The 44,307-nt window shown below is 69.4% G+C and carries 43 protein-coding genes; 14 read left to right on the top strand and 29 right to left on the bottom strand.

Annotated features, from left to right (window positions below):
• From ftsL to NN2_RS27790, 5 genes are all read right to left on the bottom strand, one after another.
• Positions 1–750 (bottom strand): cell division protein FtsL (ftsL, locus tag NN2_RS27810; RefSeq protein ID WP_245658892.1); only part of this gene is annotated, 750 nt, incomplete at its 3' end.
• Between the two features lie 84 nt (positions 751–834).
• Positions 835–1,806: a 16S rRNA (cytosine(1402)-N(4))-methyltransferase RsmH gene (gene rsmH, locus NN2_RS27805; protein WP_063017292.1), complete on the bottom strand. Its 972-nt coding sequence runs from the start codon at positions 1,804–1,806 to the stop codon at positions 835–837.
• Positions 1,807–1,970: 164 nt separating this feature from the next.
• On the bottom strand, positions 1,971–2,402 hold the full coding sequence (gene mraZ / locus NN2_RS27800; protein WP_030514722.1) for a division/cell wall cluster transcriptional repressor MraZ: 432 nt from the start codon (positions 2,400–2,402) through the stop codon (positions 1,971–1,973).
• 489 nt (positions 2,403–2,891) lie between these two features.
• Complete coding sequence (locus NN2_RS27795; RefSeq protein ID WP_062966235.1) at positions 2,892–3,320, bottom strand: SCO2097 family morphological protein; 429 nt, start codon at positions 3,318–3,320, stop codon at positions 2,892–2,894.
• Between the two features lie 124 nt (positions 3,321–3,444).
• Positions 3,445–3,888, bottom strand: a complete 444-nt coding sequence (locus NN2_RS27790; protein WP_227462782.1) for an SAV_6107 family HEPN domain-containing protein — start codon at positions 3,886–3,888, stop codon at positions 3,445–3,447.
• A gap of 241 nt (positions 3,889–4,129) precedes the next feature.
• On the opposite strand from NN2_RS27790, the gene NN2_RS27785 reads away from it, so the two are divergent.
• From NN2_RS27785 to NN2_RS27765, 5 genes are all read left to right on the top strand, one after another.
• Positions 4,130–4,756: a GNAT family N-acetyltransferase gene (locus NN2_RS27785; protein WP_063017290.1), complete on the top strand. Its 627-nt coding sequence runs from the start codon at positions 4,130–4,132 to the stop codon at positions 4,754–4,756.
• Entirely contained in the window at positions 4,753–6,315 is a 1,563-nt protein-coding gene (locus NN2_RS27780; protein ID WP_063017288.1) for a phytoene desaturase family protein, read from the top strand. The genes NN2_RS27785 and NN2_RS27780 overlap by 4 nt, the downstream gene beginning before the upstream one ends.
• A complete protein-coding gene (locus NN2_RS27775) occupies positions 6,312–7,097 on the top strand; it encodes a carotenoid biosynthesis protein (RefSeq protein WP_063017286.1) in 786 nt (261 codons plus the stop codon). Before NN2_RS27780 ends, NN2_RS27775 begins: the two co-directional genes overlap by 4 nt.
• A gap of 74 nt (positions 7,098–7,171) precedes the next feature.
• On the top strand, positions 7,172–7,879 hold the full coding sequence (locus NN2_RS27770) for an LppM family (lipo)protein (RefSeq protein ID WP_030514728.1): 708 nt from the start codon (positions 7,172–7,174) through the stop codon (positions 7,877–7,879).
• Positions 7,880–7,945: 66 nt separating this feature from the next.
• Positions 7,946–9,169 carry a glycosyltransferase family 2 protein gene (locus NN2_RS27765; protein WP_063017284.1) on the top strand — a complete coding sequence of 408 codons (1,224 nt, stop codon included), beginning with the start codon at positions 7,946–7,948 and terminating at the stop codon, positions 9,167–9,169.
• On the opposite strand, the gene NN2_RS27760 is transcribed toward NN2_RS27765, so the two are convergent.
• Positions 9,153–9,860 carry a hypothetical protein gene (locus NN2_RS27760; protein WP_063017282.1) on the bottom strand — a complete coding sequence of 236 codons (708 nt, stop codon included), beginning with the start codon at positions 9,858–9,860 and terminating at the stop codon, positions 9,153–9,155. The two genes, NN2_RS27765 and NN2_RS27760, sit on opposite strands and share 17 nt — an antisense overlap.
• 150 nt (positions 9,861–10,010) lie before the next feature.
• A complete protein-coding gene (locus NN2_RS27755) occupies positions 10,011–11,003 on the bottom strand; it encodes a methylenetetrahydrofolate reductase (protein ID WP_082857318.1) in 993 nt (330 codons plus the stop codon).
• 467 nt (positions 11,004–11,470) lie between these two features.
• On the opposite strand from NN2_RS27755, the gene NN2_RS27750 reads away from it, so the two are divergent.
• From NN2_RS27750 to NN2_RS36630, 4 genes are all read left to right on the top strand, one after another.
• Positions 11,471–12,595: a polyprenyl synthetase family protein gene (locus NN2_RS27750; RefSeq protein ID WP_063017278.1), complete on the top strand. Its 1,125-nt coding sequence runs from the start codon at positions 11,471–11,473 to the stop codon at positions 12,593–12,595.
• A complete protein-coding gene (crtI, locus tag NN2_RS27745; protein WP_063017276.1) occupies positions 12,592–14,169 on the top strand; it encodes a phytoene desaturase family protein in 1,578 nt (525 codons plus the stop codon). The genes NN2_RS27750 and crtI overlap by 4 nt, the downstream gene beginning before the upstream one ends.
• A 110-nt stretch (positions 14,170–14,279) precedes the next feature.
• Complete coding sequence (locus tag NN2_RS27740) at positions 14,280–15,869, top strand: alpha-(1->6)-mannopyranosyltransferase A (RefSeq protein WP_082857320.1); 1,590 nt, start codon at positions 14,280–14,282, stop codon at positions 15,867–15,869.
• A complete protein-coding gene (locus tag NN2_RS36630) occupies positions 15,866–17,059 on the top strand; it encodes a phytoene/squalene synthase family protein (protein ID WP_082857316.1) in 1,194 nt (397 codons plus the stop codon). Before NN2_RS27740 ends, NN2_RS36630 begins: the two co-directional genes overlap by 4 nt.
• Before the next feature lie 238 nt (positions 17,060–17,297).
• Here the strand turns inward: NN2_RS36630 and NN2_RS27730 are convergent, their stop codons facing one another.
• A complete protein-coding gene (locus NN2_RS27730) occupies positions 17,298–17,666 on the bottom strand; it encodes an Rv2175c family DNA-binding protein (protein ID WP_063017302.1) in 369 nt (122 codons plus the stop codon).
• A 136-nt stretch (positions 17,667–17,802) separates the two neighbouring features.
• Here NN2_RS27730 and pknB point away from each other — a divergent pair, with 136 nt between their 5' ends.
• A complete protein-coding gene (gene pknB / locus NN2_RS27725; protein ID WP_156511487.1) occupies positions 17,803–19,785 on the top strand; it encodes a Stk1 family PASTA domain-containing Ser/Thr kinase in 1,983 nt (660 codons plus the stop codon).
• Between the two features lie 7 nt (positions 19,786–19,792).
• Here pknB and NN2_RS27720 read toward each other — a convergent pair whose 3' ends face one another.
• The 3 genes from NN2_RS27720 to NN2_RS27710 form a co-directional block, all read right to left on the bottom strand.
• Positions 19,793–20,107, bottom strand: a complete 315-nt coding sequence (locus NN2_RS27720; protein WP_146097653.1) for a hypothetical protein — start codon at positions 20,105–20,107, stop codon at positions 19,793–19,795.
• A 146-nt stretch (positions 20,108–20,253) separates the two neighbouring features.
• Positions 20,254–20,646, bottom strand: coding sequence for a hypothetical protein (locus tag NN2_RS27715; protein WP_063017274.1), 393 nt, complete (start codon positions 20,644–20,646; stop codon positions 20,254–20,256).
• Between the two features lie 13 nt (positions 20,647–20,659).
• Complete coding sequence (locus NN2_RS27710) at positions 20,660–22,045, bottom strand: class II 3-deoxy-7-phosphoheptulonate synthase (RefSeq protein WP_030514740.1); 1,386 nt, start codon at positions 22,043–22,045, stop codon at positions 20,660–20,662.
• A gap of 169 nt (positions 22,046–22,214) precedes the next feature.
• Between NN2_RS27710 and NN2_RS27705 the strand changes: the two genes are divergently transcribed.
• Positions 22,215–22,730 carry a polyadenylate-specific 3'-exoribonuclease AS gene (locus NN2_RS27705; RefSeq protein ID WP_063017265.1) on the top strand — a complete coding sequence of 172 codons (516 nt, stop codon included), beginning with the start codon at positions 22,215–22,217 and terminating at the stop codon, positions 22,728–22,730.
• Between the two features lie 75 nt (positions 22,731–22,805).
• Here NN2_RS27705 and NN2_RS27700 read toward each other — a convergent pair whose 3' ends face one another.
• From NN2_RS27700 to NN2_RS27655, 10 genes are all read right to left on the bottom strand, one after another.
• Positions 22,806–23,531 carry a lysophospholipid acyltransferase family protein gene (locus NN2_RS27700; RefSeq protein ID WP_030514742.1) on the bottom strand — a complete coding sequence of 242 codons (726 nt, stop codon included), beginning with the start codon at positions 23,529–23,531 and terminating at the stop codon, positions 22,806–22,808.
• Between the two features lie 320 nt (positions 23,532–23,851).
• Entirely contained in the window at positions 23,852–24,913 is a 1,062-nt protein-coding gene (locus NN2_RS27695; RefSeq protein ID WP_063017263.1) for an ROK family protein, read from the bottom strand.
• On the bottom strand, positions 24,910–25,653 hold the full coding sequence (locus NN2_RS38760; protein ID WP_245658891.1) for a hypothetical protein: 744 nt from the start codon (positions 25,651–25,653) through the stop codon (positions 24,910–24,912). Before NN2_RS38760 ends, NN2_RS27695 begins: the two co-directional genes overlap by 4 nt.
• Positions 25,650–26,900, bottom strand: coding sequence for an ArsA family ATPase (locus NN2_RS27685; protein WP_063910896.1), 1,251 nt, complete (start codon positions 26,898–26,900; stop codon positions 25,650–25,652). The genes NN2_RS38760 and NN2_RS27685 overlap by 4 nt, the downstream gene beginning before the upstream one ends.
• A 47-nt stretch (positions 26,901–26,947) precedes the next feature.
• Entirely contained in the window at positions 26,948–27,385 is a 438-nt protein-coding gene (locus NN2_RS27680) for an SRPBCC family protein (RefSeq protein ID WP_063017261.1), read from the bottom strand.
• A gap of 23 nt (positions 27,386–27,408) precedes the next feature.
• Positions 27,409–27,792, bottom strand: coding sequence for a hypothetical protein (locus NN2_RS27675; protein WP_030514747.1), 384 nt, complete (start codon positions 27,790–27,792; stop codon positions 27,409–27,411).
• Positions 27,793–27,915: 123 nt separating this feature from the next.
• On the bottom strand, positions 27,916–29,088 hold the full coding sequence (locus NN2_RS27670; RefSeq protein ID WP_063017259.1) for a glycosyltransferase family 4 protein: 1,173 nt from the start codon (positions 29,086–29,088) through the stop codon (positions 27,916–27,918).
• A gap of 66 nt (positions 29,089–29,154) precedes the next feature.
• Positions 29,155–30,156 (bottom strand): hypothetical protein, encoded by a 1,002-nt coding sequence (locus NN2_RS27665; protein ID WP_063017256.1) that lies wholly within the window; start codon positions 30,154–30,156, stop codon positions 29,155–29,157.
• Between the two features lie 53 nt (positions 30,157–30,209).
• A complete protein-coding gene (locus tag NN2_RS27660; protein ID WP_030514750.1) occupies positions 30,210–31,307 on the bottom strand; it encodes an NlpC/P60 family protein in 1,098 nt (365 codons plus the stop codon).
• Positions 31,308–31,481: 174 nt separating this feature from the next.
• On the bottom strand, positions 31,482–32,075 hold the full coding sequence (locus tag NN2_RS27655; protein ID WP_063017254.1) for a C40 family peptidase: 594 nt from the start codon (positions 32,073–32,075) through the stop codon (positions 31,482–31,484).
• A gap of 551 nt (positions 32,076–32,626) precedes the next feature.
• Between NN2_RS27655 and NN2_RS27650 the strand changes: the two genes are divergently transcribed.
• Positions 32,627–34,462, top strand: a complete 1,836-nt coding sequence (locus tag NN2_RS27650; protein WP_082857315.1) for a DEDD exonuclease domain-containing protein — start codon at positions 32,627–32,629, stop codon at positions 34,460–34,462.
• Between the two features lie 46 nt (positions 34,463–34,508).
• Here NN2_RS27650 and NN2_RS27645 read toward each other — a convergent pair whose 3' ends face one another.
• The 5 genes from NN2_RS27645 to ctaE all read right to left on the bottom strand — a co-directional run bounded on the left by NN2_RS27645 (position 34,509) and on the right by ctaE (position 39,307).
• The gene (locus tag NN2_RS27645; RefSeq protein WP_036500227.1) at positions 34,509–34,784 is read right to left on the bottom strand and encodes an Lrp/AsnC family transcriptional regulator; all 276 of its coding nucleotides are present in this window, start codon (positions 34,782–34,784) and stop codon (positions 34,509–34,511) included.
• A gap of 157 nt (positions 34,785–34,941) precedes the next feature.
• Entirely contained in the window at positions 34,942–36,570 is a 1,629-nt protein-coding gene (gene qcrB / locus NN2_RS27640) for a cytochrome bc1 complex cytochrome b subunit (protein WP_063017252.1), read from the bottom strand.
• Positions 36,567–37,739: a cytochrome bc1 complex Rieske iron-sulfur subunit gene (qcrA, locus tag NN2_RS27635; protein WP_082857319.1), complete on the bottom strand. Its 1,173-nt coding sequence runs from the start codon at positions 37,737–37,739 to the stop codon at positions 36,567–36,569. The genes qcrB and qcrA overlap by 4 nt, the downstream gene beginning before the upstream one ends.
• Entirely contained in the window at positions 37,736–38,614 is an 879-nt protein-coding gene (qcrC, locus tag NN2_RS27630; RefSeq protein WP_063017250.1) for a cytochrome bc1 complex diheme cytochrome c subunit, read from the bottom strand. The genes qcrA and qcrC overlap by 4 nt, the downstream gene beginning before the upstream one ends.
• 81 nt (positions 38,615–38,695) lie before the next feature.
• Positions 38,696–39,307 carry an aa3-type cytochrome oxidase subunit III gene (ctaE, locus tag NN2_RS27625; protein ID WP_082857314.1) on the bottom strand — a complete coding sequence of 204 codons (612 nt, stop codon included), beginning with the start codon at positions 39,305–39,307 and terminating at the stop codon, positions 38,696–38,698.
• A gap of 209 nt (positions 39,308–39,516) precedes the next feature.
• Here ctaE and NN2_RS27620 point away from each other — a divergent pair, with 209 nt between their 5' ends.
• Together NN2_RS27620 and trpD are read left to right on the top strand one after the other, a co-directional pair.
• On the top strand, positions 39,517–39,954 hold the full coding sequence (locus NN2_RS27620) for a hypothetical protein (RefSeq protein ID WP_063017248.1): 438 nt from the start codon (positions 39,517–39,519) through the stop codon (positions 39,952–39,954).
• A 150-nt stretch (positions 39,955–40,104) separates the two neighbouring features.
• A complete protein-coding gene (gene trpD / locus NN2_RS27615) occupies positions 40,105–41,157 on the top strand; it encodes an anthranilate phosphoribosyltransferase (protein ID WP_063017245.1) in 1,053 nt (350 codons plus the stop codon).
• A 24-nt stretch (positions 41,158–41,181) separates the two neighbouring features.
• Here the strand turns inward: trpD and NN2_RS27610 are convergent, their stop codons facing one another.
• From NN2_RS27610 to NN2_RS27600, 3 genes are all read right to left on the bottom strand, one after another.
• Entirely contained in the window at positions 41,182–41,634 is a 453-nt protein-coding gene (locus tag NN2_RS27610) for a MaoC family dehydratase (protein WP_063017243.1), read from the bottom strand.
• A 41-nt stretch (positions 41,635–41,675) separates the two neighbouring features.
• A complete protein-coding gene (locus NN2_RS27605) occupies positions 41,676–43,160 on the bottom strand; it encodes a long-chain-fatty-acid--CoA ligase (protein WP_063017241.1) in 1,485 nt (494 codons plus the stop codon).
• Positions 43,157–44,307 (bottom strand): acyl-CoA dehydrogenase family protein (locus NN2_RS27600; RefSeq protein WP_063017239.1); only part of this gene is annotated, 1,151 nt, incomplete at its 5' end. The genes NN2_RS27600 and NN2_RS27605, both read right to left, overlap by 4 nt.

Raw genomic sequence — 44,307 nt, 5'->3', positions numbered from 1 at the left:
TGCCGCCGGCTGAGTCCCGGCCGGAGGTGCGGCCGGCGCCGCCGGTGCGGCCTGTACCGGTGCCGGAACCTGCGTCGGCTGGGCCGGCGGATGCGGCGCTGTCGTCGTCGGCGCCGGGGGCGGATTCTGATCGGCCGGACCGGGAGCGGGAGCCGGCGGGGCGGGGGTCGTGGTCACCGGGACCAGCCGTTCCCCTTGAGCCTGAGCGAGTTTCGGCGGCAGCGCACCCGGCTTGGCGGGAGTCGTGTTCAGCGGCGGCACCGGCGCGCCCTCGGCCGGTGTCTCCTTGCCGACCACCGTCACCGAACCGTCGGGAGCCACGAGCAGGCGGGCGGGATCCTTGGCCGGGATCATGCCCAGCTCGCGTGCGCGGTTGGCCAGTTCGGGCGCCGAGTCGGCGGCCTCCACCTCACGCTGCAGTGCCGCGCGCTCGTCGAGCAACTGCCGGTTGATGCGGCGGGCGTCGCTGAGCTGATAGCTGTCCTCGGCGGCATGCGTGGTCAGCACCAGGGTCGCGAGCAGACCGCAGCCGAGCAGGGCGAGAATCGCCGCCACGAACGGCAGCCGCCCGGCCATCATCGACCCGGCGCGGCGGGGCAGCGGCGGAAGCACGCGCTCCCCCGCCCGATTGCGCCGGCGCGCATAGGCGCGTTGGGCCGCACCGGATTTCACGCGGTCGGCGCTGTGCGCTCGCCGCGGCGCGGACCGCTGCGTCCGCTGTGGTGCGTCCACCCGTGTCCGCACGCTCATATTCCTGCCTCCCCTACCGATTTCCTGTGGGACTGCCCGTCGTAGTGCTGCCGAACCGGCAATACCCCCGTCGCCGGATCGCTGTCACCCGGCCGCCTGTATTCGCTCCGCGGCCCGCATGCGCACCGGCGCCGCGCGTGGGTTCTCCTCGATCTCCGTTTCGCTCGCCTTCTCCGCGCCCCTGGTCAGAATCGCGAATTCCGGTCCCATGCCGGGCAATTCGACGGGCAGGTCCAATGGTGTGCGCGAGGCCGAGGCCTGCGCGAAGATCTGTTTGACGACCTTGTCCTCCAGCGACTGGTAGGACATGACGACGATCCGGCCGCCGACCTCCAGCGCCGCCAATGCCGCCGGCACCGCGGCCTCGAGCGACTCGAGTTCGCGATTGACCTCGATCCGCAGGGCCTGGAAGGTGCGTTTGGCGGGGTGCCCGCCGGTGCGCCGGGTTGCCGCCGGGATCGCGTCGTAGAGCAGTTCCACCAGTTGGGCACTGGTCGTGAACGGCCGCTGCGCGCGCCGGCGGACGATCTCACTCGCGATCCGGCCCGCAAAGCGTTCCTCGCCATAGGTTTTCAGGATCCGGGCCAGATCGCCGTGGCTGTAGGTGTTGAGCACATCCGCCGCGGTGAGGTCGGACGTCGGGTCCATCCGCATGTCCAGCGGGGCGTCCACCGAATAGGCGAAGCCCCGCTCGGCCTCGTCGAGCTGCATCGAGGACACACCGAGATCCATCAGCACCGCGCGCACGGAGCCTCGTTCGGGCAGCCCGGCCTGGCGCAGCGCGCCGGGCAGGCCGTCATATCTGGTGTGCACCAGCGTGATTCGATCGGCGAAGGGCGCGAGCCGCTCGCCAGCCAGGCGCAGCGCCTCGGTATCGCGATCCAGCCCGATCAGGCGGATCGCGGGATAGGTCCGCAGGAAATGTTCGGCATGCCCGCCCAAACCGAGCGTGGCGTCGACGAGGACTCCGCCGGATTCCAGTGCGGGGCCGAGGATTTCGTCGGCACGACGCAAAAGAACCGGAACATGGCGGGGGCGGTCGCTGTCATGGTTCACCTCGACCTCCCGGATCCTGGCTCACGGTGCTTGCGACGGGTGGATGGTCTAACGAGTGGACAGCCAATGCCCCGGGGTCTCTGACCGAACACGGCACCTGGCGTTGGGGAAGTACGTCAGGGTCCGTGCCGGGCAGAGGCCGCAGGGCACTCGCCTGTCTCGGATCAGAAAATTCCGCCCAGCGACTCGTCTCCTGCCAGCGAGTAGTCCTCCTCGTGCTCGGCGAGGTAGGAATCCCACGCCTGTTTGTCCCAAATCTCGAGGAAATCGACCGAGCCGATCACCACGCAGTCCTTGGACAGATTCGCGTAGCGGCGATGTTCGGCCGACAACGTGATCCGGCCCTGCCCATCGGGACGTTGCTCGTCCGTGGACGCCGCCAAGGCACGAACGAAAGCCCTTGCCTGCGGGTTGCTTCGGGACGCCGCCGCGGCTCGCCGCGCCAGGGCGGTGAACTCTTCTTTGGGATAGACGGCAAGGCTGTGGTCCTGACCTTTCGTGACCATCAACCCTCCCGCCAGTTCGTCGCGAAACTTCGCAGGCAACGTCAGTCGCCCTTTGTCGTCCAGGCGAGGCGTGTAGGTACCGAGAAACACAGTCTCGACACCTCCCGCTCGATCACCTCGTCTGGTCGGCGCTCTTATCAGTGCGCGCTCCACATTACCCCACTTTCCCCCACTTTCAATCGAAAGCCGCGGTGATCTCGGTCCCCGGCTCGGGGATTGAGCAGGTCAACTCAGCTATCACCGCGGTGGGGAGATTTCGTCGAGTTCCCCCGACACGCGCCGCCGGCGAGCCGGGCAGCCCGACAACCATCAGCAAACCCGCAGCTGGGAGCGGCCCCGGCCGGTGGTGCGCGAGAGTGGGGACCGGGCGTGGGGAAAGGTGGGGAAATGCGGGGACCGACGAATCCGCCACCCCGTGAACGCGATCCGGATCACTCCGCGAAAGAAAAACGACACGCCGCACATCACGGCGTGTCGTTCGAGGCGGTTCAGTTGTCGGCTACTCGCCGCTGGGCACGGCAATCATCGCGCAACCACATTCGGCCGCTCGCCTCCGCTCCCGCGGACGCGAGCGGAGGCTCAGCTGTCCTGCTCGAAGCGGCGCCTGAACCGATCTTCCATGCGGGCGGAGAAGCCACCGGCCTTGCGTTGCTTACCCTTTGCCGCACGGCCGGGAATGCCACCGGGACCGGAGGGGGCGTCGCCGCTGCCTCGGCCGCTCTTGGTCATACCCGAGCCGCCCAGCAGCAACAGCACACCCGCGCCGAACATCACGATGAAGCCGAGCAGGCTGATGATGGGGAATCCGCCGGGCTTGACGGGCAGGGCGATTCCCGCAATGAGAAGAACGAGGCCGAGGACGAAGAGCGCGGCCGCCTGAAGTCTGCGTCTTCCGGTGGCAGAGCGAAGCCGACCACCACGCACGGTCGAGGCGAATTTAGGGTCCTCAGCATAGAGCGCGCTCTCGATCTGTTCGAGCATGCGCTGCTCGTGCTCGGAGAGTGGCACGGTACCTCCCCCGGCACTAGGTCCTGGTTGTCGCCTCCGGGTAGACGACAAGTAGCCGACCTTGGCGGCTACTGCCACCAATGATACGAGTTCGATCAGTGCGCTACCACCTACTCGCCGATGTTCACGCCGTACCGTCGGCGAGCCAGCCCGGCGCGGGACGCAACCGGGCCGCCGTAATCGCCAGCGCATCCTCCACATCGCGCAGGAATGCCTCCACCCGCGAGGCGAACTCGTCGGCCTGGGTATCGCTGATCGCCCGGTCCAGTCCGGCCTCGAGCGCGGCACGGGTCTCGGAGAAGGAACTGAAGTAGTCCGACCACATCACGAATTCCGGTGCGGCCTGCTGCATCAGCACCCAGGCGTTGCGGGAGCGGGCCCGCGGTGCGCGGTCGGCACCGGTCGCGGCCAGCACCGCCCCGGCCCCGCGCAGCGCCGCGAGGTAGGCGCTGCGCAGCCGCTCACGCGGATCGGGTTCGGCCCAGGCCTGCTGCACCATCGTGTCCGCCCGGTCGAGCAGTCCGCCCGCCCGGCCGGCACGTCGTGGATCGTCCATCCGACCAGCCATCTCGACACCTCCACATTTCGCATACCGCGCCCGGTCGACCGTGCCGAACCGAACAGGTATTCGAACGTTTCAATTGAATGTGAATATAGAGACGACCACCGACAGACTTTCGCGCCGAACGCGCGCCGCGCACCCTGGATGGGGACCCCCGCACCCCACGCACCCGACTCCGACGCCCGCCCCCGACACCACAGACACCTTCGACAGACAGAGACGGCCCCGAAGATATGGCTCCCCGCTCATGACCGCCGTCAGGCCCCGCCACACCCCCGCGCCCGTCGTCGTCGACCTCTCGGCAGCGACGTTGCGCCACCGGCTGCACGACGCCCTCGCCGTGTACGTCGCGGCGATGGACTATCCACGCGGCACCGAACACCACCGCGCCCCGATGTGGGCCGAACACACCACCCGGCCGGGCTGGCAGGCCGTCGCCGCGGTGGTCCCCGACGACAGCGGCCAGGTCGATCTGCGTACCGCGCCGATCGTGGCGATCGCCTACGGCTATCGCGGCGCGCCGCACCAGTGGTGGCATCAGCAGGTCCACACCGGCATGCGCCGCTCGGGCTGGCCGGAGCAGACCGCGCGGGCCCTGCTGTCCGACTACTTCGAACTCACCGAACTGCACGTCCATCCGTCGGCTCAGGGCCGCGGCATCGGCGAGACCCTGCTGGTACGGCTGCTCGAGCAGCGCACGGAGGCGGCGGTGCTGCTGTCCACCCCGGAGGTCGACCACGAGGCCAACCGCGCCTGGCGGCTGTATCGCCGGCAGGGATTCACCGATGTGGTCCGGCATTTCGTCTTCTCCGGCGATACCCGGCGCTTCGCCGTGCTCGGCCGCCGGCTGCCGTTACGGACGCCCGAACAGTGACGACACTGGTTCTCGGCTCCGGCCACAACGCACTGGTCGCGGCCTGCTATCTGGCACGCGCGGGACATCCGGTCGAGGTGCTCGAGCGCGACGAGGTGCTCGGTGGCGCGGTGTCGACGGTCGAGCGCTTCCCGGGCCATCTCATGGACCGCGGTTCCTCGGCGCACATCATGATCCGCCACACCGGCATCATCGAGGAACTCGAGCTGGAGAAGTTCGGCCTGCGCTACATCGATTGCGACCCTTGGGCTTTCGCCCCCGCACCGGTGGGCTCGGATGCCCAGCCGATCGTCTTCCACCGCGATGTCGACCGCACCTGCGACTCGATCGAACGGGCCTGCGGCCCCCGCGAGGCCGAGGCCTACCGGCGGTTCGTCCGAACCTGGGGTCCCCGGGCCCAGCGGGTGATGCGGGCGTTCGGCGGCGCGCCGACACCGGGCCGGTTCCTGCGCGCGTTCTGGGGCCTCGACGCCCGGGCCGGCGGCAGCGCGCTGTCACGTGAATTCCTGCAGTCCGGAGATGCCTTGCTGGACAGCTGGTTCGACGACGAACGGCTGAAGGCGGCGCTGGCCTGGTTCGGCGCGCAGTCCGGACCGCCGATGTCGGAACCCGGCACCGCGCCGATGGCCGGTTTCGCCGCCCTGATGCACACGCTCCCGCCCGGCCGCGCGGTCGGCGGGAGCGGTGCGCTCACCACGGCACTCGTGGCGCGGCTGCGCGCCGACGGTGGCACCGTCTCGGCCGGTGACGAGGTAACCGAACTGCGCCGCTCGGGCGAGGGCTGGCGGGTGCGCACGGCGAGCGGCCGCGACCTGTCCGCCCGCACCGTGATTTCCGGCACACACGTGCTCACCACCCTGGAGTTGTTGCGGCGCGGCGGATTCGACGACACCGTTCTCGCCGACTGGCGGCGGCGTATCCGGGTCGGCCCCGGCATCGGCATGGTCGTGCGGACCGCGACCTCCGCCCTCCCCGTATACCCCGGTGCCACACCGGAGGAGTCGACGCGCGGACTGCAATTGCTGGTGACCGATCGACGGCAGTTGCGACTCGCCCACGCCGCCGCGCTGGCCGGGGAACTGCCGCCGCGTCCGGTGGTGCTGGCCATGAGTTTCAGCGCCCTCGACCCCACGATCGCACCGCCCGGCGAACATCAGCTGTCACTGTGGGCGCAGTGGCATCCGCACCGGCTCGCCGACGGCAGCGAGTGGAGCGCGCACGGTGAGCGCGAGGCCGACCGCATCATCGCCGAAGTCGATTCCTACGCACCCGGTTTCGCCGATTCGGTGCGGCAGCGGTATGTGCAGACACCCGCCGATCTGGAGACCGAATTGGGGCTCATCGGCGGCAATGTCATGCATGTGGAGATGTCGATGGATCAGATGTTCTTCTGGCGGCCGATTCCGGAACTGTCCGGACAGAAGGTGCCGGGGGCGCCCGGGCTGTATCTGACCGGCGCCTCCACCCACCCCGGCGGCGGAGTGTCGGGCGCCAGCGGGCGCACCGCGGCGGGGCTGGTGCTGCGATCGCTGCGCCGCGGTCGCTTCACTCGGCGATGACGGCGCGGCAATGGCCGGCGGTGACCGCCGTGGCCTGGGTCGCGGCCCAGATCGCCTATCCCCTCACCGACGGCTCGGCGCGCGATCGGGTGACGATCCTGATCGTCGCGCTGTCGGCGGCCACCGCACTGCTGCACGCCTGGGTGGCCCGGGGCATCGGCTGGGCGGCCGGCTACGCGATGATCGTCGGCGGCGTCGGCGCGGTCGCCGAGATGATCGGCACCGCAAGCGGATTCCCGTTCGGCTGCTACCACTACGCGCACGGGCGGCTCGGTCCCGATCTCGCGCAGGTGCCGCTGCTCGTGCCGGTGGCCTGGGTCGGCGGTCTCTACCCCATCTGGGTGGCGACCGGGCTGCTGTGCCGCCGCACCGCCACCCGCATCGCCGCGACGGCCGTGGGGGCGGTGGGCTGGGACCTCTACCTCGACCCGCAGATGGTGGCCGACGGGCAGTGGACCTGGTGTTCGGCCCATCCGGGCCTGCCGGGAATCGGCGATATCCCGTATACGAACTACGTCGGCTGGTTCGCAGTCGGCGCCCTGATGGCGACACTGCTCGCCGTGCTCGAACGCCGTTGCGCACCGCGCGGCGCCGGACCCGCGGTACCGATCGCGGTGCTGTTGTGGACGTGGTTCGGATCGGCCCTGGCCCATGCGGTGTTCCTGGATCTGCCCGCGTCCGCGGGGTACGGCCTGATCGGTCTCGGGCTGGTGGCGCTACCCACGGCGGTATGGGTGCTGCGGGCGGCGCGGCACCGCGACCGGCTGCCCGCGCCGCCGTAAACGCCCGTCGCGTGCCGACGATCACTGTGGCTCATGGCACGATGTGTGCCGTGCAGCCGAGTCCGACACCATCGATGCCAGAGTCGACCCACACGCCGCGGCGAACACGGCGTCATCGCCTCTGGTCCGTAGCCCTGCTGGCGCTGCTGCTGGCGCCGTTGCTGACCGGCTGCCTGCGGGTCCAGGTATCGATGGGCGTGTCTTCCAACGACCGCGTGTCCGGCCATCTGGTGGCCGCCGTGATCCCGGCCAACGACAAGGACAAGGGCCCCGAGCTGAAGGCACCCGAAACCCTGGCCGCGAAGATCCGGGTCGAGCCCTACAGCCAGGACGGCTACGTCGGCAGCCAGGTCTACTTCGACGACCTGACCTTCGGCGAGGTGCAGCAGCTGGGCGCGCTGTCGGATCAGACGCAGGGCATGTTCAACCTGCAGTTCATCCGCACCGGCGACAAGGTCACCCTCACCGGCCGGGTCGACCTGAAATCCGTTCCGCCACAGGGTTCCGACGTGCAGTTCACCGTCGCCTTCCCGGCCCGGGTGGCCACCACCAACGGCACTCGCCAGGGCGATTCGACGGTCTCGTGGAAGCTGCCGGCCGGCGATGTGAGCACCGTGCGCGCCGAGGTCAACTACGCCGACCCGAACACCCGCTCCTTCGCCGGATGGGCCGGCATCGTCGGCGGCATCACCCTCGCGGTGGCCGCCATGGTCGCGGTGCTGGCGTATCTGAATCGCAACCCCACGCCGCCGTGGCGTCCGCGGGTGAAGCAGGACGCCTGATCAGGGACCACGATGGGCGTCCGTGAGCACCGCCTCCGCCGTCTCGGCCCAGCCGGGAACGGCCACATGACACGGCTCGGTGCGCGGAAGGTCGTCGAGCCGCTCGTCACGGCGGGCGCGATCGTGGCCGGCGCGGGATGTGCGATGGCACTGGTGAACCGGCTCGGCATGCGGCGGCTGCGGGCCGATGCCACCCCCGCGATCGAGCCGGTGATCATCGCGATCCCGGCCCGCGACGAAGCACCACGACTACCGCGACTGATCGCGGATCTGCGTGCCCAGCAAGGTGTTTCGCGCATGCGGATCTGGATCCTCGACGACGGATCCACCGACGGCACCTTCGCGGCCGCCGTCGAGGCGATCGGTGACGACGATCGATTCACCGTGGTCGCCGCCGACACCGACCCCGAACCCGGATGGACCGGCAAGAACGCGGCCTGCGCGCGTCTGGCCGAACTCGCGGGTGTCACCGCCGACCCGCCGCCCGGCGTCCTGATCTTCCTCGACGCCGACGTACGGCTGCGCCCGCAGGCGATCGCCGCGGCGGTGAGCGAATTGCGCCGCAGCGGTGCGGGTTCGGTGTCTCCCTGGCCGTATCAGCGGGCGGGATCGCTCGCGGAGGCGCTGGTGCAGCCGCTGCTGTGCTGGTCGTGGGCCACGACGCTGCCGGTGCGGCTCGCCGATCGCGGCCTGCGGCCGTCGACCGCGGTGGCTTGCGGGCAGTTTCTCGTCTTCGACACCGCGGTCTATCGCGCGGTGGGCGGGCATGCGGCGGTGGCCGGTTCGATCACCGAGGATCTGGCGCTGGCGCGGGTGCTGCGCCGCGCCGGACATCGCACCGTGCTGGCGGCGGCGGGGACACTGGCGAGTACCCGCATGTACCGCGGCGCGGCCGAAGTCGAGGGCGGCTACACCCGCTGGCTGTGGTCGGCCTACGGCGGCCCGGCCGGCGCCCTGGCGGTGGATACGGTGGCCGCGGTCGCGTACGTGCTGCCCGCCCTCGCCGCGCTGTTCGGTCGCGGCCGGATCCGGCGGATAGGTGTCGCGGGCTACGGCGCGGGTGTCGCGAGCCGGCTGCTGGCCCGCTCACTGGAATCCGGGACGCTGCCGCGCGGCACCGATATCGGTGCGGCGCTGGCACATCCGGTGTCGATCGGCGCGTATCTGCGCCTGTCGGGCCGGTCGTGGCTGCTGCATCGGCGCGGGGCGCTGCGCTGGAAGGGCCGCCCGGTGCCGGACGGCCCGGACCGTTCCCGGCCCGGGCGCGCCGAACTCAGGGCACCGAGGTAACGCCGACCGTCGGCAGGAACGCGCAGGTGTTGGCGCCGTTGCGGACCGTGCCGAACACCGCCGCCAGCACCGTTCCGGAGCCGGTGTCCACCGGCACCGCGCGCACGCCGCCGACCGGCAGCGCCGCCAGGAAGAAGTTGCGGATCGCCTGCTCGAACGCCGGGCGCACCTCCGGCGGCAGATTCGGCGGCACCATCGAGCCGACGACCTGGGACAGCGGGCCCATCGCGGCGAATCCGCCGCGGCCGTTGGACACGTTGAACCAGGCCACCTGCATACCGGTGGTGTCGGCGCCGTCGGGGCCCATGCCGTAGGGGACGAAGGCGAACATCGTCTGCCCGGCCTTCACCGCGGACAGATCCAGCCCGGGCACCGGCACCGCCAGCTTGGGCCACGGCCCGGGTACCGCACCGGCCAGCGCCGGGACGAGTCCGAGGGTGCTGCCGTCCTGGCAGAACGCCGACCCGGACGGATACAGGAACGGCTGGATGCCCAGCTGTTTCAGCGATTCGACCGCGGTCTGATAGGCGGTCAGCAAATCCGTCGCCGCCGCCGGGTTCTGGCCCACGGCAGCGATGGTGGCGGCGGGGTCGGGCGGGGCGGCGGTCGCGGCGGCGGCGCCGGCGAAGGTCAGCGCACCGGTCACGGTGAGCGCTGCGGAAAGACGGACGAGACTGGTCACCACGGCCATCGGGGTTCTCCTGAGTTCGGCGGGACATCCGCACCAGGGTCGGTCCGCCGGGCCGCACAGCATGACTCGGGGACCTCCGCGTCGTCACGGTGCACGAGAGGGTACCGCCGGTGGAGGCGAATGCGCGGCAACTCGCCCGCGAAACGCCGATCAGGCGCTGACGGCCGCCGGGGTCACCGTATAGCCGAGGTTGGTGAGCACCTCGGTGGTCGCCTTGGCGAAGTTCAAGGTGATGAAATGCAGGCAGGGCGCACCCTCGTCGATCAGTCGCTGCCCGATCTCGGTGGCGATCTCGATGCCCACCGCGCGCACGGCGTTGCGATTGGCCTCCGGATCGTTTCCGGCCGCCTGCTCGAGCCGCTGCATGACCCGCGCGGGCAGCGGCCGGCCCGACAACTCCTCGGCCCGCTGCACGGTGCGCAGCGAGGTGATCGGCATCAGCTCGGGAATGATGGGCTTGGCGCCCTGTTCGGCGTCGTAGGCCGCGACCCGATCCCGCAGGCGCAGATAGTGTTCCACGTCGAAGAACATCTGCGTGATCGAATACTCCGCTCCCGCACGCAGTTTCGAGACCAGGTAGCGAGTGTCGTGCTCCAGGTCGGGAGACCGGTAGTGGCCCTGCGGGAACGACGCCACTCCCACGTGGAAGTCGCCGAGCTCGCAGACCATGCGGACCAGTTCCTCGGCGTATTCGACACCGTCGGGATGTTTGCGCCACTCCCCCAGCGGATCGCCCGGCGGGTCGCCGCGCAGCACGAGCATGTTGCGGATGCCGGCATCGGCGTAGCTGCCGACGATGGACCGCAGTTCGGCCACGCTGTGCCCGACCGCGGTCAGATGCGCGACGGTCAGCAGTGTGGTTTCGCGGGCCAGCTGCCCGGTGATGCGCGCGGTGCGATCGCGGGTGGATCCGCCCGCCCCGTAGGTCATCGATACGAACGCCGGATGCATCCGCTCGAATTCACGGGCGGCGCGCCACAGCCGCGCCTCGGCCGCGGCATCGCGCGGCGGATTGAATTCCACCGAGAACGGGATGGTGCCGCCGGGGCGGCGGCCCAGCTGCCCCACCACGGAGGGAGTTCCGGACGGCGTCCGGGAAGGTCGGCCTGGGGTCGATCGTCCCCGTACATTGTCGAAACTCACCGGTCCAGTGTAGTAGGACGACCTCTTCGGACGGGCCGCCCGGCCCGGATCCGCGCCGGTCCAGCGGCCGGTGCGCCTGCGGCCGGAGCTGTGCATCGGTGTCGCGGCCCACCGTCCGCCCCGACGGCGCCGGGCCGGCGGTCCCCACCCGCCTGCGCTCCGCCGACCGACCACCCCGAGCGCCACGAGACGGTCGCGCACGGACCGGCCGACCGGCCGCGATCTCGCCCGTCCGATGCGATGCGGTGCCGGTCACGCACCGGCTACGGCGCTGTCGGGCGACGGAACCGACGCAGTAAGGTTCACGGTGGGCCGCTGGACGCCGCGATACGACTTCCCCGCGACGACCGGCCGGGACCGCCGCAGCCGTCGCCGGTGCATACACAGGGTCTCGCCCCGGCCACATCCTCGGCACGCCGGAGCCGCCCCGGCGTACCCGGCATCGGCTCGCCGATACGACGAACTACCTGGAGGTTGCGTTGTCCGTTGGTCCGGCCAGCCCGGCACGTCCGGCGCCGAACGACTCCGCGGCGCTGGTGCGCGCGGTCGAACAGGCGCTGACCGGATTCTTCGCCGACCGCCGCGAACTGGTCGCCGAACTGGGGCCGGTGGTCATCTCCGCGACGGCCGCCCTCGAGGATTTCGTGCTGCGCGGCGGCAAGCGGACCCGACCGGCGTTCGCCTGGACCGGATGGCTCGGCGCGGGCGGCGATCCATCCGGTGATCAGGCCGAATCGGTGCTCACCGCGTGCGCGGCCCTGGAACTGGTGCAGGCGTGCGCACTGATCCACGACGACATCATCGACTCCTCGCGCACCCGGCGCGGCTTCCCGACCGTGCACGTGGACTTCGAAGATCGCCACCGCGACCACGGCTGGGGTGGCGATTCGGCGCATTTCGGAGTGAGCGTGGCGATCTTGATCGGCGATTTGGCGCTGACGTGGGCCGACGACATGGTCGCAGCCGCCGGCCTGGACGCCGCGGCCCGGGCGCGGTTCGCGCCGGTGTGGGCGGCGATGCGCACCGAGGTGATGGGCGGCCAGCTGCTCGACGTGCACGGTGAGGCCGGCGCTGACGATTCGGTGGCCGCCGCGCTGCGGATCAACCGGTACAAGACCGCCGCCTACACCGTGGAGCGGCCGCTGCATCTGGGCGCCGCGCTGGCCGGGGCCGATCCGGAGCTGATCGCCGCCTACCGGGAGTTCGGCACCGATATCGGCATCGCGTTCCAGTTGCGTGACGACCTGCTCGGCGTCTTCGGCGATCCGGCCGTCACCGGCAAACCGTCGGGTGACGACCTGCGCGAGGGAAAGCGCACGGTCCTGGTCGCCGAGGCGCTGCGCCGCGCCGACGCCACCGATCCCGCCGCGGCGCGGCTGTTGCGCTCGTCGCTGGGCACCGACCTCGCTCCCGATCAGGTCACCCGGTTGCGCGACCTCATCACCGGGCTCGGCGCCGTCGACGATGTCGAGCGCCGCATCACCGAGCTGACCGACCGCGGCCTCGGCGCGCTGGCGGCCAGCTCGGTCACCCCCGAGGCCGGCGATCGGCTGCGCGCGATGGCGCTGGCCGCGACCAGGCGGGTGTCGTGAAAACCGTTGCCGGACGGTGCGATCGGATCGTCGTCGTGGGCGCCGGCCTGTCCGGGCTGGCGGCGGCGCTGTATCTGACCGGAGCCGGGCGCCGGGTGACCCTGCTCGAACGCGCCGATCATCCGGGCGGACGAGTCGGCCTCTATCGCGGGCCGGACTACGAGATCGATTCCGGCGCAACGGTTCTCACCCTGCCCGGGCTCATCGACGAGGCGCTGGCCGCGGTCGGCACCGACACCGCCGCCCACGGACTGCGGATCCACCGACTCGATCCCGCCTACCAGGCGCATTTCGCCGACGACAGCGTGATCGGGGTGTATCCGGATCCGGAGCGAATGGCGGCCGAGGTGCGCCGCGCATGCGGAGACGCACAAGCACAACGCTATCGGAACCTGCGGGACTGGCTGGCCCGGATCTACGCCGGCGCCTACGACCAGTTCATGGACACCAATTTCGATTCCCCGCTCGATATGGTCCGCATACCCGAGAAGCGCGCGGCGCTGTGGGAACTGGTGCGGCTGGGCGCGTTCGGCCGGCTGGGCCCGCGGGTCGAGCGCATCCTGGGCGATCCGAAGCTGGCGCGGCTGTTCACCTTTCAGGCTCTCTACGCCGGGACCGCACCCGCGCAGGCGTTGGCCGTCTACGGCGCGATTCCGCATATGGACACCTCGCTGGGCGTCTACTACCCGGTCGGCGGCATGCGGGCGATCACCGCGACGCTGGCGGCCGCGTTCACCGGCGCCGGTGGGCAGCTGGAACTGAACTGCGAGGTCAGCGGTATCGATTACCACGCCGGGCGCGCGCGGCGGGTCCGCACCGCCGACGGGCGCGACTTCGACTGCGATGCGGTGGTCCTGACCGCCGATCTCGGCTCGCTGAGCCGTTTCGGCATTCGCCGGCACCGTCCGTTGCGGGCGGCACCTTCCGCGGTGGTCGCGCACGGCAACATCCCGGCCGAGGTGGCGGCGCGGTGGCCGCTACAGGCCCACCACACCATCGATTTCGGCCGGGCCTGGGAGGAGACGTTCGCCGAAATCGCCGCCCGGCGCGGCCGAGGGCGACTGATGAGCGATCCGTCGCTGCTGATCACCCGGCCCGCGCTCAGCGATCCCGGCCAATTCGTCGAACGACCCACCGGACGCTACGAACCGCTGTCGGTGCTGGCACCGTGCCCCAATCTCGATGCCGCGCCCCTGGATTGGCCGCGTCTGGGACCGGCGTACCTGCGAGAACTGCTGGCCGTACTGGAGCAGCGCGGATACCGGGGTATCGCCGGACATTTCACCGTCGATCACCTCGACACGCCGCAGACATGGCATGAGCAGGGAATGATCGCCGGAACGCCGTTCTCGGCCGCGCACCTGTTCCGCCAGACCGGACCGTTCCGCACCCGCAATCTCGCTCGCACCCCGGCCAACGTGGTGCTGGCCGGATGCGGGACCACGCCGGGGGTCGGCGTGCCGACCGCGCTGCTGTCGGGAAAACTGGCCGCCGAACGCATTACCGGCCCCTTCCGGCACGCCGACGGCGCCACGGCGCCGACCGGCGCGCTAGGGTTGCCGACAACCCATTAAACTGGCCCGCGAACTGACCACTCCCGCGGTTCCGCACCGCACCGACATTCCCGGGGGGAAGACGAACCATGCCGACCCCCGATATGGACACTGCCCCCGCGACAGCGCCGATGACCAGCACCGTTACCACGGTGCCGGTGACCACCGTGCCGGTCCCCGAGCCGGCCGTGCACACCGTGCGCTGGTGGGTGCGCTGGGCGGGCGACTTCTTCCGCAGCCCCGAGGGCCACGCCGCCCTGCTCGGCTTCTGGGGCGCGGTTCTGATCACCTTCGGCGGCTTGGGCGCCGGCGCGGTGCGCCGCAGCGATCCCCTGCTGGAAGCGGCCCACCTGTCCTGGCTGCGATTCGGGCACGGCTACGCGCTGGCCACCATCGTGGTGTGGCTGGGTGTGCTGTCGATGATCATCGCGTGGGTCCGGTTGGGACGCATCACCATCGGCACCGGCGCCCGCCGCGGCCCCGGCAGCACCGTGACGCTGAACGAACTGCGAGTGATCGTCGGCATCTGGATTCTGCCGCTGCTGTTCGCGGTGCCCATGTTCAGCCAGGACGTGTACTCGTATCTGGCGCAGGGCGCGCTGTTGCGCGACGGTTTCGACCCGTACAAGGTCGGGCCGGTGGTGAATCCCGGTGTGCTGCTGGACAATGTGAGCCCGGTCTGGACCACCACCACCGCACCCTACGGCCCGATCTTCCTGCTCATGGGGCAGGCCATCACCAGTATCACCGGTGACAACGTGGTGGCCGGCACCATCGCGATGCGCCTGGTCATGCTGCCGGGACTGGCCCTGATGATGTGGGCCGTCCCCCATATGACCAAACACCTCGGCGGTAAGCCGACGGTGGCGCTGTGGCTGGCGGTGCTCAACCCGCTGGTGCTGATCCATCTGATCGGCGGCGTGCACAACGAGATGCTCATGGTCGGCCTGATGGCGGCCGGCATCGCCCTGGTGCTGGAGCGCCACCACGCGGCCGGCATCGTGGTGGTCGCGATCGGTGTCGCGATCAAGGCGACTGCCGGGGTGGCGCTGCCGTTCCTGGTGTGGATCTGGATGATTCACGAACGCGAGCGGCGAGCCGCGGAGAACAAGGGGCCGCTGCCGCACCCGATTCGGACCTTCGTCAAGATCGCGGGCCTCGGCGTGTCGGTGTTCGCGGTGGTCTTCGTGGCCGCCTCCGCGGCCGCGGGTGTCGGTATCGGCTGGCTGACCGCGCTGTCGGGGTCGAAGAAGATCATCAACTGGCTCTCGCTGCCGACGATCATGGCGCACATGGTCACCTGGGTGACGCCGCTGAATCTCGGCGAGGTGCTGGTGTGGACGCGCGGACTCTGCGCGCTCGCACTGGTCGCCATCCTGGCGTGGACCTGGTGGCGCTACAAGAGCTCGGAACGCGATGCGGTGATGGGCATTCTCATCGCCTTCGTCGCGATCGTGATCCTGTCGCCGGCGGCGCTGCCCTGGTACTACTCGTGGCCGCTGGCGCTGGCCGCCGGATTCGCCATGTCGACCACCACCCTGATGATCCTGGTGGGGTTGTGCACCTGGCTGATGCTGGTGTTCCAGCCGGGCGGCTCGATCGGCCTCTACAACGTCTGGCACGTCGCGGCGGCCACCTTCGTCGCCGTGGTGGCGGCGCTGTCGCTGCGCAAGGTGGATCCGCTGCGGCTGCGCGCCGATTCGGGCAGACCCAAGCAATGACCGGCCGCGGCGCCGACGCCGAACTGGCGGCCGCATACCGGCATTGCAGAGCCATCGCGGCGGAACACGGCCGCACCTATTTCCTGGCCACCCGGTTACTGTCACCGCCGCAGCGGTCGGCGGTGCACGCGCTCTACGCGTTCGCCCGTACCGTCGACGATGTTGTCGATTGCGCCGAAAGCACTTGCGACGCGGTCGGTTTCGGTGCGCTCGACGCCCAGCGCTCCGCCGCGGCACGGGATCGCGCCTCCGTTCGCACGAGCAGTCAGGCCGCGCCCGATTCCGGAAACGCCGACCTCGCGGCGGCATTGCGGCTGGACCGAATCGACACGCAACTCCGTACCGCACTGAAGGATGCGGGGCTCCTCGCCGAGATGTGGTGGACCGCTGCCGGCACAACGGAGGCAGAGACCCCGCTCGCGGAAAGCGGGGCGATCGACGCCCCGGTACTCGCCGCCCTCGTCGACACCGTCGCCCGGTATCGCATTGCGCCCGACCACTTCCGGGTGTTCCTCGATGCCATGCGGATGGATGTGCCGGGTAGCCCGCTGTTCCGGAACCGGTATGCGGATATGGGCGAATTGCGGGAGTACATGCGCGGTTCGGCCGCGGCGATCGGACTGCAACTACTCCCGATCCTCGGCACGGTGGTGCCGGTGGCCGAGGCCGAACCGGCGGCCGCCGCGCTGGGTGAGGCGTTCCAGCTCACCAACTTTCTGCGGGATGTCGCCGAAGATCTCGATCGCGGGCGCATCTACCTGCCGGGCGACGAACTTGCGGCCTTCGGCGTCGACGCCGATCTGCTCGCTCATTGCCGGCGTACCGGCCGGACCGATCCGCGGGTCCGCCGCGCCTTGGCACATCTGATCGCGACGAACCGCGCGGTCTATCGCACCGCCGCGCCGGGCATCGATCTGCTCCGGCCGCGGGTACGCCCCGCCATTCGCACCGCGGCCGTGCTGTACGGGGGAATCCTCGACGAGATCGAGCGCCACGACTACGCCGTATTCGACCGCCGCGCAACGGTTCCCACCGCACGGCGGCTCCGGGTCGCGGTCACCGAATTGGGTTCCGGATTGCGCCGCCCGGCGAATCCGTCCTCGCCGCTGCGCGCCCCGCTCCCCCACGTTTCTCACACCGCGGTCCCCCGCGCGTTCGGTACGGCACGGCCGAACGCGCCCCGCGCCTGACACCGAACTCACCGTCACCGACGGACCTCTGCCCCGCCATCGCCCTCGACCCGTCCGAAGCGACCACCGCGCGGCACACCGACGACGGCCTGCAGGCCGCGACCAGGGCCGCCACCGGCGTCACCGCGGTCGAACTGCCCGACGCCGACCGCCCCAGCGCGGCGCCACCGCCGACTGTCTCGCGCGGCACTCGCAGCGTTGAGCGGGCGCGCTCCCGATCCGGGACCGAACGCTCGCCTCAGAACGGTTCGGCCGCGGCCCGGCGGACGACCTCGCGGGCGAGCGGCCCGTGGATGGCGTCGATCGGGCGGCCGGGCAGGGTGTCGTCCTCGGCGTAGATCCACTCGAGGATTTCCTCGTTCGTATATTTCGCATCCCGCATCACCGTGATGAGGCCGGTCAGGGGCTTGACGACCGCGCCCGAGGAATCGAAGAAATCTTTCGGGATACCGGCGATACCGCCGCGGCGGATCGCGATCAATTGATGATCGCGCAGCATCTGATGCACTCTGGTCACCGCGATACCGAGTTGTTCGGCCACATCCGGCAACGGGAGCAGGGTTACCGATTCGGGAACGACATCGTCGCTGCAAGGAAATGCACTCACCCGCACAACGGTAGTCCGTCGGCATCCGGATACGGCGTACGCCCGGTTTCGACGTGGGCGTTAGCACGTCATCAGCGACCGTGACGGCGCACGCCTATACGATCGGGGGTGCCGTCACGGGGGCGGCAACCGCTAGGTGAAATTCGGAGGACAGCAGTTGATCGGCCAGATGCTGGACGGGCGCTACCGCATCGACGCGCCGATCGCGCGCGGTGGGATGTCGATGGTGTTCCGGGGAGTCGACACCCGGCTGGACCGGCCCGTGGCGATCAAGGTGATGGACCCGAAGTTCGCCGGCGACCCGCAGTTCCTGACCCGCTTCGAATTCGAAGCCCGCTCGGTGGCCAAGCTCAAGCACCCCTCGCTCGTGGCGGTCTACGACCAGGGCATCGACGGGGAGTATCCGTTCCTCATCATGGAGCTCGTCGAGGGCGGCACCCTGCGCGAACTGCTGCGCGAACGCGGCCCGATGCCGCCGCACGCGGTGCGCGCGGTCGCCGAGCCGGTGCTGCGCGCGATCGGGGTCGCGCATGCCGCGGGACTCGTGCACCGCGACGTCAAACCGGAGAACGTGCTCATCTCCGATGCCGGTGAGGTGAAGATCGCCGACTTCGGCCTGGTGCGGGCGGTGGCCGGCTCGAATATGACCTCGGCCAGCGTCATCCTCGGCACCGCGGCGTACCTGTCGCCGGAACAGGTCACCGCCGGCAACGCCGACGCCCGCAGCGACGTGTACTCCTTCGGCATCCTGATCTTCGAAATGCTCACCGGCCGTGCGCCGTTCACCGGCGACACCTCGCTGTCGATCGCGTATCAGCGGGTCGAGAAGGACGTGCCGAGCCCGAGCCGGTTCATCGAGGGCGTGCCGCCGGAATTCGACGATCTGGTCGCGCACGCCACCGCCCGCGAACCCGCGCATCGCTTCGCCGATGCCACCGAGATGGCCGCCGAACTCAATCGCATCGCCACCGTGCTGCACCTGCCCGACTACCGGGTACCTGCCCCCCGGGAATCGGCCGAACACCTGTCCGCGCGATACCGCGTCGTGCAGACCCCGGCCGCGGCCCCCGGACCGGCCCACACCCCGCAGCCGGTCACCGAAGCGACGACCCGGCTGGCGTCCGAACCGTCCCGCACCCGGGTCATGACCGCGGCCCATCCGATGCCCGAGCCCGAACCGGAGCGTCCGCACCAGCCACCGGCCCCGCCACATCGGCCGGAATTCGTACCCGATCGCGGCAGATCCCGGCGCCGGGTGCTCATCTGGGCGGCCGTGGTGGTGGTGCTCGCGCTGCTGCTGGGCATCGGCGGCTGGTGGCTGGGCGTCGGCCGTTATTCATCGGTGCCGGCGATCGCCGGGATGACCACCGAACAGGCGACCGCGAAGCTGAAGGACGCCGGATTCGGGACGACCGTGCGCGACAAGGCCTCCGACATCATTCCGGTCGGCGGGGTGGTCGGCACCGATCCCTCCGCCGGGGCGAAGGTGCTGAAGGGGTCGACGGTCGCCGTCCTGGTGTCCAGCGGACAGCCGCACGTGCCGCAGTTTCAGCCCGGCCAGGACACGAAGACGGTGAACCAGCTCATCCGCGATGCCGGGCTCACCCCCGTCGACGGCGGCGAGAAACCCAGCACCGCCCCGAAAGGGTCGGTGGCGCAACTGGATCCGGCCCCCGGCACGGTTCTGCCGACCGGCGCGCAGGTGAAGGTCTACCGCAGTAAGGGTTCGCAGCCGGTGAAGCTGCCCGATGTGCGCGGCAAGACCGTCGAGGAGGCGAAGGCGGCGCTGCAGAACGCCGGACTCTCCGTCGGTGACACCCGCACCGACTTCGACGCGAGGATCAAGTCGGGTCAGGTCGCGGGCACCGATCCGGCCGCCGGCACCCAGGTGCTCTCCGGCGCCACGGTGACGCTGATCGTCTCCGACGCCATCCAGGTTCCCGATGTCACCGGCAAGAACGCCGCCGTGGCCCGCTCCGAACTCGAGGGGATGGGCCTCAAGGTCGTGCTGAACCAGGTGTTCAGCGGCGACCGCGGGACGGTCCGCGTGCAGTCACCGTTCGGCGGTTCGAATGTGGCGCCCGGATCCACGGTCACCCTCACCGTCCTGCCGTTCTGATCCGAGCTCAGCCGAGCACGCCACCCACATCCGCGCCGCCGAGCAGTTCGGCCTCGCTGATGCCCAGCCGCCGACTGGCCAGGTCGAGCGCCTGCTGCAGCACCGCGCTGGCACTGGCGCCCACCACCTGGGAATGTTCGAGCCGGCCGTTGCCGCGCACCACCCGAACCCGGCAGCGCCACGCGATTCCGGCGCGGTCGACCTCCGGGCGTTCGATCACGATCGTCACCGGGACACCGTCGATCTCGAGCACATGTTCGGCGAGGGCGGCGATCGGCCTGCTCGCAGTTTGCAATCCCCTGGCTACCGATGCGCTCTGCATAGCGATCCTCTCAGCACATTTCCCGCACAGCCCATTGCCGCTGCAGTGTCACGCCTGGAAACCTAGTGCAGGTTCGAGCGTTCAGCAACTGGACAGCTAACTTTTGCGGATCATGTCACGACCGCGTGATTTCCCGGCAGGCGGTGTCAGCCGACCGCCAGCAACGGATCACCGGTCTCCGGATCGTTGATCGCCACCACCGCCGCGGTGGTGAAAATCTCCACCGGCACCCCGCCGATACTCGGGCTGATGTTGGTGGTGATCTGCGCGGCGGCAGCGGCAGGCGCGTAGCCGTGGGACACGTCGAACTCCCAGGAGATCTCGTAGCCCCAGCAGATGTTGAAGATCAGCAGGCGGCTGCCGTCGCGCAGCACGACCTCCGACGGAATCCCGTCGCGGTCGCGATCGCGCAGCAACCGCAGGATGGTGCGATCGGCGTTGCCGATCCGGAGCGCGCTCTGCGCGCTGGCCGGACCTTCCCCGCGCGGGCGGCCGTCACCGCGCGAGGGGCCCTCGTCATTGCGAAATACGACGTCCACTACGGCCGATCCGTCACCGCAGCATCTCGGCGACCAGGAATGCCAATTCCAAGGACTGCTGGGTATTGAGACGCGGGTCGCAGGCCGTCTCGTAGCGGTCCTCCAGATCCAGATCCGAGATGTCCTGGGCGCCGCCGAGGCATTCGGTGACGTTCTCGCCGGTGAGCTCGATGTGCAGGCCGCCCGGATGGGTGCCCAGCGCGTGGTGCACCTCGAAGAAGCCCTGCACTTCGTCGACGATGCGATCGAAGTGGCGGGTCTTGTAGCCGGTGGAGGATTCGTGGGTGTTGCCGTGCATGGGATCGCACTGCCAGATCACCTGATGGCCGGTGGCCTGCACCTTCTCGATGATGGGCGGCAGCACGTCGCGGACCTTGGTGTTGCTCATCCGCGCGACCAGGGTGAGCCGGCCCGGCTCGTTGGTGGGATCGAGCCGCTCGACGTATTCCACCGCCTGATCCGGCGTGGTGGTCGGGCCGATCTTGATGCCGATCGGGTTGGCCAGCAGTTCGGCGAAGGCGATATGGGCGCCGTCGAGCTGCCGGGTGCGCTCACCGATCCACAGGAAATGCGCGGACAGGTCGTAGAGCACCGGATCGCCGGCGGCGTTGTGGGACAGCCGCAGCATCGCTCGCTCGTAGTCGAGGACCAGCGCCTCGTGGCTGCAGTAGATCTTGGCCGACTGCAGGCTGGGATCCTGCACCCGGCAGGCGTTCATGAACGCCAGGCCGCGGTCGATCTCGGAGGCCATCTGCTCGTAGCGGGCACCCGCCGGCGACTGCGCGACGAAATCGCGGTTCCAGTCGTGCACCTTGTGCAGATCGGCCATCCCGGCGCCGGTGAGCGCGCGCACCAGGTTCATCGCCGCGCTGGCGTTGGCGTAGGCGCGCACCAGCCGCGAGGGGTCGTGCTCGCGCTGGGCCGCGTCGGCGACCAGCGCGTTGACCATGTCGCCGCGATAGGACTTGAGGCCGAGTGCGTCGACGTCGGCCGAGCGGGGTTTGGCGTACTGGCCCGCGATCCGGGCCACCTTCACCACCGGCAGGCTCGCGCCGTAGGTCAGCACCACCGCCATCTGCAGCAGGGTGCGGATGTTTCCGCGGATATGCGGCTCGGTGTTGTCGGCGAAGGTTTCCGCGCAGTCGCCACCCTGCATCAGGAAGGCTTCGCCGCGGGCCACCTCGGCCAGTCGCAGGCGCAACTCCTCGACCTCGGCGGGCACGCACAGCGGCGGCACACTCTCGAGGACGGTGCGCATGGTGGCGGCCTGCTCGGGATCCCACGACGGCTGCTGCAGGGCGGGGCGGGCGAGTGCGGCGTCGAGTCGCCGACGGAGCTCGGCAGGCAACGGTGGCAGTTCCGGCAAGCGATCGATCGGTACGTCGACGGTCCAGTTCACCAGATCAGAATACGGACCTTCCGCAATCCCGGGGTAACCCGGAGGGTAGGGGGCGATGATTACGTCCGCGCGGGCGGGGCCGTAACCTCGAGCCGGGCCGGGTCGGGCGGTTCGGCCGAGATATCACCGCGAGCGCCGGTGTACGCCGAATCGGAAAGGGCACGACCGCGTGAAATATTTTTATGACTGCGAATTCATCGAGGACGGAGTGACGATCGATCTGATTTCGATCGGCGTGGTCTGCGAGGACGGTCGGGAATATTACGCGGTGTCAACGGAATTCGACCCCGAGCGAGCCGGGCAGTGGGTACGGCGCAATGTATTGCCGAAACTTCCCTCCCCCTCCTCGCCGCTGTGGCGCAGCCGGCAGCGCATTCGCGACGACCTCTATCAATTCCTGGTACCGCGACCGACCGTGCGTCCGGAATTGTGGGCGTGGGTGGGGGCCTACGACCATGTGGCGTTCTGCCAGTTGTGGGGGTCGATGGTGGATCTGCCGACGGCCCTGCCGCGCTACACCAACGAGCTGCGCCAGCACTGGGATCACCACGGCCGGCCGGAGTTGCCGCCGGTGCCGACCGACGCGCACGACGCGCTGGCCGACGCCCGGCACAATCTCGCCAAGTACGAGGCCATCGAGGCGTTCCGGCGCAGCGGCGCGATCACCGGTATCGATCGGCGGTAGGCGGCGGGCGCCGCGCTGCCGATACGACTCGGCCCCCGGACGGTTGTCCGGGGGCCGAGAACGTAACGGCGAAAGTCAGCTCGCCAGGGTCTCCGGGATCCGTTCTGCCTCGGGGCGGCTGCCGGAGGGCACGCCCTTCTTCAGGCTGGCGGCGTAGACGTCGACGTACTCCTGACCCGACATCCGCATCAGCTCGTACATGATCTCGTCGGTGACGGCCCGCTCGACGAAGCGGTTACCGCCCATTCCCTCGTAGCGGGAGAAGTCGATCGGCGCACCGAATTTCACGGTGACGCGGCGGCGGCGCCACCGGAACGGGCCGGGAGGGCACACCTCGTCGGTCCCGATCAGCGCCACCGGGATCACCGGCACACCGGTCTCCAGGGCGAGGCGTGCCACACCGGTCTTGCCCTTGTACAGGCGGCCGTCGGGCGAGCGAGTGCCTTCCGGGTACAGGCCCACCATGCGGCCCTCGCTCAGCAGTTTGCGAGCGGTGTTGAGCGCATCCTCGGCGGCGCTGGCGCCGCTGCGGTCGATCGGATACTGGCCGGTGCCGGAGAAGAAGAACTTCTGCAGCCGGCCCTTGAGTCCGGGCGTGGTGAAGTATTCGGCCTTGGCCAGATAGGTGATGCGACGCGGGCTCAGCAACGGGGTGAACAACCAGTCGGTGAACGACAGATGATTGCCGGCGAGGATGACTGCTCCGTCGGCGGGAATATTCTCCACGCCCTCGACCTTCGGCCGGTTGTAGATGTGCATGAAGGGCCCGACCAGCACGAATTTGAGCAGCCAGTAGAACATTGCGTCCTTTCCCCTGTGATTGTCGAACGGGACCGGCCTCGTCGCAGGCACCTCCGTCGGCACCGACTCTACCGTCGCCGACCTGCTGCGACCAACCCCACACGAGGTATTTCACATGCCCGCAATCACATCGGTGAAATCGGGTACACATGAGGTGCTTACATGCGCGAAAACCGACCGGGCGTCGAGCGAATCGGCGAGATGTACGACGCCCCGGATCGTTTGCTCCCTACCTCGTGCGCCCCGGCCGCCCGTTCGACGCCCCGGCGCGAGAAGCCGATCCGCTTCCCGTCGCGCGGCATCGGCGGGGAGGAGGAAGACTATTCCCGGCCCGCGGCGGAGCGAGGTCGGCTCACGGCCGCCGAATCGACACCGCTGCCGGTTGTCCGCGAACGCCCTTCGGCCGCCCCGGTCTCGAGCGCCGTGCGCGCGAGTTCGGCCGCGCCGATCATCCCCGCCGCCTCACCCAGCTGCGTGGTGCGGATGCGAGCCAGCGGGCGATGACGGCCGCCGGTGATGGCGGCGGCGTAATGCTCGCGCGCGTCGTCGAGGAACAGCGGCGCCGAGGAGCTGACGCCACCCGCGATGACGATCAGGTCGGGATCGAAGATGTCGCTGACGAAGGCCAGTCCCAGCCCGAGCCAGCGGGCGAAATCGGCCATCACGTGCAGCGCCACCGGATCACCGTCGTGGGCCGCGCCCGCGACCCGGCGCCCGGTCAGCGATCCCGGATCGCCGACCACCTCGCGTGCCAGTATCGTCGAGGGCATCGGATCGGTGGCCAGCATTTCGATCGCGGTGTCGACCAGGGCGGTACCGCTGCAGTAGCGCTCCCAGCAGCCGCGTTTGCCGCACGGGCAGATCCGGCCGTGCGGCACCACCTGCAGATGGCCCAATTCCGGTGCGACACCGTAACTTCCGCGATACAGCCGCCCCTCCACCAGCAGCGCCGCGCCGATGCCGGTGCCGATGGCGACCAGTACGCCGTTGTGCGCGCCCGCGGCCGCGCCGAACCGGTATTCGGCCCACATCGCCGCGTTGGCATCGTGTTCGAGGATCACCGGCAACCCGAGCCGGCGTCCGAGCCGGCCGGCGACCGCGGTGTCCTCCCACGGCAGATGCGGCGCGAAACGCACCGAGGAGCGGGATTCGTCGACGAATCCGGCGACCGCCAGCCCGACCGCGCCGATGTCGTGGCGCGCACACAGTTCCCGGACCGCGCGGTCGAGGCCGTCCTCGAGTGCGTGCGCGGAATGCGGCGTCGGCGCCTGGACGGTGTCGAGAACCTCCCCGTCCCCGTCGACGACCGACGCCCGGATATTCGTCCCGCCGACATCGATGCCGACGGTGAGCGGAGCCTCTCTTCCGACCCTGCTGGTCATTTCTTGATCCGCACCGGGATGGGAACGTATCCGGGTCGCTCGACCGAATCCCGCCCCCGCCCAGCACGTTCGGCCGCGCGCCGGCCACCGCGGCGCGCCTTGCTCCCCTGATCGTCGGCCGCCGGCTTCGCGCCCGGAGCCTTCTCCGTAGCGCCGCCGCGTTCGTGTCCGGGCGCGTCCGCATCCCGTCGGACACCCTTCGCGCGGCGGTCGGCACCGGGAGCACTGCCACGCGCTTCGGCACCGGGACCACTCCCGCGCGCTTCGGCCCTGGGATCACTGCCGCGTGTTTCGGCTTCGGTCCCACTGCCGCGCACCTCGGCACCGCGGTCCGACACATCGCCGGCCGCCCCGCCCGCGATCCACCCGTCGTGCTCCGTTCGCTCCGAACTCGGATCGGCGCCGACTTCCGTTGCCGCGGAATCGTATTCGCCGGATTCGTCGTCGGCGTCCGGAAGGTCGTCCGGGAGCAGCGGTTCGACCGGCACTCCGGCCAGCGCCTCGCGCAGCACGGTCACGATCGCGGTGCCGTGGTCGGCGACCGCGGCGACCACCTCGTGGTGTTCGCCGCGAACCAGGGCCGCGGTCGCGCAGATGGGACACCAGCTGCAGCTGTCCCATTCGCGGCCGTCGGCGGCCGCGCGGCGCAGGGCGGGTTCGACTCGTTCGAGCAAGGTTTCGGCGAGGGCGCGCAGTTCCTGGGCGAATTCGCCGAAACTGTCCTCGTGGGCGTGGGTCATTGCGGCCAGACCCCCGGGTCGGGCCGGAAACGCACGATGAGCTGCTCACCGTCGAGTTCGGCGCTGTCGACCGTGCACCGCCGCAATACCGGCGCCAGTCGTAGCCGCCGCCGGACCCCGTCCGCTCCCACGATCACATCGTCCTCCACTCGTCCGAGTCGCAGCGTGCCCGGGTCGACCACCGGCAGGCGCATCCGCAGCGTGAATACCGAATCCAGCCCGGTGCCCGACTCCCACCGCACCTCCGGCTCCCCTGCCGCGGTGCCCGGCTCCGGCGTCGTGTCGCCCAGCATAGGGTCTGGCTCGGCAGTCGGCGGGTTGCCACGAACGGGCAATGCCTGCGCCAGCGCCGACAACGCCCGCGGTCCGACCGGTTCCGGGCCGCTGTGATGGGCGATCACCACGGGCACGTCGGGCATCCGGCGGCGCAGGTCCGCGATCACGTCGAGTTGTTCCGCGCGCCGCTGCAGGTACCACTGCACCGCGGGGTGCGCGCCACCGTCGGCCGGCGGCACCGGCGGCAGCACTTTGTTCACCACCACCGCGTCCAGGCGTATACCCAGAAGCGCGGCCGCCGAACGCACCCGCGCGGATTCGGCCAGCGCGACCCGTTCGGCGCCGGTGATCAGCCGCGCCCCGGTGCGGTGCGAATCGGCGAGCAGATCCCGAATCGCCGTGACCGCGGCCGCGATCCGCTCCACCGTCGCCGCCAGCACCGCGCGCCGCATATCCGTACCGGTCGCGCTCAGCACCCGGGCATGGGTGGGCCAGATTCGCTCGAGGTAGCCGAGCAGGGTGTCGGGTGCGGTGACGATGCGCAACATATCCGCCGAGGGCGGGCAGTCCACGATGATCAGATCCCAGTCGTCCTCACCCGCGAACTGGGCGATCTCGGTCAACGCCAGTAGTTCCTGCACGCCCGGCAGTCCGGTGAGTTCGGCGGGATCGAGTGCGGCGAGGTCGATGCCGTGATCGTGGCCGGCGCCGGACAGCATCCGCGCGACGTCGCGGAACCGATCCTCCAGCAGCGCAAGCGAATCGATCTCGATGACGTCGAATCCGGGGGCGACGGTCACCACCCCGGCAACCGTGCCGGGATCGTGCGCGAAGCGGAAACCGAGTGCGTCGCCGAGCGAATGAGCCTGGTCGACCGAGGCGACCAGCACGCGCTGTCCGGCCTGCACCGCGGCGATGGCCGCCGCGCAGGCGAGCGTGGTCTTACCGACTCCGCCCTTGCCGATGAACAGTTCGAGACGGGTCGTGACGGCACCACGACCGCACTGCGGAGACCGGGTCAGCCTTCGACCCGTTTCTTGAGTTCTTTGAGGGCCGTATCGGTGATCACCTTCTCGGCCTTGCGTTTGAACATCCCGATCATCGGGATGGTGAGGTCCACGGTCAGCTCGTACACCACCTGGGTGGTGCCGTCGGGCTGCTCGATGAGCTCGTAGGTACCGTCCTGCGCCTTCTGCAGGTCGCCGCTGACCAGTTGCCAGCTCACCGCCCGTCCGTCGGCCCGCCAGGTGTAGGACAGCACGTAGGTGTCCTTGACGACGCCGGCGTCCAGCACGAACTTCGCCGTGCGGGCCCGTCCGTCGGGGAAGGTCTCCAGTACGTCCACCGATCGTGCCGCCGATACCCATTCGGGATACGACGGTAGATCGGCGATGACGGCCATCACCCGATCCGAGGGGGCATCGATGGTGATCGACCTCTGGGTCCGGTCGGCCATGACTGACAGCGTTTCCTTTCGACCTAGCGTGACGGCGCCACACCGGCCGGACGGCCGGCCTCCAGCCGCGATTTCACCTCGAACGACATCTTCTTGCCGGCGACCCGCCGGGAACGGTTGGCGGCCATCAGGGTTCGGGGCGAGAGTGCGGCCGCGCCCGGCGGTTCGGCATGCATGAAGTAGTGCAGGATCACCCCGTCCAGCGACGGCTCCAGCCAGACCTCCATGGTGCCGGTCAGCGGCCCGCTGACCGACCAGCGAATTCCCTTGTCACCCCGGTCTTCTCGCACCTCGAGGGTGAGGTCGGGCCACCAGCGGTGCCATCGCGACCGATCGGCCAGGACCTCGGCGACCGCGGCGCCGGGCGCGGCGACGAAGGTCTGGTCGGCCACCTGGATGCTGCTCACGGCTGTGGCTCGCTGCTGCGCTCGCTCATGAAGCCCGAGCCTACTGGGTCGGAGCCCGGAGGCGGTAACGCAGTGCCGAGCCCGCGCGACCTGCCGTCACGCGCGGCCGGGGCGCCGGCCGGCTCACCGGACGGAGCCGTCGGATCCCAGGACACCGGAACGCGCGCCGGGATCGAGCAGACCGCGCAACCGGCCGCCCAGAACGTCCCAGCGCCACTGGTCGGCGACCCATTCGCGACCGGCGGCGCCCATCCGCGCCGCGGCGTCGCGATCGGACAGGATGTCGACGACGGCGGCGGCCACGGCTCGTTCGTCGCGCCCGTCGACCACCGTGCCGGTGCGGCCCTCGAGAACGGTTTCCGGTGCGCCGCCGGAGTTTCCGGCGACCACGGGCACGCCGGTGGCCGATGCCTCCAGATAGACGATGCCGAGGCCTTCCACGTCGAGCCCGGCGCCGCGGGTGCGCGAGGGCATCGCGAAGACGTCGGCGAGGGTGTGGTGGGCGGCCAGTTCGGCGGCGGGGACGCGACCGGTGAACACCACGTCCGACTCCAGGTCCAGCGCGCGCACCAGCGCGCGCAACTTCTCCTCGTACGGGCCACCGCCCGCGATGACCAGCACCGCGCCGTCGATGCGGCGGCGGATCTCGCGCATCGCCAGAATCAGCATGTCCTGGCCCTTGCGCGGGACCAGCCGCGACAGGCACAGCACCGTGGGCCGCTCGCCCAGGCCGTACCGGGCGCGCAGTTCCGCCCGCGCGGCGGGGTCGGGACGGAAGACGGTGCTGTCCACCCCCGGCGGCAGATATTCCAGGGCAGCCTGGGCGCCGAAGGCCGCGGCGAAGCGGCGGCGCGTGTATTTGCTGACGTAGGTGACGACATCGGTGTGGTCACCGATCACCCGCAGCACCTGCCGGGCGCCCGGCAGCATGGACCAGCCCACCTCGTGGCCGTGGGTGCTGGCGAGGATCCGATCCGCGCCGAAACGGCGCAGCGCCGGCGACATCAGGGCCAGTGGCGCGGCCGCACCGAACCAGACGGTATCGCATCGTTCGTCACGCAGCAGCGTGGCGGCGCGGCGCAGCACCAGCGGGGTCGGCAGCATCAGGGTGGTCGGGTGGCGCACCACCCGGAACGGCTGCTGGGCATCGAACCGCAGATGGGAGTCGCCGCGCCAGCGGGGCGCGTAGACCACGAGGTCCTCCGGCGGCATCCGCAGCGCGAGCGAATGAACATACGACTGGATGCCGCCCGGCCGGGGCGGAAAGTCGTTGGTGATCAACAGCGTGCGGCCCATGGGGGCGAGTCTATGGGTGTGGCCGCCACGTCCGGCGCAACGGGTGTGGCCGCCGCGTCCGGGCTCCTAGGCGGCCACGCGGGCCTTGATCCAGTCGCGCCAGGCGGAGACGAATTCGGTTCGGCCCAGGCCGAGTGTCTCCCGCAGGCCGCGATCCAGCGCGGCCTGGTCCTGGGGGCCGGTGGCGAGCCGGTGGTAGAGCGCCACGAGTTTCGGCTCTCCGAATCGGTCGGCGACGAACGCGTTGGCCGACCAGGCCTGTTCGTAGGCCAGGGCGGCATCGGCGCCGGGGCTCGGCGTGAACGCGGTATCGGACGGCAGGTCCGCGGGCAGCTCACCGGAGCGGGCGCGGGTGGTGACGGTCGGCGCGAGCTGCGCGAAACGCTGCTGATCTCCGCGGTGGCCGCAGTACTCGGCGAACCCTTCCAGCACCCACTGCGGGGAACCGTCGACGGTCCCGGCCCGGGTGGCGACGTGGGTGAGTTCGTGGCGCAGGGTTTCGCGCAGACCGTCCGGGCCGAGCCGGCGCCCGGCATCGGGCGAGAAAACGATCCGCTGACCGGTGGGCTGGGTGCCGGGTACGAACGGATCCGACACCGAGGCCGCCGCGACCTGGTCGGACAACGGACCGGTGGCGTGGGTCAGCGCCGCGAATTCGGAACTGCTCGACGCGACGGCCACCACGGCTTCGTGGGCCCAGTCGGTACCCCACACCTGGGAGACCGCCGTGACCGCCGGGCCGGCCTCGCGGGCGAGCTGGTCGACGTCGCCGCGCTGGTACGGATGCCCCAGTACCACCGACAACTTGCCGTCGTCACCCGAAACATGTTGCGCGACAACGGGTCCGTACGAACTCATGACGCGCCGCAACTCGGGCAGCTGCGGATCGGCGTGCGAGGGCGCGGAATCGGTTTCCGCGGCGGCGGGCACGGTGTGCAGGCCTGTCTTCGGCAGCAGCAGTAGGGCGCCGCCGGCCGCGGTCAGCGCCACCACCACGGCGAGGGTGGCGACGAATTCGAAGCGCCCACGATGCGCCAGCCATGTCCGGACCCGCAACAATCCGCTCATACGACACGATCCTCACGTCGGTGTGATGACTCGCCGCCAGATTCTCGCAGTGTTTACGGCATTCCGATCCAGTATCGGCGCGCGGAATGGAAGGGGGTGTTGCCCATCGGCGCCACCGCGACCGGCACACCGAAAGTGGAGGCGTGCAGGATCATGCCATTTCCGGCGTAGATGCCGACGTGCGAGGCGTCCGAATAGAAGAACACCACGTCGCCGGGCTGCAACGAGTCCCGCGACACCGGCGTGCCGACGGTGGCCTGCGCCTGGCTGGTACGCGGCAGATCGATACCCACGTGATGGAAAGCCCACTGCACCAGGCCGGAGCAGTCGAACTGATCGGGGCCGGTCGCACCCCAGACGTACGGGTCGCCGACGCGGGTCAATCCCGCGGCCAGCGCGCTGGTACCGCTGCCCGGGACCAGGCCGCGCAGCAGGGTGTCGCGGTCGAAACCGGGCGGGAACAGCGATCCGGCGAGGGTGGATTTCTCCCCGGCCGAGAGCGCACCCCAGGCCTGGATGACCTGAGCCATCGCGCCCTGCAGATCGGCGCGCTTGTGTTCGAGGTCCGCGCGCACCTGGTCGGCCTTCTGCGCGGCGGCCTGCGCGGCGTCGGAGGCGGATTTGGCGGCGGTTTCAGCGGCGGTGGCCGAATCGGTGGCCTTGGAGAATTGCGTCAGCTGATCGGCGGTCTGCGTGGACAGCACATCCAGCGTCGACATCTGGTCGAGCAACTGCTGCGGGGAATCGGAGACCAGCACCGAGAACAGCCGGTTGGTCCGGGCGCCCTGATAGGCGGCGATCGCGGTCCGGTCCACGGCCGGTTGATATTTGCGCACCTCGGCCTTGGCGGCATCGAGGGCCTGGGTCGCGGTCGCGAGTTTGGCATCGGCGTCGCGGGCCACGCCCTGTTTGGCTTCCAGATCGCCCTGCGCGGCCAGCGCCTGCTGGTTGAGCTGCTCGGACTGATGCGACAACTCGATGAGCCGCTGCACCGCGTCACCGGCAGTGGCCGGTTGTTCCGCCGGAGCCGGATCGGCCGTCGCCAAACCACCGGAAGACGCTCCGAACACGAGCGCGCCCACTGCCAGTGAGCCGCCGACCAGGCGTCTGGTTCTGTTGTTGCGTTGCGCGTTGCCCTTGTGCGCTGTCACGGCCTGCCGTGCCCCGTTCTCTCGTCCCGAGCTGGAAACCACGAAGGTCTCGATAAGGTTACGGAACGGCGACCGTCCATGTCCAGCAGGGCACGAAACGATCACGCCGTATAGCCCGAATGCCCGGATCGGCGGTCCGAACTGTGCGGAATGCGCCGATCCGGGCGGGTCGAATCAGTAGCGGCGAGCGCCCGCGACCGGCATCGAGGAGATCGGGGCGACCTTCACCGGCTCACCGGCGGTCGAGGCGTGCACCACGTTGCCGTCGCCGACATAGAGCGCGGAGTGGCTGCCGCCGTAGAAGGACACCACGTCACCGGGCTGCAGCGCATCCAGCGAGACGGGGGCGCCCTCCTCGAGCTGTTCGTAGCTCGTGCGCGGCAGTTCGCGCCCGGCCTGCTCGTAGGACCACTTCACCAGGCCCGAGCAGTCGAAGGCGTTCGGGCCGGCGGCACCGTACGAGTAGGGGGCGCCGACCTTGGACAGGGCGGCATCGGCCGCGCGCTGACCGACGGTCTGCTGCGGCGCGAACGGCGCGGGCGCGATCCCCGGAATCTGAATGCCCGGCGGGACGGCGCCCTGCGGAACGGCGCCGAGGACCTGATCGGGAACATCGAAGGTGCCGACGCCCGGTACGGTGACCGGCGCGGCCGCGGCGGTGGTCGCCGGGAGCAGCAGAGCGCTGAGGGTTGCTGCGCCAACGGCTCCGGCCGCAACGGCCCGGCGGGCGGTACGAGGCAGCCCCTGAACCTGTCGCTTGATCGCCATGATGCGGTACTCCTCATCTGCCCCACGACGCCGCACCCGGTGGTGCGTCGGACTCCGTGAGGTCTCGAAAAGATTACGAGGGCATAACGGCGCGTTGTAAAGCCCGGACGCGTCGTCTCGGGTTCAGGTAAAGACCCCCGCTCGACAGCATGCGAGATAGCTCACAATGATCACGAAACGATAACGACAGCTATCGCCAGATGTGTTTACCCAGGTGCGTCCCGCCCCGAGATCAGACGAGCCACCACCGGAGCCGAGAGGCGCTCCGAGCGGGAAACCGCAAGTAACCGAGAGCATGTCGGCCGGAAACCAACCGAACAGTCCGCACGTTTGAGGGCCGGCACCGCGCAGTCAAGCCCGGCTTCGCCATTGCCGTCGCAGACATCGCCCGTTTGTCGCTAATTCATAGCTATACCGAATTACCGTGACCCTGATCACTTTTCGGCATACTCGTGCAATCCGAACCTCGCAGGGCGCAAATCTCGCGCCGGCCCGGCTGCCCGCCGACATCCGGAACGATCCTGTCGGACCCTGCGCCTACGCTGCTCGCCGTGCCCTCCCCCGTCCCGCGACCGGCCCAGCTGGCCCTCGAACTTCCCGGTCACGGCGGTGACGAGCCCGAGATCGCACTGCGAGACGTCACCTTCGTCGTGGTGGACCTCGAGACCACCGGGACCCGGCCCGACGGGGACGCCATTACCGAAATAGGTGCGGTGAAGGTGCGCGCCGGCGAAGTACTCGGCGAATTCGCGACGCTGGTCGATCCCGGCTGCGCGATTCCGCCGCAGATCGTGCAGGTCACCGGCATCACCACTGCGATGGTCCTGGAGGCCCCGCGAATCGAGGCCGTGCTCCCCGGATTTCTCGAATTCGCGTCGGGCGCAGTGCTCGTCGCCCACAACGCGCGCTTCGACATGTCCTTCCTGAAGGCGGCGGCCCAGCGCTGCGAGACCGCATGGCCGGCCTTCCAGGTGCTGTGCACGGTTCAGCTGGCGCGGCGCATTCTCGATCGGGACGAGGCGCCGACGGTGCGGCTCTCGGCGCTGGCTCAGCTCCTCGGCGCCTCCACCCGGCCCACCCACCGCGCCCTCGACGACGCGCGCGCCACCGTCGACGTCCTGCACGCGCTGTTCGAACGGGTGGGCAATCTCGGGGTCCAGACCCTGCCCGAATTGATGGACTATCTGCCCGAGGTCACGCGCCGCCAGCGCTCCAAGCGCATCCTCGCCGCCGATCTGCCCGCCGCACCGGGGGTGTATCTGTTCCGGGGACCCTCGGAGGAGGTCCTCTATATAGGGACGGCGGTGAATCTGCGCCGGCGCGTGCGCAATTACTTCACCGGCTCCGAAACCCGCACCCGCATGCGGGAAATGGTCATGCTCGCCACTCGCGTCGATCACGTCCGCTGCGCGCACGGACTGGAAGCGGGAGTGCGCGAGCTGCGCCTGCTGGTAGCGCACACCCCGCCCTACAACCGGCGCTCGAAATTCCCCAAGCGCGCCTGGTGGCTGACGATGACCGACGAGCCCTTCCCCCGATTCGCGGTGAGTCGCACCCCCACCGCAGATGCTCTGGGGCCCTTCCATTCCCGCACCGACGCCACCGAGGTCGCGGCAACCCTCGCGGAATACAGCGGACTGCGGACCTGCACGACACGCATCCCCCGCGGCGGGGTGCACGGCGGCGACTGTCCGCCCGAGGCCGTGGGCGGGTGCCCGGCGGCGATCTTCGGCGAGCGGGTGCCGGCCGCACAGTACGCGGCGGCCCCGCGGGCGGTGCGGGATCTGTTCACCGGACGCGACGACGCACCCTTGCGCGCGATCGCCGCCCGCATCGACGAGTACGTCGCCGCAGAGCATTTCGAGGCCGCCGCGCGGCTGCGTGATCGCACCTGCGCCGTGGTGCGGGCGCTACGGCGCACTCAGCGCCTGGCCGCCCTCGCCCGGATCGCCGAGCTGATCGCGGCCCGCCCCGACGGCAGCGGCGGCTGGGAATTCGCGGTGATCCGCTACGGCCGTCTCGCCGCCGCCGGAACCGCCGCGCGCGGTATCCCGCCGATGCCGGTGGTCGAGAGCCTGGTCGCCGCCGCCGAGACGGTCCGCCCGACCACGATCACAGCAAACCCGTCAGCGGAGCCGCGCATCCCCACCGACACGGATGATGTGCACGATCCCGACCACCCGCCGCTGCGCGGCGCCCCACCCGAGGAGACCGGCGTGATCGCCCGCTGGCTCGACCAACCCGGGACCCGCATCGTCCGCACCAGCGACGGCTACCGGGAACCGCGGCTGGGCGCGGGTCCCTGGCTCGCCTGGGTCGAACGTGCCGAGGCGGCCACCCGCGTGGAATCGGCTGCGAGCGAATACCTCACGCGTACCAGCGCGTAGTTACTCACGGCCGGTTTTCACCGGACACCAGGCGCGAGCGCGGCACTCACTCCCCCAGCGAGAACCCCGCCTCCACATCCGCACTCGAATACGACTTGAAGGCGATATGCGTCGTCGTGCGCAAGACTCCGGCGGTCTTGTTCACCCGGCCGGTCACCACCTCGGCGATCTGTTCGTGATCGCGCACCCGCACCACCGCGATCAAATCGACGTCTCCCGCGCACGAGTAGACCTCGGCGACGCCGTCGAGATCGGCCAGTGCCTGCGCGGTTTCGGGAATCCGGGCCGCCTCGGCGTGGATCAGAACGATCGCGGTAATCATGAGCGCGAGTCTAATTGCGCGCCGCCGACGAGCCCGCACCGTGGCCGTATCGCCGCAGGAACGCGGTCGCCACACGACACCAGCCGCACATGACACGGCCGCACATACGACGGAGCCCCGAGCCGAATGATCGACTCGGGGCTCCGAAACAGCGAACTCAGTGGCTGTGCTTGCCGCCGCTGCCGCTGGTCTGCTCCTGGTAGGTGGCCAGGACCTCCAGCTGCTTGTGCTCGGCCTCGTGCTCGCTCGCGGTGAGTGCCTCGGCCTCGGCGGGCGGATCGGCCCGCAGGAACGAACCCGAACCCGGCTTGCCGGCCCAGCCCAGCTTGTTCATCTTCTTCGGCACCGGCGCGCCCTGGTACTCCAGCGGAATCGGGTGGCCGTGGGCGTCGACCGGGCCCAGCGGCTGGTGCACCTCGATGTACTCACCGTGCGGCAGGCGCTTGATCACACCGGTCTCGATGCCGTGCTCGAGGACCGTGCGGTCGGCGCGCTGCAGGCCCAGGCACAACCGGTACGCCAGGAAGTAGGCGATCGGCGGCGCGAGGAGCAGGGCGATGCGGAAGAACCAGGTCGTCGCGTTCAGCGACACGTCGAACTTCAGCGCGATGATGTCGTTGACACAGGCCAGGGTCAGCACCAGGTAGAAGGCGATGGCCATGGCGCCGATCGCGGTGCGCACCGGCACGTCACGCGGACGCTGCAGGATGTTGTGGTGCACCGTGTCGCCGGTGAGGCGCTTCTCGATCCACGGGTAGGCGATCAGCACCGCGAACACCAGACCCATGATCAACGCGACCCAGAACGGAGCCGGAACGGTGTAGCGGCCCAGATACAGCTCCCACGGCGGCATCAGACGGGCCATACCGTCGGTCCACATCATGTAGAAGTCGGGCTGCGAACCGGCCGAGACCTGTGACGGGTTGTAGGGACCCAGGTTCCAGATCGGGTTGATCTGCAGCACACCACCCATGACGGCGAGCACGCCGAGGGTGAACATGAAGAACGCGCCCTGGTCGGCGGCGAACACCGGCACGATGCGGGCACCGACCACGTTGTTCTCGGTGCGGCCCGGTCCGGGGAACTGGGTGTGCTTCTGGTACCAGACGATCGCCACGTGCGCCGCGATCAGCGCCAGCATGATGCCCGGGAAGAGCAGCACGTGCGCGATGTACAGACGCGGGATGATGATCGTGCCCGGGAAGTCACCGCCGAAGATCAGCCAGTGCATCCAGGTGCCGACCAGCGGAATACCCATGGTGATACCACCGAAGGCGGCCCGCAGACCGGTACCCGACAGCAGGTCGTCGGGCAGCGAGTAACCGAAGAAGCCCTCGAACATCGCCAGGATCAGCAGCAGCGAGCCGATCACCCAGTTCGCCTCACGCGGCTTGCGGAACGCGCCGGTGAAGAAGATGCGGAACAGGTGGATGATGATCGAGCACGCGAACAGCAGCGCCGCCCAGTGGTGCACCTGGCGGACGAACAGACCGCCGCGCACCTCGAAGGAGATGTTCAGCGCCGTCTCGTACGCCCGCGACATGGTGACGCCGCGCAGCGGCTGGTAGGCGCCGTGGTAGACGACCTCGCTCATCGACGGATCGAAGAACAGCGTCAGGTAGATACCCGACAGGATCAGGATGATGAAGGCGTAGAGCGCGATCTCACCCAACAGGAACGACCAGTGGGTCGGGAAGACCTTGTTGATCGACCGTTTCACGAACGCCGCGGCACGATACCGCTCGTCCATCTCGTTGGCCTGTGCGACCACTTTCGAAGGGCTCATGATCGACGCTCCCAGAAGGCCGGACCGAGCGGCTCGATGAAGTCGCCGTTGGCGACCAGGTAGCCGTCGGTGTTGACGGTGATGGGCAGCTGCGGCAGCGCGCGGGCGGCGGGACCGAAGATCGGCTTACCCCACTCGGTCGCCGAGAACTGCGACTGATGGCACGGGCACAGGATCCGGTTGGTCTGCTGCTCGAACAGCGAGGTCGGGCAGCCCAGGTGAGTGCAGATCTTCGAGTACGCCCAGTAGTCACCGAAGTTGAAGCTCTCCTGGCCCCTGCGCTTGATCGCCTTCTGCCCGTCCTCCGGGCGCAGGCGGATCAACATGACCGCGTTACGGATGCCACGCAGCGACTGGAGGGTCTCCTCCTCGTTGCCGCGCCACTCCTCTTTCCACGGGAACACGGTCTCCATGGCGCCGGCGTCGAGGTCCTCCGGCCGCACCAGCACGATGTCCTCGGGCCGGCCGGTGTCCTTGCGCAGGTAGATCGTCTGGCCCGGGAAGTCCGGAGTCCAGCCCGACACCCACAGCGGGGACTTCATGCCCTTGGCCCACGGGTTCTTGATCATGCCGCCGACGAACAGGAACAGTGCGCCGATACCCAGCACACCCACGCCCAGTCCAGCGGTACGGGTGATCATCTTGCGACGTCCCAGCGTCGAGGTCTCCAGCGCGTCCGACAGCTGCGCGCCCAGGGTGCGCCGGTCGACCTCGTCGGAGGGACCGTCGTGGCGGGTCTGGATGGAGATCTCGTTCGGGACGAACTTCTTGCGGATGATGACGGCGGCGACACCGATGGCCAGCACCGCGATACCCAGCAGCAGGCCGTAGAGCGGCGTGGCCAGCGAGTACAGGCCGTTGCCGTCCTCGTTGCGGCCCTTGTACTCCCAGGGCCAGAACAGGAAGACGCCGATCAGCCCGGCCGCCGCGAGGGCGGAGATGGCGAACCAGAACGTCACGTGCCGCTCGGCGCGCTTCTCCGCGCGTGTGCCCGGAACCGGCCAGCGCGGAGCGCGGTAGACGACGTCGACGCCGTCGCGCGCGGTACCGAGTTCGACCAGCTCGGCGGTCGACATCGCGTCGAGCTGCTCCTCGGTGGGGTTCAGGTTCACGCCCTTACCGCCGCCATCCTCAGGCCGGCTCATCTCGTTTCGCTCCTGTTCGCTCATGATCGCGATCCGATCCACATCGCGGCGCCGACCAGCACGATGATGCCGGCGACCCAGATGGCGATGGCCTCGGTCGCGGGACCGAAACCGCCCAGGCCGTATCCGGCCTCCGGCTTGGTCTCGGTGCGGTCCTTCACATAGGCCACGATGTCACGCTTCTCCTCCGGAGACAGCTGCCGGTCGGAGAATTTCGGCATGTTCTGCGGGCCGGTGAGCATCGCGGTGTAGATCTGCTGCGCGTTGGCCGGCTCCAGCGGCGGCGCGAACTTGCCGGAGGACAGCGCACCGCCCTTACCGGTGAAGTTGTGGCAGGACGCGCAGTTGAGGCGGAACAACTCGCCACCGCGTCCCAGGTCGGCTCCCTTGATGAGGGAATCCTGCGCGATCTCGCCGTTCGGGTCGCGAACCACGGTCGGGCCGCCGCCGTTGGCCGCCACGTACGCGCCCAGCGCGTCGGTCTGGCGGGCGTCGAACTTCGGGGGCTTGCGCTGGATCTGCGCGCCGTTACCCGCGGCGGGCATGCGACCGGTGGACACCTGGAAGTAGACCGCCGCCTCGCCGACACCGATCAGGCTGGGGCCGCGGTCCTGAACACCCTGCAGGTTGGCGCCGTGACAGGTGATGCAGGAGGTCTCGTAGATCTGCTTACCCTCGCGGATCAGCGCCGACTGATCCTCGTTGGCCGTCGCGACCTGTGCGTGCGGGGTGAGCGCCGATGCCGCGAAGCCGGCTCCGACGAGGCCCATCAGAAGAACCAGACCGCCGGCGAGCTTGCGGCGCATCCGGCGCTGCTTGCGGGTCTTGATGGCCTGGTTGTTCTCAGCGCTGCCGATCCCGCTCGTGGGATCTGGCGCTGACGGGGGCGATGAACTCATCTGTGTCCCTTTGGAGTAGACGGAACCGACTTGTGCAAAGTGTGTATTTGTCGCGGACCGCGCGTGACGGCCGCCGCCCGGCTAGCGGACGAAGTAGATCGTGGCGAACAGCCCGATCCAGACGATGTCGACGAAGTGCCAGTAGTAGGAGACGACGATGGCCGCGGTGGCCTGCGCCGGCGTGAACTTACTGACCTTGGTGCGAATCAGCAGGAAGATGAACGCGATGAGACCGCCGATGACGTGCAGACCGTGGAAGCCGGTGGTGATGAAGAACACCGAGCCGTAGATGCTGCTCGAGATGGTGGTGCCCTCTTGGTAGAGCGCGTGGTACTCGGTGCCCTGACCGGCCACGAAGAACGCGCCCATGAAGAAGGTGAGCAGGTACCAGCGGCGCAGGCCGAAGACATCGCCGCGCTCGGCCGAGAACACACCCATCTGGCAGGTGAACGAGGAGGCGATCAGCACGGCCGTGACCGGCACGGCGAGCTTGAGGTTCAGCTCGGTCGGTTCCGGCGGCCAGTTGCCATGAGCCTGGGCACGAGCGACGAAGTACATGGCGAAGAGGCCGGCGAAGAACATCAGCTCGCTCGACAGCCAGATGATGGTTCCGACGCTGACCATGTTGGGCCGGTTCAGCGAATGCACACGCTGAGTAATGGCCGATCCTGGGGTCCCTACTGCGGTCGTCACGCCGGTAAGTATGACTCGTCGTAGTACGACAGGCGTAGCCGGGTGCGAATTCGGGGTGTCGGGCTCGGAATCATCAGCGCGCGTGCGGGTCTGGAGCCCGGTTCGGCGTGTCCGGTGAACCCGCAGGTCGAGCGTCGATGCGACCACGGTGACCAGCGGAAATCCCGAGTATGCGATGCTGCGTCGACGCGCGGAGGAAGGCGGGTGGCATGGGAATTCGATCGGTGTGGCAGCGGCTGTCGGGCCGGGGTGCGGCGACGGAATTGGATCCGGCGCGAACGGATCTGATGGTCGTGGTGTCCAGTTTCGACGATGCCGAAGCCTGCTCGAGCGCGCTCGCGCGGGCGAGCGGATGGCGCGCCGAGGAGCAGGCCCTGCTACGCCATCATCTGCGCATCCCGGCCACCGCCCGGGACGAGGTCGTCGACATCGCCGCCCAGGACGGCTACTCCCCCGCCGCGACGTCCGAGGCTTCCGATCCGACCGGCAGTCATATCGAATTGGTATTACAGCGGGTGCAGATCCTGGACGCGCTGCACTGCTCGCAAGAACGGTCGCGGATGGCCGGATTGGCGCAGCGGCACGAGGGCACGGCGGTGGGCTGGGACGCACTACAGCCGAGCGGAATCGAGCCGGGATCTCCGTAATCTTCTTCCGCAATCTTCTTCCGTAACGCCGAGAACAAAGAAATTGCCTCCGCCGATTAGGCTGCTAGCCGGGCGGCCGACGACGATCCGACGGCCCCCACGCCCGCGCGGACGAGCGGTGCGGGTGTCCGATCGCGAACGGGAGATGTGATGAGCGCGCGCAGCTGGCCCGAGATTCTCGGTGCCCTGACCGACGGGGTCGATCTGACCGCGGAGGAGGCGGCGTGGGCGATCGACGAGATCTTCTCCGACAACGCCACCCAGGCGCAGATCGCGGCCTTCGGCGTGGCCATCAAGATGAAGGGCCCCACCGCGATCGAGCTGTCCGGCCTGGCGACCGGCATGTTGAGCCATGCCCGGCGGGTGTCGCTCGATATGGGCGCGGTCGACATCGTCGGCACCGGCGGCGACCGCTCCGGCACGGTCAATATCTCCACGATGTCCTCGATCGTGGTGTCCGCGGCGGGCATTCCGGTGGTCAAGCACGGTAATCGGGCCGCGTCGTCGAAGAGCGGCGGCGCGGACGTGCTCGAGGCGCTGGGCGTGCGGATCGCGTTGAGCCCGGAGTCGGTGGCCCAGTGTGTGCGCGAGGTGGGCATCGGCTTCTGCTTCGCCCCGCTGTTTCATCCGGCGCTGCGGTTCGCCGGTCCGGCGCGCAAGGAGATCGGCATTCCGACGGTCTTCAACGTGCTCGGCCCGCTGACCAATCCGGCGCAGCCGAGCGCGGGACTGATCGGATGCGCCTTCGCCGAGCTCGTCCCCGTGATCGCCGGGGCGTTCGCCGAACGCGGCGCCAATGCGCTGGTGGTGCGCGGAAACGACGGCCTCGACGAGATCACCACCGCCGATACCACCGATGTGTGGGTCGTCGCCGCGGGTGAGAAGTACGAGACCGTCATCGATCCGACGCTCCTAGGCATCCCCCGCGTGGATCCGGCGGCACTGCGCGGCGGCGATGCGACCGTCAACGCCGCGATCGCCCGCGACATGTTCAACGGCGCCCCGGGGCCCGTCCGCGACGCGGTCCTGCTCAACTCCGCCGCCGCGATCGTCGCCTTCGAGCTGACCCCCGAGACCGCCCGCACCGACATCCACGAGCTGCTGCGCCCGGCGCTGGAGCGGGCGGCGGCCTCGGTCGACACCGGAGCGGCCACCCAATTGCTCGACCGCTGGGTGAAGGTGAGCAACGAGCTCGGGGACTGAAACCGGGGAACAGTCCCCGGGCTGTCACTTCAGGTAGCGCACGATGCTTTCCGCGACGCACGCGGGCTTGTCCGCCCCGTCCAGTTCGATGGTGACGGTCCGCACCGCCTGGATGCCGCCGGGGATCTCGGAGACCGAGTCCAGGTGGACGCGGGCGCGGATGCGGCCGCCCGACGGCACCGGCGTGATGAAGCGAACCTTGTTGAGCCCGTAGTTGATTCCCATCGTGATGCCGCCCACCGTGGTCGCCTGGTTGCTCAGCGGCACCAGCAGCGACAGGGTGAGGAATCCGTGCGCGATGGTGTGTCCGTAGGGGCCCTGCGCGGCCTTCTCGGCGTCGACGTGGATCCACTGGTGGTCGCCGGTGGCGTCGGCGAAGGTATCGATGCGGTCCTGGTCGACCTGCAACCAGTCGCTGACACCGAGTTCGGTGCCCACGGCCGCGGCGAGCGCGTCCAGATCGGCGAAATCGGTCATGTCCGGTCCCTTCCGTGCTGCCGGGGCGTTGCGCCGGCAGCTCACATGAAACGTTGTTTCAGTTCGCGTTTGAGCACCTTGTGCGTCGGCCCGAGCGGCAACTCGGAGACGAACTCCACGCGCCGCGGGTATTTGTACCGTGCCACATGCTCGCGGCCGTAGGCGACGACTTCCTCGGCGCTGAGCTCACCGGCCGGCACGACGACCGCCACGATCTCCTCGCCGTAGTTCTCGTCCGGCACTCCGATCACCGCCACCTGCGCGATCCTCGGATGCCGCAGCAGCGCCTCCTCCACTTCGGTGGGATAGACGTTGAATCCGCCGCGGATGATCATCTCCTTGATCCGGTCGACGATCCGCAGATATCCCTGTTCGTCGCGCACGCCCAGGTCGCCGGTGCGGAACCAGCCGTCGACCACGGCCCGCGCGCTCGCCTCCGGATTGCCGGTATAGCCGCTGAACACGTTGTGCCCGCGCACCACCACCTCTCCGACGCTGCCGGTCGGCAGCAACTCGATGCGATCGGTGACGCCGGGATCGGCGATCTCCACGTCCACGCCCCACACCGGATGTCCGACGGTGCCGGCGCGCGGTCCGAAGACCGGCTGGTTCACCGCCGCGGTCGGTGAGGTCTCCGAGAGCCCGTACCCCTCGAGGATCCGCGCGTCGAACACCTCCTCGAACCGTTCCAGCACCGGCAGCGGCAGTGCCGCGCCCCCGGAGATGCACAGCCGCAGTGCGGGGAGTTCGGCGGCGCCGGCGGCCGCCTCGATCAGGCCGTGATACATCGTCGGGACGCCGTGGAAGGTGTTCACGCGTTCGGTCACCATGAGCCGAATCGCCTCGGGCGCGGTGAATCTCGGCATCAGCACGAGGGTCGCGCCGACCCGCCAGGTGGAGTTCATCGAAACCGTCTGCCCGAATACGTGGAACAGCGGCAGCGCGCCGAGGGCCACATCGTCGCGGTGCACATCGTTGGCGTCGAAGGCGTTCACGGTGGCGCACATGACCATATTGAGATGGCTCAGCTCCGCCCCCTTGGGCCGGCCGGTGGTCCCGCTGGTGTAGAACACCACGGCGGTATCCAGCGGCGAGCGCGGAACGAACAGCGCGATCGCCTCGCCCGTCAGGCCGTCCGGTCGCACGCTGGCGATGCCGACCCGGCGGGCCGCCTCCGCACCGACCGATTCCACCTGCGGATGGCAGATCAGCAGCGTCGCCCCGCTGTCGCGCAGGACGAATTCGGCCTCGTCGGCGGTGAGCAGCAGATGCACCGGCACCACCGTCGCCCCTGCCGCGAGGATCGCGTAGTAGGCCCGGGGAAAGTCGGCCGTATTCGGGCACATCAGCGCGACCCGATCCCCCGGCCGGATACCACGCTCGATCAACGCGCCGGCCTGTTCCCTTGCCGCACGCCACAATTCGGCGAAGGTGAGCCGGCGCTCGACCTCGATGAGCGCCACGTGCCCGGGCCGGCGCCGCGCCGGTTCGGCGAGGATGCTCGCCAGCGACAGCGTCGCGTTCACAGCCCCATATCCTTGGCGATGATCATCTTCATGACCTCGTTCGTCCCGCCGTAGATGCGATTGACCCGATTGTCGGCATAGAGCCGGGCGATCGGATATTCGTTGATGAAGCCGTAGCCGCCGTGCAGTTGCAGGCAGCGGTCGATGACGCGCGCGGCGACCTCGGTGCAGAACAGCTTCGCCGAGGCGGCGTCGGCCGCACTGAGTTCACCGGCGTCGAGGGCCTCGAGAGCCCGGTCCACCACGGCCTCGGCCGCGTCGACCTCGGCCTTGCAGGCGGCGAGCTCGAATTTGGTGTTCTGGAACGAGGCGACGGGTTTGCCGAAGACGTTGCGCTGCTGGGTGTACTCCTGCGCGAACCGCACCGCGGCCGCCGCCTGGGCGTAGGCGCCGGCGGCGATGGAGAGCCGCTCCTGGGGCAGATTCTGGCCCAGGTAGGAGAAGCCCTTGTTCTCCTCGCCCAGCAGATCCTCGACCGGCACCCGGACATCGGTGAAGTTCAGCTCGGCGGTATCGGAGGCCCGCAGCCCCAGCTTGTCGAGTTTGCGGCCGATCGTGTAGCCCGGTGACTTCGTGTCGACCACGAGCAGCGAGATGCCGAAGCGGCGGTCGTCCTCGCGGGGCGGCGCGGTGCGGGCGCAGACGATCACCCGGTCGGCGTTCACGCCACCGGTGATGAAGGTCTTGGCGCCGTTGAGCACGTAGTGCGTGCCGTCCTCGGAAAGCTTGGCGGTGGTCCGCATTCCGGCCAGATCCGACCCGGTGCCGGGTTCGGTCATGGCGATGGCGAACATGATCTCGCCGGCGGCGAATCCGGGCAGCCAGCGCTGTTTCTGTTCCTCGGTGGCGAGCTTCTTCAGATACGGCAGGCACAGTCCGACGTGCACGCTGGATCCGCCGAACGACACACCAGCGCGTGCCGTCTCCTCCATGAGGATGGTCTGGAATTTGAACGAGTCGATGCCGGCGCCGCCGTATTCCTCGGGCACCTCGATGCCGAAGACGCCCAATTCGGCGAGTTTGTAATAGAAATCGCGGGGCACGATGCCCGCCTCCAGCCACGTGTCGTAGACCGGGACCACTTCGGTCTCGACGAATTTGCGGACCGTGCCGCGGAAGGTGTCGTGGTCCTCGGTAAAGCTGGTTC

This window comes from Nocardia nova NBRC 15556, from assembly GCF_001613005.1.
Taxonomy (GTDB): domain Bacteria; phylum Actinomycetota; class Actinomycetes; order Mycobacteriales; family Mycobacteriaceae; genus Nocardia; species Nocardia nova.
The sequence above is the reverse complement of the archived record's forward strand: the minus strand, read 5'-3'. Positions and strand labels throughout refer to the sequence as shown.

What these genes read in the sequence shown, in the direction of transcription:
- NN2_RS27700 (WP_030514742.1), bottom strand. Translation starts at nt 23,531, where the DNA reads ATGTTCTACTGGCTGCTCAAATTCGTGCTGGTCGGGCCCTTCATGCAC.
- NN2_RS27785 (WP_063017290.1), top strand. Translation starts at nt 4,130, where the DNA reads ATGACCGCCGTCAGGCCCCGCCACACCCCCGCGCCCGTCGTCGTCGAC.
- NN2_RS27620 (WP_063017248.1), top strand. Translation starts at nt 39,517, where the DNA reads ATGGGAATTCGATCGGTGTGGCAGCGGCTGTCGGGCCGGGGTGCGGCG.
- qcrB (WP_063017252.1), bottom strand. Translation starts at nt 36,570, where the DNA reads ATGAGCCCTTCGAAAGTGGTCGCACAGGCCAACGAGATGGACGAGCGG.
- NN2_RS27645 (WP_036500227.1), bottom strand. Translation starts at nt 34,784, where the DNA reads ATGATTACCGCGATCGTTCTGATCCACGCCGAGGCGGCCCGGATTCCC.
- NN2_RS27610 (WP_063017243.1), bottom strand. Translation starts at nt 41,634, where the DNA reads ATGACCGATTTCGCCGATCTGGACGCGCTCGCCGCGGCCGTGGGCACC.
- NN2_RS27680 (WP_063017261.1), bottom strand. Translation starts at nt 27,385, where the DNA reads ATGGCCGACCGGACCCAGAGGTCGATCACCATCGATGCCCCCTCGGAT.
- trpD (WP_063017245.1), top strand. Translation starts at nt 40,105, where the DNA reads ATGAGCGCGCGCAGCTGGCCCGAGATTCTCGGTGCCCTGACCGACGGG.
- NN2_RS27790 (WP_227462782.1), bottom strand. Translation starts at nt 3,888, where the DNA reads ATGGCTGGTCGGATGGACGATCCACGACGTGCCGGCCGGGCGGGCGGA.
- NN2_RS27765 (WP_063017284.1), top strand. Translation starts at nt 7,946, where the DNA reads ATGACACGGCTCGGTGCGCGGAAGGTCGTCGAGCCGCTCGTCACGGCG.
- NN2_RS27670 (WP_063017259.1), bottom strand. Translation starts at nt 29,088, where the DNA reads ATGGGCCGCACGCTGTTGATCACCAACGACTTTCCGCCCCGGCCGGGC.
- NN2_RS27720 (WP_146097653.1), bottom strand. Translation starts at nt 20,107, where the DNA reads ATGCAGAGCGCATCGGTAGCCAGGGGATTGCAAACTGCGAGCAGGCCG.
- NN2_RS27740 (WP_082857320.1), top strand. Translation starts at nt 14,280, where the DNA reads ATGACCAGCACCGTTACCACGGTGCCGGTGACCACCGTGCCGGTCCCC.
- NN2_RS27695 (WP_063017263.1), bottom strand. Translation starts at nt 24,913, where the DNA reads ATGACCAGCAGGGTCGGAAGAGAGGCTCCGCTCACCGTCGGCATCGAT.
- qcrC (WP_063017250.1), bottom strand. Translation starts at nt 38,614, where the DNA reads ATGAGTTCATCGCCCCCGTCAGCGCCAGATCCCACGAGCGGGATCGGC.
- NN2_RS27655 (WP_063017254.1), bottom strand. Translation starts at nt 32,075, where the DNA reads ATGGCGATCAAGCGACAGGTTCAGGGGCTGCCTCGTACCGCCCGCCGG.
- NN2_RS27770 (WP_030514728.1), top strand. Translation starts at nt 7,172, where the DNA reads ATGCCAGAGTCGACCCACACGCCGCGGCGAACACGGCGTCATCGCCTC.
- NN2_RS27665 (WP_063017256.1), bottom strand. Translation starts at nt 30,156, where the DNA reads ATGAGCGGATTGTTGCGGGTCCGGACATGGCTGGCGCATCGTGGGCGC.
- NN2_RS36630 (WP_082857316.1), top strand. Translation starts at nt 15,866, where the DNA reads ATGACCGGCCGCGGCGCCGACGCCGAACTGGCGGCCGCATACCGGCAT.
- NN2_RS38760 (WP_245658891.1), bottom strand. Translation starts at nt 25,653, where the DNA reads ATGACCCACGCCCACGAGGACAGTTTCGGCGAATTCGCCCAGGAACTG.
- NN2_RS27760 (WP_063017282.1), bottom strand. Translation starts at nt 9,860, where the DNA reads ATGGCCGTGGTGACCAGTCTCGTCCGTCTTTCCGCAGCGCTCACCGTG.
- qcrA (WP_082857319.1), bottom strand. Translation starts at nt 37,739, where the DNA reads ATGAGCGAACAGGAGCGAAACGAGATGAGCCGGCCTGAGGATGGCGGC.
- NN2_RS27775 (WP_063017286.1), top strand. Translation starts at nt 6,312, where the DNA reads ATGACGGCGCGGCAATGGCCGGCGGTGACCGCCGTGGCCTGGGTCGCG.